Origin of the sequence: Acidithiobacillus sp. HP-11, assembly GCF_015100075.1 — a bacterium.
In the GTDB taxonomy this organism is placed as follows: Bacteria; Pseudomonadota; Gammaproteobacteria; order Acidithiobacillales; family Acidithiobacillaceae; genus Acidithiobacillus; species Acidithiobacillus thiooxidans.
The window spans coordinates 57,672-107,446 of sequence record NZ_JACKYY010000004.1; the positions used below are offsets into that span (position 1 = coordinate 57,672).

Consider the following 49,775-nt stretch of genomic DNA (forward strand, 5'->3'; position numbering starts at 1 on the left):
CAGCAGACCCTTTGATTTCGTTGTTTCCGACTGGAACATGCCCAATATGCAGGGAATTGATCTGCTGCGTGCCATCCGTTCAGATCCACAACTCAAACATATTCCGGTACTCATGGTCACAGCTGAAGCCAAACGCGAAAACATCCTGGAAGCAGCCCAAGCCGGAGTCAACGGGTACATCGTCAAGCCTTTTACGGCCGACACCCTGAAAGAAAAGCTGGATAGCGTGTTCAAGCGTCTTCAGGCGGCTCAGGGAGGCCAGTGATGACCACACAAAATCCGCTGGATCCTAATCGTCTGCTCAGTGAGGCCGAGTTACTGCTGCGTGAAGGCCTGAAGCGAATCGCCAATACTGCCGAAGAAAATTTGTCCGGCGCACAAAACCCTCTGGAAGAAGCACTGCGCTTAACCGAAGAGCAGACTATGGCCACTCTTGCCGCTGTCGAAAGAGCGCAAGATGCGGTAACCATCATTCGCAACACGCACAATAGCTATATTGATAAGCCCCTGAAAGACATTGAAAGCGCCCTGCTCGTTATTCTGGCCAGCCAACAGGGGCAGGATCTTGCCGGTCAACGGCTGAAAAAAGCCATCACCCTGCTTCAGGCCGTTGAAGAGCGCATACGCCTTACCCTGACAGAAGCCGGTATGGAATCAGCCAGCAGTATCGCAGAGGAAAACGCCGCAACCGCCGAGGCTAATCCCAGCATCAATCAGGAAGAAGTGGATAGCTTGCTGGCAGAACTGGGGATCTAAAAAGCATGGATATGGAAATTCTGCAGGATTACTTGCCGGAAGCTCGGGAACTCCTCGAAAAAGCTCAGGACGACACCCTGCGTCTGGAATCCGATCCGAACAATGATGAGGTGCTCGCCTCCGTCTTCCGGGCTTTTCATACCCTCAAAGGGGGTGCCGGATTTCTCGAAGCCGAGCACCTCGTCAGTTGGACCCATCATCTGGAAGATCTGTTGGACAAGCTGCGTTCCCATACCCTGGTCGTTAATGGAGCGATGATTGATGCCATCCTACGCGGCCTTGACGTGATTGATGATATGCTGCAACAGCTTGCCTGTGGAGAATATCCCGGGCCAGGACCAGAAGAACTCGGCCAGCTTATTCAGGAACTGGCAGCAGGAAAACGCGCAGAGCAAGTTTCTGTAAATGGACCGATCGAAAGTGACGCTACACCTTCCAACCCCTTTCCTCCGGAAGCCACGCTATTGGTCAGCCAGCGACCCACAGCTGCTGGTGAATCTGGACTGTTCCTGGAACGCACGGAATCCGCATCTTCCAGCGAGACTGCAGCGGATGAAATTACCGACGCAGAATTTGAGGCCACTCTGGACGCTCTTTATGGAAACAAGGCCCCAGGGGTTACCAGTGCGTCCGATTCCGGCCAATTGAACAGTGACGAAATTTCGCCGGAAGAGTTTGAGCAGGTGCTGGATCAACTGTACGGCCAGCAAGCTCCAGGATATGAACACCCCGCCCTTACCGCAACCGTTTCTGCAAGTTCGATAGAGTCAGAAAAAGCCACTGCCGAGATTGCTCCGCCAACACAATCAGTCAGCACAACGACCAATCCATCCTCGGAAGCAAACAATGCAAGCAAAGCAGCCCCCCCCGCACGCAGCGCCGCCGCTGCGCAAGAAGCAGCCGATACTACATTGCGCGTCGATGCCGCCCGTCTGGACGCCGTAATGAATCAGGTGGGTGAACTGGTTTTGCTCCGTAACCGACTGAGTTCTGCCATCGGCAGCCTGGGCGAAGAAAATGAAGACATGCTGCGCATCGCCCGCGAAGTGGACATCACCGTCAACGACATTCAAAGCACCGTCATGCGTCTGCGTATGCAACCCTGCAAGCGTCTGTTTCAGCAGTTGCCCAGAGTAGTCCGGGACGCTTCCCGGCAACTCGGCAAAGAAGTTGCGCTCGAAATTGTGGGCGAAGACGTTGAAATCGACAAAGCTGTGGTCGATGCACTATCTGGTCCTATGACCCATTTGCTCCGTAACAGTCTCGACCATGGCGTTGAGTTACCTGCAGATCGCCAGGCCGCAGGGAAGGCGCGCAGTGCCAAAATCAGAGTTGCTGCTATTCATTTGGGCGATAAGGTGCGTATTGAAGTTTCCGATGACGGGCGCGGTATTGACAGTCAGTTTGTTACCCGGAAAGCCGTGGATAAAGGAGTCATCACTGCAGAGCAGGCGGCGCGCCTCTCGGAACAGGAAGCGGTTGAACTGATTTTCCGCCCCGGATTTTCTACCAATGATCAGGTTACCGACATTTCCGGACGGGGTGTCGGCATGGATGTGGTCAAGGAAACTGTTCGCAAGCTGCGTGGGCGCCTGGATATTCAGACCAAACCGGGTTTAGGCACAAGTATTTCCATGGAGTTTCCTTTGACCATGGCGGTACTACCCGTGCTTTATCTGCGTTTGCGGCGGGAAATCTACGCTCTCCCGGTATCCAGTATCGAAAGTCTGCTGGACATCCAGGAAAGCCGGATTCATCGCATGAGTGGTCGCAGTGTCTATCGGGTAGACGGTACTGAAGTCATCCCCATGGTCGATCTCGGCAGACTTCTTCATGATCGCCCCCTCCGTTTAGGATCAGAACCGATAGAGGGGATATTGACAGAGCGGGGTTTGATTATGGTTTCTGAAGTGCTTGGAAACGAGGACTCTGTGGTCAAACCCATTGATTTCCTGGCTGAACAAAACTGGTACCAGGGCGCTACCATTTCCGGAAAAGGTAATGTCGTGCTGATTCTCGATGCCGGCGCCCTGGCTAACCATGTTATTGATCATGGTGGAGATTCGACCATTATCAATGTTTCCTGTAAGGGAGCTGCCTGATGGATATTCAGCACATCATGAGGGTCGTAGACGCGTCCTTTGCAGCACGGCAAAGTATCGAAAAGGCATTGCGTGAAATTGACCGGCGCGCACTTAATGCCATGGTGCTGGTCAAGCGTCATGGTAACGCCTTGGCCGGTTATGGCGTGGTAGCCCAGGCATTCCGGGAAAGAGCAGCCATTTTAAAGACATCAGCCTCCCATCTTCAGGAAAGTATCGCGCCACTCATTGAAGCCTATATGCGCATTTTGCAGCATCAGCGCTTTGCTCAATCATTCCAGGAAATGCTGAGTGACAGCCCGCTCCATGGCAAGGCTTGTCCCAACCTGATCAGCACCCAGAACACCTGGCAAAAAATTATTCAGCAGGAAGAAGTCGAAGCTGTCAAAGTTTTGGACCATCTTCTGGAAACCGTTCAACAACTTCAAGAAGGTATTGAAGAACAAGAATACGTAGTCACCAACGGCCGGATCGAAGCGGCACTTGCAGAAAAAACCGGAGCCCCGCTGATGCGGGTTTCCAGAGACATGGGCGAAGCCGTCCGCACCGTCGCGCAGGCGATTCGCAGCTATCGCCATCAATTGGAGAGTCTGGAACATGAAAGCAGCACCCGTCTTTGAAGCAGGCAGCCATCGCTGGTGGATCATTTACGATCAGGACGAACATCGGGTCATTGATTCCAATGTTTACGTCATCGAATCGAACGGACAAAGCATCATTCTGGATCCAGGCGGATTTGAGATTTTTCCCCAGGTCTTTGCAGCCATGGTGGAAGTCATTCCGCCTTCCAGCCTGAAAGCAGCCTTTGTTTCACATCAGGACCCCGATATTGCTTCCAGCTTGCCGCTATGGCATGCCTGTAACGATAAAATGGAATGGCACGTTCCCAAGCTATGGGAAGGTTTTATACGTCATTATGGTGCGCTCAATGCCCCACTGCAAAACATTCCTGATGAGGGCGGAGATGTGATGATTGGAGGGCGGCGCCTGGAGTTTATACCGGCTCACTACCTGCATTCTTCAGCTAATTTTCATGTTTATGATCCAGAGGCAAAAATTTTGTTTTCCGGTGATGTGGGTGCCGCATTATTACCCCCCGGTCATGACGCATGGGTAGACCGACGCGATAAAACCGGGCGCGCTTTTGAAGAACATATCAAAAAAGCCAAATATTTTCATGAACGCTGGATGCCTTCCAATGCCGCCAAGAAAAACTGGATAGAGCGGGTGAGTCAATTAGATATACAACATCTCTGCCCACAGCATGGGGCTATTTATAGTGGCGATAATGTTAAGCGCTTTCTGGACTGGTTCGACAAAATCAATGTCGGTACCGGGATCAATTAACCATTAAAGGGAATAGAGTACTATGGATGAATTTTCGGAAAGTAGCTCCAGAAATGCGACCCAAAATGCGCGTATACTCACCCATACATCCGCTGAAGCTGCTTCGGCTATGGAAACAGTCAACAAAAATCTGACGTTACTTACAAAAGCTATTGATGATAACCATCAAGCCTCGCAGTCCCTCATGAATCAGGTAGTTGCAATCAGCCGCATCGCCCAGACTATCCGCGAAATTGCTTATCAAACCAACCTGCTTGCATTAAATGCCGCCATTGAGGCCGCTCGTGCCGGAGAACATGGTCGAGGTTTTGCCGTAGTAGCTGATGAAGTCCGGAATTTATCCAAACGTGTCCAGGATGCCACAGACGAAGTGCAAAACAATATAACAGCCGTCAATTTAACGGCAAAAAATATTGATAGTGCCGCACAGAACAATCAGCAACAGGCGCAGCAATCCATGGATGTGACGCGCAATCTGCAAAAAGAAATAAAAAATTTACGCACGCTAGCGGTATCCATGACCCTGGATGCCGCCCGTCAAAGTCATGAAGCATTGGTTCACCGCCTGCAAAATGCCGTGAGTGATAATGGGTCACCAATGAGTCCGGATGATCTGCAGGACCAACATCAGTGTGCTCTGGGCTCATGGTATGAAGGAACAGGGAGGCAGCTTCTGGGCAATGAAGCTGAATTTGTCGCCCTGGCCGAGCCGCATCGGCAATTCCATCAACGCGCGCGGGAACTACTGGCTGCACATCAAGCCGGTGATCAGGAAAGTACTGGCAAATTACTGCGGCAGGTCCTGGATAGTCGGGATAATATTTTCCAGCATATGGACGCGCTAAGCGCGATCATTCAAAAAACCTATTGAGGATTGGATCATGAATCAGTTACTGCGGGAAGTTGATGAACGCGCCCAGCTTGCGGGCACCAACAAGTTTGAGCTGCTGGTATTCCGTCTCGGCACGGATCCCAAAATCAATAGCCGCGAACTTTTTGGGATCAATGTGTTCAAGGTCCGTGAAGCACTGGTCATGCCCAAAATCACGCCCATGCCCGGTGCGCCTGAGCATGTGATGGGCGTCGCCAACATACGTGGACAAATCATTCCCGTGATTAATTTACCAGAGGTGGTCGGCTGCAAAACAGACGGATTAAATATTCTGCTGGTTACAGAATATGAGCGTTCTGTGCAAGGATTTGCCGTTGAAGATGTCGAAGAAATTGTCCGACTGGAGTGGAGTCGCGTACTTTCTGCGGAGGGTGCCTCAGTAGGCGGCCTGGTCACCAGTCTGGCACGGCTTGATGAGGACGAAGAAACCGCACGCCTGGCTCTGGTGCTGGATGTGGAACACATTCTTCGTCAGGTATTACCTTCGCGTTTCAAAGCCGGAGATGAACTCGTACAACAACATGCCATAGAAATTCCCAAAGGTGCCGTCATTCTTTATGCCGATGATTCTGGTGTCGCGCGCAATCAGATCGAAAAAACCCTGAAAAGTTTGGGCTTGGCTTTTATAGGAACCAAAACCGGCAAGGAAGCACTTGAACGTTTAAAACAGCTCGCGCAAGATGCCAAAGCGTCAGGCACCCCACTTCGTGACAAGGTCGCACTGGTTTTGACCGATCTTGAAATGCCCGAAATGGATGGATTTACATTGACCCGTCATATTAAAGAAAATGAAGCCCTCCGCGATGTACCGGTCGTCATTCACTCATCGCTATCTGGTACCGCCAATGAAGCCCATGCGCGCAGTGTCAACGCGGATGGCTACGTAGCAAAATTTTTACCGGATGATCTGGCTCGCGCTATTACGAGCGTTATTCATTCTCACTAAAATCTCACCATGACGAGGCTACGCCATGTCCACTGAAAACCATACTCTGCTTTCCCTGTTTTCTGCCTGCCTGGATGGTGACGCAGAAACGGCACAGTTAATTCGAGATGATCCTGAACTCGGAAAAACCATTACGCCGATTTGTGATTGGCAAAAAGCACGTCTTTGGCAAAGCTGTAAAGTTCTGGATCATCAAGTTACAGCCCTGGAGCAAACTGCTGAAAGTCACTTGCTGGGTATGGACTTAGAGCAGGATTTACGTACTGCACAGCTGGATAGCCAATCCCTGTATGATCAGGCCGATGCGGTCATAAAAGCGGTGCGCAGCACGGCTGACAGTATTGGCTCCAACCAGTCGCTGGCCGAAGCGACCTTACATGATGTGCAGATGGGAAACGAACGGCTTTCCGTGTTAATTGGCGAAATGGATCTCGTCGAGCAAACCGTCACATCCATGGGGGAAACTGTACAGGCTTTTCTGCAGCAAACCCGTACTATTACCACATTGGCAGGCAAAGTGCAGGAAATTGCCAAGCAAACCAACCTGCTGGCTCTCAATGCGGCTATTGAGGCTGCACGCGCCGGGGAACATGGGCGCGGTTTTGCGGTAGTTGCCGATGAAGTCAAAAAACTGGCGCAAAGTTCTGCTCGTGCTGCTGCTGATATACGTAGTTCTGCAACCACCATAAACAAAGGAGCCATACAAGTTGAAACGGGCGTCAGCGCCAGTGTGGAACATTTGCGTCGTGGCGGAGATGCTCTCGAAACCGTTGCTGAGGTCCTGGGTATGGCCAACCAGTCTGCACAAAAAACCCGTGGAAACATTGAAAACATTGTCAGTGGGAGTGCCCGGGAAGTTGTCGCCGCAGAAAGCATGGGTACACACATGAATGCATTGCAGCAGTCCATGGGACAATTTGCTCAGCAATTCCAGGCTATCCGCCAGTGTCTCGACCATGTTCGTGATGAACTGGCGCACGCCAGTGAAGCGGCCATGCAGGGTGATCCGGCACTGGCCACTCGACTGACCGTGGTTAAGGCAGACCATGTTTTATGGGTCAGCCGAATTCTGGAAGCGATTACTGATAAAGCCAGCCAAATTGATATCAACAACATTAAGGACCACCACCAGTGCCGTTTAGGGCAATGGATGGACAGCATGCTGGAAACTCCCATCGCTCAATCCGAAGCCTTTATTGCTGTACAGCAGGTTCATCCGCAAGTACATAAGTTGGGAATCGCCATTATTAATGCCTTAAAAAAAGGAGATAATGCCGCCGTTCATACTGGTGCCGATCAGCTGAAAAGTCTCAGCACCATGGTGCAACAACAACTGGATAAACTGCGCGACCATGTCATGGGTCACTAAAAAATAACTACGAGATATCATGGCAAAGGACAAGAAAGAACCAATAGTTGATCAGAAATTCAAGCCCAAGCGCCGCAGTAGCCCTACTGCCAGCGTAAAAAGTTGGGCGATCACCTGGTTATTGGCCATTATTGCTGCTGAATGGGGATTGCTACCCCAGCCCTTGGGATTCGGTGGGGAGTTCCCTTTCTGGATACCTATAATAATGGATGTATTACGTTTTTTTGTTATATGGTTCGCAGCACATATCATCACTCGGATAATTTTTGCTGCTTGGGAAATTATCGGTGAATATTATCAAGCTTCAACGAAATAGTTTGACAAAAAAACCTATGACCTCTGAAAGAATAATAAACAAAACTGTTGTCATCCATGAAATATTCGCATCATCCTTCTCCGGATCAAGACACTGTGCCCGCGTAACTTCTTGAATCTTGTTTTCCGGTACCAATAAATAAGTCCGCACCTCGTTAACGGGGCTTCTGGATTGGGTCGTGAGTTCCATATGAACACTCTCTCAGCATGCTTACACGAGCAAAGTAACACAAATATTACATATGAATCAATTATAATACATTCGTTCAAAATTTGTACCTCGATGAACGAGATGCCCCTGGATGCCGCTCCGATGATGATCTGTTTGAGTTGTGCGATTTAGAATCTGCCACTCCATGCTCGGTCATCGGCCTTGCCGGATTCACCCATTTGACGCTAGCCAGCAGATTATCTCGTTCTTCATCGGGTAATTCATCAAAATAACCATTTTTGAGTAAACGCGGCATTTCCACCACGCCATAGCGCACTCGAATCAAACGGCTGACTGCCAGACCCAAGGCTTCAAACAGACGGCGCACTTCCCGGTTGCGACCTTCAGCAAGAGTGACGTGATACCAGTGATTGGCTCCCTCACCACCAGCCTCTTCAATTTTGAGAAATCGCGCTTCCCCATCTTCCAGCGTCACACCTTTCAAAAGCTGGATTTGCTGTTCGTTACTCAAAACACCCAATATGCGGACCGCGTATTCTCTTTCAATGCCCGCACGGGGATGCATCAAGGCATTGGCCAGATCCCCATCATTGGTGAGAAGGAGGAGTCCTTCCGTGTTATAGTCTAAACGGCCAACGGCCACCCAACGACTGCCACGCAACTTGGGCAAGCGATCAAAAACAGTTGGACGACCATCGGGATCATTCCGGGTAGTCAGCTCCCCTGCTGGCTTGTGGTAACGCAGCACCCGCAGTCGCGGGCGAACCCAGGAAGGAATCCGCAAGGCTTCTCCATCTACCGATATTTTGTCCTGCGGTGTAACCCGATCCCCCAGTTTGGCGACCTGACCATTCACCTGAATACGACCGGCAGTAATCCATTGTTCCATAAGTCTTCTGGATCCCAGACCAAAGCGTGCCAAAACTTTTTGTAATTTTTCATCCATTGTTCAAAAATCTCCGGGCATGCCTCATGGTAGTTTTCAGGATAAAAAACCCCGCGCGAGGCGGGGTCTGATGTTTTGCTGCGGGTGATGCTCAGGAAGCTTTACGATGTGGCGGTACTTCTTCCTTGAGGCGGGTGATGCCCATCATCTTGAACAGCACTTTTTCATAGAAAGGTTCGGAAACACCCATTTTCATCTTGCGAATGAAATATTTTTCAAAGGCCACCTTGGCCAGATGCACCCAGCGACCATAGGCAAATACGTCAACCTTGCGGGGACGCAACTGCGGCAGAGCTACGAAAGCTGCGCCGCGATCACCCATGTCAGCAAAACAGACGGCATTCCAGGTACCCATGGTCTGCTCACCTTTACGACCTTCCAGGTCCGCTTTGATATTGTGCACCGCAGCAGAAACCATGGATTCGATCATGTAGCCGGTTTTCGGGGCCCCAGTAGGCACCGGTGTGGCTTCCACCGGAGGAATCGCAATGGCAATGCCAGCAGCGAAAATGTTGGCGTACTTTTTGCTGCGCTGGTGTTCGTCTACCAGCACAAAGCCGCCCGGATTACACAAGCCTTCAACACCCGCTACGGCAGGAACCCCCTTGAAAGCAGGAATCATCATGCCGAACTTGACTGGCAAGGTGAATTCCTTGGCTACTTCACCCTTGTCATTGACCTGGGTGACAAACATTTTGCCACCTTCTACTTTGGTGACCTTACAATTGGTGTAGGCTTCAATACCTTCTTCCTTGAGCCCCTTGCTCAGGATTCCGGTAGAATCACCAACGCCCTGAATACCCAGGTGACCCAAATAGGGCTCACTGGTCACAAAAGTAAAGGAAGGGATTTTGTCACGCATGCCGCGCTTTTTAAGGTCAGAAGCTAAAACCATAGCATATTCGTAAGCTGGCCCGAAACAACTGGCACCGCCCATGGCACCGATCACAATGGGACCGGGTTCGGCCAGAAGCGCCTGATAGTCCTGATAGGCTTTTTCCGCATGATCCACCGTACAAATAGACTGAATGGGGCCTTCGTGCGGATCGGAGCCCGGTACATTTTCAAAAGCCAGTTTGGGTCCGGTGGTAATCAGCAGATAGTCATAACGCACCTTACTTCCGTCAGCCAGGGTAATTTCCTGGCCTTCAGCATCAATTTTTTCCGCTGCCTTGGGAATAAAATGAATGCCCTTGCGTTCTACATAAGGTTTGATGGGGAAAGCAATGTCATCCCGTTTGGTCCAGCCCACGCCCACCCAGGGATTTGATGGTACAAACTGGAAATAATCATTGGCGCTGATGAGCGTCACTTCATGCCCGGAACCCAAGGCTTCCTTCATTTCATAAGCTGCGGGCATGCCACCTGTACCTGCCCCTAAAATCACTACATGTGCCATTGGTCTGCTCCTCGTCACATTATTGACCACATCTAACCCAATGCGGATGCCGGCCTCTTTTTATTAACCGCCATCAACAAATTCCACAAAAATATGCGACCATATTATCAAGCCGTCAAATAAGTTTTTTCTAATATTAAAATAATCTTTCTATTTATCGGTCCTTACTACGGGCAAATCTCCCAAGGAAGCCAAAGCAAAATGCTGCATAAATTCAGAAGTAGTTGCCCAAAGCGCCGGACGACCAGGGCTTTCGCGGTGACCTACCACAGCAATCCAGCCAAGCTCCTGTAACTGCTGCATGATACTCGCACCTACCGATACTCCCCGCCAGTGTTCAATTTCCGGACGGGTAACAGGCTGTTGATAGGCAATAACCGCCAATGTTTCCAGCACCGCTTTGCTCAATGGGCGGGGAGCCTCTACATGCAAGCGCGCTAACAGCCCATGGTGGCGATGATGAATCTGCAGACGATATCCACCTGCAACGGCGATCAGCTGCATGGGGCCTTCACCAGCGGCCAGTAAAATCTCCAGTGCCGCTTCCCAACCCGCATATTCCGGGTCGTCGGCGAAAATGCCAGCGAGCTGTTCCCGCGACAGTGGTTCTGCACTGGACAAAAACAAAGCCAGCAAGGCCTCACGCATGCTGCGGAACCTCCATACCCGCGATACTTACCTGCCAGCCACCGGCGCCATCATCATGCAGTTGCAAGGCTTCCTGGCGCAATAACTCCAGAATGGCCAACAAGGATATAGCCAAGGCCTGCCGACTTAACTCAGGCAACAACTCAAGCAGTTGCCAGGGACGCTGATCCCGACGACAGCAAAGCAGCACTTCCACCATGCGCTGCCGCAAACCCATGGCCGGGTTGGAAAGATGATGGACAGTTTGATCACGTCGCTCGGGGCGCCGCTGTATACGCAACCAGGCCGCAGCAATATCACCCAGTTCGATCAGAGGCAGAGACGGAGGCAAGTCATCATAGGAGACCGGGTTGGCCATCCAGAAATCGCGCCCTGACTGCGGCAAGGATTGGAGGATTTCTGACTGGCTTTGCACCAGCGCCAAGGCCTCAAGACGACGCACCAGCTCCAGTCGAGGGTCCATTTCTTCGTCTTCACAGGCGGGTGGTACCGGAAGCAGCATTCTTGCCTTGATTTCCGCCAACCAGGCGGCCATCAGCAGATATTCTGCTGCCAGCTCCAGATTCCGCCGCCGGGCTTCCTGGAGGTACTGCAAATACTGACGGGTGACTTCCGCCACCGGAATATCGCGAATATCCATACGGTTACGACGAATCAGCCAAAGCAGTAATTCAAGAGGTCCGGAAAAGCTGTCCAGAAGCAACTCCAGGGCATCGGGAGGAATAAACAAGCCCTCTGGTAAGCTGTCCAAGGGCTGACCATTGACCTGTACGGCCTGCCCCATGCCAGCATTCACCACCGTCACGTGAATATCACTCAACCAATACCCAGTTCGTGAGCCAAGCCCATGGCGGAGCGCACTTTTTCCATAGTCTGCCCGGCCCTGTTACGGGCACGTTGCGCACCAGCATGGGCAATTTCCCGCAATTGTTCCGGACGCGCTGCCCAGTATTCGGCGCGTTCGCGAATCGGTGCCAGCTCCACGAGCACTGCTTCAATCACAGGCTGTTTGCAATCGAGACAACCAATACCGGCGCTGGTACAGCCTTGTCGCACCCAGTTTCGCGTCTCCTCACTGGAATATACCTGATGAAATCCCCATACCGGACATTTTTCCGGAGTACCCGGATCAGTACGCATGACGCGCGCCGGATCAGTAGGCATGGTACGAATTTTCTTGCGAATATGTTCCGGGTCTTCCTGTAAGGGAATGGTGTTCCCATAGGATTTACTCATTTTTTGGCCATCGAGGCCGGGCAATTTGGAAGCGGCAGTCAGTAACGCCTGAGGTTCGCGAAGAATTTCACGGCCCTTCCCTTCCAGATGCGCCAATAACTGCGCCTGCATCAGCGGACTCAATCCTGCCTGCTGCCGGAGAAATTCAGCCGCTTCGGTGACGGCCAACAAATCCCCATTTTGCTGAAAACGCTGTTGCAACTGAGCAAAAGTTTTGGCAGCACGCTTGCCCATGGCCTGCAACCCTCTTTCAATCTGCTGCCGGGTTTCCGCATCACGGCCATAAAAGCTGTTGAAACGTCGAGCCAGCTCCCGGCTGATTTCCAGATGTGCCACCTGATCGGCCCCTACGGGCACCTGTTGGGCCTCATACAGCAGAATATCCGCCGTCATCAGCAGCGGATAACCGAGGAAACCGAAGGTCGCCAGATCCCGTTCCCGCAGTTTTTCCTGCTGGTCCTTGAAAGTCGGCACGCGCTCCAGCCACGACAAAGGCGTCAGCATCCCCAGCAGCAGGGCCAATTCGGCATGTTGGGGAACATGCGACTGAATAAATAGAACTGCTTTATCCGGATCAATTCCCACCGCCAGCCACTCAACCAGCATATCCCAAACGGCGGTACTGATGCCCTCAACGCTTTCATAATGGGTGGTCAGCGCATGCCAGTCTGCCACAAAAAAATAGCACTCGCCCTGATCCTGCAAGCGTACCCAGTTTTTCAGTACGCCATGATAATGACCAATATGCAAACGCCCCGTTGGACGCATTCCAGAGACAATAATTTCTTTCATTATCCAGCACCTACTGCCAGGAAAAAATGATAAACCCATAAAAACAATGGGCCCAGTACGTTCCACAAAATGCCGGTAAAAAGCAGCACAATGAGAATAATAAACCCATAAGGTTCAACTCGGCTGAGGGCGATGCTGGCAGAAGCCGGCAACAAGCCTACGGCAACCCGGCCGCCGTCCAGTGGCGGAATCGGTATCAGGTTGAAAATGATCAGGATGACATTGATGATAATGCCCGCCTCGCCCATCAACTGCATGGGTGTAGCGACATAAGCCAGGGTGCCGGGAAGGTGTCCACCCAACCACAATATGGCTGTCCAGAAAATGGCCATCAGCAGATTGGCTGCGGGTCCGGCGATAGCTACCCAGACCATGTCCGTTTTCGGCTTTTTCAGGCCACTAAAATTCACCGGCACTGGTTTGGCATATCCAAATAAAAAGGGGGAATGAAACAGCAACAAGATACCCGGCAGGATAATCGTTCCAAAAGGATCAATATGTTTCACCGGATTCAGGGTCAGACGACCCATGAGCATCGCCGTGGGGTCGCCTCGCTTCCAGGCCACCCAGCCGTGGGCGACCTCATGCACGGTGATGGCAAACAGCACCGGAATCGCCCAGATCGCAAGGGTACGAACAAAATGTGTGATATCAAACATGGTCACTAGTATATCAGCAGGAACTACCGGCACCTAATGCAGCCCATTTGCGGAACCGTTGACCCGGTAACAGCCGTTGGCCAGAATTATTCCAACCCCAGAGCAGCCGGGTCTCCGGCCCCCTTGCGCAGCAATTGCGGGGGCCACTGCAACAAATCAATAACGGTCGAGCATTGGGCCCGCCCCTGTTCGGCGAGGATCACCTTATCCACCTGGTTACCGAGCAGCGTGCAAATTTCTTCTGGATCAATCAGCGGAATATCAGCTTCAGGCAATTGCAGTGTCGAACTCATCAAGGGTTCACCCAACTCTGCCAGGAGCATTTCACAAATGGGATGAGCTGGAATACGCACCCCGATGCTCCGCTTTTTCGGGTCCGCCAAACGCCGAGGAACGTCTTTGGTGGCTGGCAAAATAAAAGTATAAGGTCCAGGCAAGGCTTTACGCAGCAAAGCAAAAGCGCGGTCATCCAACTTGGCATATTCTGCGAGTTGGGCAATTCCCGGAAACAGGAGGGAAAGATCATGCTGCAAATCCAGTTGACGGATACGCCGCAATCGTTCCTGGGCGGCGCGGGCGCCAACCATGCAACCCAAGGCATAACAGGTGTCTGTCGGGAAAACAATTAACCCGCCAGCCCGTAACACATCCAGTACCGGCTCCAGCAGGCGCCATTGAGGATTGACCGGATGCACACTGACGCATGAACTCATGTTATCTTCAATCTCCATGAATACTCATACCGAAACCGCAGCGATCATACGCCAGCCCGACCCAATGTCGCCAGACCCGATGTCTCTGGAAGTGGCCCGGCCCAAAACCGCAAATTGCCTGCTGCTGATGAGCGGCGGCATAGAAAGCAGCACGCTGTTATTTCAGCTTGCCCAAACTGAGTGCCCCCAACCGGTTTTTCTGGACTATGCGCAACGCGCTGCCCAACAGGAGTGGGAAGCCGTGCAAAGGCTGAGTGAAAATCAGCAAGTCCAAGCACAACGCTATGATCTGTCCGCTTTTGGAAATGCCGTTGGAGCATTGCGCGCTGAACGGTACCATGTCCCCCTGCCCCATCGTAATTTTTTCGCTATTGCTGCCATTGCGACGATTGCCAGCAATTTGAATATTCAACGCATTGTGATAGGTCTCAGCGCTGATGATGCGCAGGTAGATACCTGCTCACGTCCCGCTTTTCAGAATGCCATCACAAACACCCTTGGCACTTTGAATTTGCAACTGGAAACGCCTCTGATTCAACTCAGTAAGGCTAGCATCATACTTGAGGGGAATCGTTTGCACGTTCCCTGGAAAAAAACCTATAGTTGCCTTCTGGGGCGCGAAAAACACTGTGGTTTTTGTCCCCAGTGCAAGAAAAGACGGGAAGCTTTTGCACAGGCTGGCGCCAATGACCAGGATCTGGGCTATAATCCTTGACCCGATTTCATCCACCCCAAAGGAGACGGCTCAATCCATGCCCGTTGCCATCCCCACTATGAGAAAGCATCCAACTTGGACTCTGGCAGATATACCCTATGCAAGCATAGAAAAAACCAGAATAGTTGATCAGACAGACTGGTTTTATCTGCTGGCAGGAGCCTCCTTTGTGGAAACGCTTTCTGACCTCTATGCCCGCAATCTGGTGGAATACTTTCAGGAGAATGCTGCGGCTACTGCATGGCTCAGCAGAGAATGGGAGCAGGAAGAAGTTCAGCATGGATTGGCCCTGAAGGCCTATGTCCTGCAGATCTGGCCAGACTTCGACTGGGAGCGCGCCTATAAAGGCTTTGTGCAAGCTTACATGCCCTACTGCCAGACAGATTTGCTGGGTCCTAGCCAGGCGCTGGAAATGGCGTCTCGCTGCGTCGTAGAGACAGGTACCGCCAGTTTTTACACCATGATTCAGTCCGCCAGCCCGGAACCGGTTCTCCGTTTACTGGCTGGGCGCATTCGTGCTGATGAAGTCCACCACTACAAATACTTTTATAAATTCTTTCAGGCTTATCAGCAGCAGGAAAAAAATTCACGCTGGCGAATTGGCCGGGAACTCTGGAAAAGAGTGTCGGAAGTCGATCAGGAAGATAGCTATTTAGCCATCAAAAATGCTTTTGAAGTAAAAAATCCTGGGCAAACTTTTTCAGGTAAGGACTTTGCGGCATTCCGGGAACGGATGGGAGACTGGGTCAGCCGCCACTACCCCTTTGAAATGGCAATTAAAATGTTGCTAAAACCGGTATCCCTACCACCCACCTTACAAAAAATGGCACTGCCCCTGTTGAAGCGCAGTGCCCGAAAGGCCTTGGCCAGTTAGAGTGACCAGGTGCGAACTTTTAACTTGTCCGGATGCAACTGCAGCCAGCCAGCGGATTCAAGATGCGCGGCAGTTTTACCCATAACGCGTACTGCCTGATATTCACCGTGAACAATAGGGTGAGGCAAAGACCCTTGCGCCAGTTGGTTATGTAAAGGGGTGACGGCATGCACAAAGCTCCCCAAGGCCATAAAAGGCGTGGCAAGCAGCAGAACAAAAACCATATTGCTGAGTGACTTTTTCATGAGAGGTCCTTTTTCGATTCAGGGAGAATGGTATGCTTAAGCAAACTGCATGCCAGTTATTAAAAACTCTCATTCCTTTAGCCGGATCAGAAGTAAAATCTTTTCTCTACCGGTAGTTACGTCATCTTCATGAATAGGATCAAATTCTGACAAAATGATTATCTTAGCCATGCACGCCCTACATACTCGCCCAGCCTGTCTCCATACCCCGACAAGCAGACGCCCCTTTTCGTTCACAGACCGGTTTTTAATGATCTGACCATACTGCGGTCATTTGGCTACAGCCTAGGGATTAGGTCTTTAATGCCAGATTATGTTATATTTATTCATCCTGATGTTTTTTGAATATTATCTTACTGCCATAAATAGGAGTTATTGTGACAGAACGAAAATCTTCTTTTTCGATACGGCACGGCTCACACTTTAAAAATAATTCCATGTACACTGTTATCATTAATATTCTTATATTTATAACATTGGTTTTTTCTTTTTCTGCTGATGCATCTACCAGCACAAAAATTGATCAGGACAGCAAAATTCTGCAGGAAATACATACACAATTAGAACAACCAGTTGATATGCAGCAGCTTCTTAATTGGCATAAAAGCACCAGCATCATCAAAGACCATGCACAGAAGTGCATCAGCGACAAGAATAATCAGCTTAAACAGACTGATAGTGGCTTGGGAATTCTCGGGCCTGCGGTCACCGGTGAACCAGAAAATCTGACGGCATTAAGAACAAAACTACTTACTCGACAAAAAGATCTGCAGGGAGAAATTGCTACCTGCAAAATTATTGCGGTAGCCAGCACTGACTTGGAACAAGAAATTGAGAAAAAGCGTGACAATCTGCATGCGCAAATACTATTACGTAAGGATCAAAATATATGGGCACAGATTAATACTTTTTGGGCTGTAAGCTCAAGTACCTGGACGCAGGAGAGAAACTACTGGTTTCATCGCAATCATCGCTTCATTTTTGCCCAGAAAAACCTTCAGGTATCCATAGCCATTGGTCTATTTGTTTTTTTATTACTGCTGATTGTACGTAAATCACTTCCCGAGAGCACAAAGCTTGGAACGCAACTATCGGCAGCGCAAAAAAGTCTCTATCACTACTTACCCATTGTTGCCGGCGTTTCCGCAACGGCACTAGCAGCGCACTTTACAGGGGTCCTTTCTCCATTTGTAGATATTGTGCTGATAACCTGGGGAGGCTATGCCTTGCTGGCGATTCTGGTCACTTGGGCATTACGTCCCAGTGGAGTCGTTTTTCATCATTTCGCCTGGGGTCCGGAAACCTTACGTTCCACATTGCGTACCCTGCGTTTTATTGCTTTTTTGGCCGCCTTTGCGGTGAGCTGGATTATTATCGCTCCACAGGATTTCCTGAACAGGCAACAACAGGCTTTATTATGGTCGATTTATCATCTTTTGGTGATCAGCGCGGTAATCCGACTGGTCATGGAAGCCGGAGGTAAAAGGCCCTTTAAAGCTTACCCTTTTTTGCGGATTATTATACTGATTGCGCTGCTGGCAACAGCTGTATTTACATTACTGGGTTATCGCAATCTAACCAACTATCTGTTTTTTGGCCTGCTGATGTCCTTGTTAGCACTGGGTATTGGCCTGTTTATTTCCTGGGGGCTCAGTGATTTCTGGAATTACACTGCGCGTAAAGATGGTCGCTGGCAACATGTGCTGAAGCTACGTCTGGGACTCAAGGATGATCAAGCACTACCTTGGCTTGGCTGGTTCAGTGCGCTGAGTCATATTGCCGTCTGGTTGGGAATTGGCGCCTTCATTCTTTACGCCTGGGGGCTCACCCATACCGGCTTCTCATTAATATGGAAGTATTTCATTACCGGGTTTACCGTTGGAACCTTTCATCTTCAACCTTTCCGCTGGATTATTGCCATTGGACTATTGATCCTGCTGATTAATATCAATACATTTGTGCAACGCTATCTTTCTGATAATTCCCGTATTATTGGTCATATGGAAAGCGGTGCACGTCATTCAATTCTGTCTATTGTACGTTATACAGGTTTTATTATTGCCATACTTATTGCCCTTTCAACAGCCGGTGTAGCCCTCCATAATCTCGCCATTATTGCGGGCGCACTGTCAGTGGGCATTGGTTTTGGATTGCAAAATATTGTCAATAATTTTGTCTCTGGGTTGATTCTGTTACTCGAACGACCGATTCGGGTGGGTGACTGGATTCAGGTCGGCAGCACTCAGGGTTATGTAGAAAAAATGAGTATTCGTTACACACTGATCCTGACTTTTGATCGTACCGAAGTCTTTGTACCCAACTCCGAGCTCATTTCTGGTCAGGTGACCAACTGGATGTATACCAACAGTGTGCTGCGCCTGATGATTCCATTTAATGTTGCCCATAGCGCGGATATTAAACTGGTCAAAGAATTATTGGTCAAGGAAGGACAAAATCATCCGGATGTTCTGCAGGATGACCCGCGTGGAATTCCTCCGACTGCCTTGTTGCTGGATGTCAGTGAAAATGCCTTGCAGTTTTACTTGCGTGTTTATCTTGATGACTGCAATAAAAGTTTTAACGTCCAAACCGATTTGCGGGCATCGGTCGTGGAGAGTTTGTTACGTCACAATATTCGTCTGGCCCACCAGCAACAGGATGTGCACTTTATCCCCAGTCAAATTCTTCCTGTAGATAAGGCTACCGGGACCATTCATGATCCACTAGAACCAGGCAATCAGTGAATTAATAAATTATCGCGATGAATCATGACCCCTTCTGCCACATCGGGGTCATCTGCAATTTCCGGACTTTTTTTACCCAGACAGCGTTGCACCACGTTAGCGTCCCAATTGACCAGGCCTCGGGCAAACACATTACCATCGGGATCCTTGCAGAGCACCAGATCACCGCGATGAAAATTACCTTCCAGAGCCGTTACCCCAACCGGTAACAAACTCCCGCCATCCTGCTTTAACGCGTGGACCGCGCCAGCATCCAGGTGCAGCGTTCCTCTTGCCCGCAAATGTCCGGCCAGCCAGCGTTTACGCGCATCCAGCTTGGGAAGTCGGGCATGAATGAAAGTACCCAGAGCTTCGCCATCGCGAATGCGCAGTAAGACATTGTCGCAGCGACCATTGGCAATAATGGTGGATGTGCCGGAACGGGCAGCACGAGTTGCTGCACGCACCTTGGCGAGCATACCACCGGTGCCGACACCCGAACCGCCACTACCGGCAATCCGTTCCAGCATGGCGGCACCAGCATTAACTTCTGTAAGTAGCTGCGCGTCCGGATTGCTGCGCGGATCGGCATTAAACACCCCATCCTGATCCGTCAGAATGACCAGCAAATCCGCATCCAGCAAATTGCTGACCACAGCGGCAAGCGTATCATTATCACCAAGATTGATGGCATTGTAAGAAACTGTGTCATTTTCGTTGATGATTGGCAAAACATTCATTTCGAGTAAGGTCAACAAGGCAGAACGGGCATTCAGATAGCGGCGTCGGCTGCGCAGATCATCGTGTGTCAATAAAACCTGACCACAATGAATGGGCATTTCATTGGGTTCATCGCACTCTCGAAGAAGTTTTTCATAGGTGTGAATCAAAGCGGATTGACCAACACTAGCGGCCGCCTGACGTTCCTTAAGATTCGCTGGTCGTTGCGACCAACCTAAACGTTGCACTCCGGCACTGACTGACCCTGATGAAACCAGAATGACTTCAATGCCGGAACGGCGAAGTGCAATAATTTGTCGGACCCAGCCGCCTATGGACTTTCGATCGAGGCCTCTTCCCTCATCTGTGAGAAGGCTGCTGCCTATTTTTACAACCCAACGTTGTGCTTTCGTTTGCAATAAATTCCGCGATTTATCCGGTGATTTATTTCTCATGTCCGCCTAAATTTCATCAAATATATTTTAATTATAACATATTATTATAAAAAAATAAACATAATATGGCAATTGCAAACTATCCACATAATTAATCCATTATTTAATCGACTATACTAATAATCCAGTCCAATATGGATGAACTATTTTTTTACCAGGAATTGATAATACCCACTCCAGCAGCTTGAAATGACGCAGTATCGCGCGATGCCATAATAAAGCCCCGCGATAAGGCAATTGTCACGATATATCCGTCTATACCAGATAACTCCAAAAAAGCCTGCATGAATGCAGGCTGGGAAATATTTTCAGATCACTCCCACTCAATGGTGGCCGGTGGCTTGGAAGAAATATCGTAAACCACCCGATTGATACCCGATACTTCATTGATGATTCGGGTGGAAATGCGGCCGAGAACTGCGTAGGGCAAATGCGCCCAGTCCGCCGTCATCCCGTCGGACGACTCTACCGCACGCAGGGCAATGGTTTCATCATAAGTGCGGGCATCGCCCATGACCCCCACACTCCTCACGGGCAGCAAGACGGCAAAGGCCTGCCAAAGCTGATCATATAATCCAGCCTCGCGAACTTCTTCCATGACAATACGATCTGCACGCCGCAATATTTCCAGGCGTGCTGCATCAATGGCGCCCAGACAACGAATCGCCAGACCAGGGCCAGGAAAGGGTTGTCGACGAATGACTTCTTCGGGCATGCCCAATTCCCGACCCAGCTCCCGGACTTCATCCTTGAATAATTCCCGGAGAGGTTCCACCAGCTTCAGATGCATGCGTTCCGGCAACCCGCCAACATTATGATGGGATTTGATGGTGGCACTGGGACCCTTGAATGAAACTGACTCAATGACATCGGGATATAAGGTGCCCTGCGCCAGAAAATCGGCACCTTCCACCTTTTTGGCTTCTTCCTCAAAAATCTCGATGAACAAATTGCCAATAGCCTTGCGCTTTTTTTCAGGGTCCGTAACCTGATCCAACACCTCCAGAAAACGTTGCCGGGCATCTATGACCTGTAATGGAATCTGAAAATAATTGCGAAAAACCGTCTGGACCTTTTCGGACTCACCGAAACGCAATAAACCATTATCCACAAAAATACAGGTCAACTGATCGCCTATGGCGCGATGAATCAAAACCGCCGCCACCGCCGAATCAACGCCTCCAGACAGAGCTGCAATGACTTTACCCTTGCCGACCTGAGCGCGGATGGTAGCTACGGCGCTGTCCACATAGGAATGCATGGTCCATTGACCGTGACAACCGCAAACACCACGCACAAAGGCCGTGAGCATTTCTGCCCCGCGCGGCGTATGGACTACTTCCAGATGAAATTGCACGCCATAAAAATGTCGCACCGGATCGCCAATAGCCGCCAAAGGGGAATTGGCGCTACTGGCCAGAATCCGAAATCCGTCTGGCATTTTTTCAATGCGATCACCATGACTCATCCAGACTTCTTCGGTGGCATCCGCGCTTTTAAAAGGCAACAAAGGCCCCGAAGCTTCCTGAATCTGCAGCTGGGCGCGCCCATATTCCCGATGTTCGGCTTTGGCGACTGCGCCACCCAGCACATGCGCCATTAATTGCAGACCATAACAAATACCAAGAATCGGCAGACCCAGCGCAAATATACCCGGATCCACCATGGGTGCATCCTGATCGTGAACAGAAGCAGGCCCTCCCGACAGAATAATGCCCTGGGGTTCCCAATTCTGTATATCCGTCAGCGACATATGATGCGGATGTATTTCGCAATAAACATGCGTTTCACGCACCCGCCGGGCGATCAACTGGGTGAACTGGGAACCGAAATCGAGAATCAGGATGCGTTCTTGCATGAGTCACTCCACCCGGTAGTTAGGGGCTTCTTTGGTAATATTGACGTCGTGAACATGACTTTCACGAACGCCAGCCTGGGTGATCTTGATGAAACGGGCGCGATTGCGTAAGGCGGTCAAGTCTTCGGCTCCTAGGTAGCCCATGCTGGAACGTAATCCACCCAGCAATTGATGAATCACCTGTCCAGCCGGCCCCTTGTAGGGAACCCGACCCTCCACACCCTCCGGAACTAGCTTGGGTGCTTCCGGGCTGGCGTCCTGAAAATACCGATCGGCCGATCCCTGTTGCATAGCGCCCAAAGAACCCATCCCGCGATAAGCTTTATAAGAGCGGCCCTGATAAAGTTCAATTTCTCCAGGCGCTTCATCCGTACCCGCCAGCAAACCACCAACCATCACCGAGTGGGCTCCGGCGGCCAGCGCCTTGGCAAAATCACCCGAAAAACGAATGCCACCATCGGCAATCAGAGGTACACCAGTATTGGCCAGGGCATCTGCCACATTACTGATGGCCGTCACCTGCGGCACGCCGACACCGGCCACAATCCGGGTGGTACAAATAGAGCCCGGCCCAATACCGACCTTCACCCCGTCCGCGCCCGCTTCCACCAGGGCCAGAGCCGCTTCACCGGTGGCGATATTGCCGCCAATGACATCCACGTCCGGGTAACGTTCCTTGATCCAGCGTACCCGATCCAGAACGCCCTGGCTGTGGCCATGAGCCGTATCCACAATGATGACATCAACCCCGGCCTCAGCCAGTGCCTGCACCCGGGCATCGGTGCCCTCCCCCACACCCACGGCCGCGCCAACCAACAAACGGCCTTGGGCGTCACGACAAGCCAGTGGATGCTCCGTGGCCTTGCGAATGTCTTTGACCGTAATCAGACCGCGTAACTCAAAGTCTTCATTAACGACCAGAATTTTTTCAATTCGATGCTGATGCAATAGGGCTTTGGTTGCATCCAGACTGGTACCTTCCGGAACAGTAACCAACCTTTCCCTGGGCGTCATCACACTACTTACGGGCGCATCCATGCGCGTTTCAAAACGCAGATCACGGTGGGTCACAATCCCTTCCAGATGTTCTCCATCCACCACCGGCACACCAGAAATACCATGCAGAGCCATAATCTGTAGCACCTCACGGATGCTGACGTTGGCACGCGTAGTGATGGGATCCTTGATGACTCCGGCCTCAAATTTTTTGACCCGTCGCACCAAAGCGGCCTGCTGATCCGGTGACATGTTTTTATGGACGATACCAATACCACCTTCCTGCGCCAGCCCGATGGCCATGGCGGCCTCCGTCACCGTATCCATGGCAGCCGACAACAAGGGAATATTGAGGCGGATGCGTCGACTCAACTGTGTTGAAATCTGAACGTTGCGGGGGAGCACTGCAGAGTGGGCAGGTACGAGCAGGACATCATCAAAGGTCAGAGCTTCGCCGATCAGTTGCATAATGGATCACCTATAACAAGAAAGGGGCCGGGTGTACGCATCCCAGCCCCGTGATAAAAGGCATCCCGAACTATAGCCAATGAGCAGCCATTTTTCCAGTATGGAGGATTGATTCGGAATTGACCGAAGCGGTCTGAGCCTGCTAACTTTCGCAATTAACGCCGCAGGCTACCTATATCATAACGAAAACATGCAATGACCGTTTCCATCATCGTTCCCTGCCATAATGAATCGGGCAACCTGAAAATCCTTCATGAGCGGGTGAGGGGCATCATGGATGCCTGTGGTGAACCTTGGGAAATGGTCTGTGTGAACGATGGCAGCACCGATGACACCCTCCTGCAGCTGATCGCCCTGCACCAGCACGACCCTCGGATTCAGGTCATAGATTTGTCCCGCAACTTTGGGAAAGAAGCCGCTTTAACGGCTGGTCTGGACGCTGCCCAGGGCGATGCCGCCATTCCCCTGGATGCAGACCTGCAGGACCCTCCAGAGCTCATCCCTGAACTGATTGCCCAATGGCACGATGGTTATGATGTGGTCAACGCCGTACGTCTCTCCCGGGAGGGAGAGTCCTGGCTCAAACGCGCTTCAGCCCACTTTTTCTACCGGGCGATCAACCGGATGAGCGTCGTAGATATTCCCGCTGATACGGGTGACTTCCGGCTTTTGTCGCGTCCGGTACTGGATGCCTTGCAAAGCCTTCCAGAACGCCGACGCTTCATGAAAGGACTGTTTGCCTGGGTGGGTTTCCGCAGCACCAATGTTTACTACCATCGTGCGCCCCGACATAGCGGCAAAACCACCTGGAATTACTGGAAACTATGGAATTTTGCCGTCGAAGGCATTACTTCATTCAGCCAGGTGCCACTACAATTAGCGGCTTATCTGGGTTTTATCGTCTCCGGCCTGGCTTTCCTTTATGCCTTGTGGCTGATTATCAGCACCCTGGTTTATGGAAACCCTGTCAAGGGATATCCTTCCATGATGGTCACCCTGCTGTTTTTAGGCGGAGTGCAATTGATGGCGCTTGGTGTCATTGGTGAATATCTTGGAAGGATTTACGAAGAAAGCAAGCATCGCCCAGTTTATTTAATCAGGAAGGCTTGGAGCAGAAATATGGACAAAAATAAAAATGATTAAACGTTGGGTAATCTGGGGACTGTTTGCGTTACTTTCGGTTGCTGTACTCATCAGTAGCCTGGGGACGGCGTTTCAGACGCTTCCGTTGAATCCCGACATGGCGGAGATGGCCTTGATCTATCAAGGCGTTATTCATCATGGATGGCGTTTTCCATTTACCTGGAGATTCACCCAGGACAATCAAATACTGAGCTTGCTACCGTTCACACTTATTTATTATGCCTTAGCAAGTGTATCAGGAGCCTCAATCATCATCCAGGGATGGCTTATTTTCGTTGTGAATGCCCTATTAGCTGGTTTACTCGTTAAAACGGTAACCCATTCCTGGAGGTGGGCTGCGTTGTCATGGTTACTAAGCTTATTGGCTAGTCCTATGGCCATAGGTCAGCCTGGCATCCTGGCGTATCCAGTAACACATAATAGTGTATGGGCGTTTGGTTTACTTGGCATAATAGGACTCATTCGTTATTTGAGTGATCGCCCTAACTGGGCGCTTCCATTGATCTTAATGTGTGTGGCGGTGGGCACGATTTCAGATCCTTGGTTTGAAGCCGCTTTCACGGTACCTGTCTTACTGATTGCGTGGAAAGCACCACGGTGGTTTCAGACGGACAAGACAACGCGCAGAACATTAGTAAAATCGTTAATTATAACGTACATAGCAGGACGCATTACTTACTTCGGTCTTGAGCTTTTGCACATGGTTCCAGGCCAAGGCTTGGGTATTGCCTCATTCCCAGAAATGTTTCAACACATAAAGTTACTAGCTCAGGGTGTTGGCGTACTCGTACAGTTGTATCCACTACCAAAAAACAATTATATATGGTCAATCTGGGTGATATATTTTATAAGCCTGTGTAGCATAATTATCTTTTCATGGTTATCAATAAAAAATGTCAACACAAGAACTAAAATTCTAGTTAGTTTCTCTGGTATTTCAATCGGTATTATTGTGTCAGCATTTATAATAACAAATTTCGCAGGTGGGTTATGGGCTTCTCGCTTCTTGATCAACTTATTTTACTTAATAATTGTAATTATTACATCCATAACAGCTAGTTTTTGGTTAAAAAAAGACAATAAAATAAAAATTTTATATTGGCTGACTTTACTGGGATACACCTTGCTTGCCATGCATGCAATTAACCATGCTAACTGGCGCTATAAATCCAATTGGAACGGAACGGACTCTTTATCAAGATGGCTAATTAAGCACGATTTTTATAATGGATACGGGCAATACTTCGATGTAAACTCGCCACTCCTTAATATTGTTTCAAGTGGCAAAATTACAGCACGACCACTAAGTTGCAATATGGGATACCTTATACCAAGACTTTCAAGTAGTGACGATCAGTTTTGGTTTGGTCAAAAACCACTAGCACAATATAATAAATTAGAATTTATTGCTTTCAATAAAACAAGTCAGAGATGGAATAAATGCGCAATCAAAACATTCGGCAAACCCTATCAAGTTTTATTTTATAGATCTTTAAAAATATTTATATACAATCGAAATTTATCGTCACAACTAAATAAAGGTTATCGCTCATTCCAATCGCATTGGAAACTAATTAATATCGCAAACAATAGAACAGCGATAAATAAAGTCGGAAAAACGCTGGGAGTGAATTCAGAATGGGCCCAATATACATATACATGGTTATTAAAAAATGGTATTGCCAAGTGATTTTTTTGAAGAGCGATCATATATGCTTTTTCATTTAAACATCTTCATTGATCGTTGCAGAACTTATAAAACTAAATTAATACTATAATTTATTAAAATCTTGCTCCTTCATTGTTAGCAATTTCCTTTGTAGGCGAATACAGAGTAATTTATATCTATTGGAACTTGGCCTTCGTCCTTGGACATTTCCACGCTGCTTTTCCCCGATTTTTCAGGTACACTGTCGCCCAGAATGACAGACCACCCTCGCTAGGGATCAGCCTTGGTATCTTTAAAGTCTTTTATAACCAGTCAGTTAAATATTGCAGAGACCAGTACGGACAGCTCTGCCGATGCGCCGACCCCGCTCTCCGTGCAGATTCCCGGCGCGCAGGTAACGCCGCGAGCAGAGCATAATATCTCCCGAAGGGATATTAGCGACGGCGCCTTGCAGGTGCTAAACGGCTTGCATCGGGCGGGTTTTCAGGCCTACATGGTCGGTGGGGGGGTGCGTGATCTGCTTTTGGGTCGCGAACCCAAGGATTTTGATGTGGCCACGGATGCGCTTCCGGAGCAGGTTCGTAAATTGTTTCGGCGTAATGCCCGCCTGATCGGGCGGCGCTTTATTCTGGTGCATGTGCAGTTTGGCAGCGAAATCATTGAGGTGGCGACATTCCGGGGCGGCGCCGATGGCAAAAAGAAGGAAGCCAGTGAGCGCAGTGAAAGTGGACGGATTCTGGCCGACAATGTTTACGGGTCGCTGGAAGAAGATGCCCGGCGCCGGGATTTCACGGCCAATGCCTTGTATTACAACATTGCTGATCGCGGCATTCTGGATTTCTCCACAGGCATGGAAGATTTGCGGGCTGGCCTTTTACGTATTATTGGGGATCCCGAACAACGCTATCGCGAAGATCCGGTACGCATGTTGCGGGCAGTGCGCTTTGCCGCAAAACTGGGGTTCACACTCGACGAAGCCGCTCGTGCGCCCATCAGCACCTGTCGGGACTGCTTGCAGGAAGTGCCCTCTGCGCGACTTTTTGAGGAAACCCTCAAGCTGTTTTTGAATGGCAACGCCCGTTCCAGCTTTGAATTACTCCGCCAACATGGCCTGTTCGCTGCTTTATTTCCACAAGTTGACGCCCTCCTCGATACGGACAGCGCCGAACCTGCCCGGATTTTATTACAGGGCGCCCTGGAAGGGACCGATCAGCGGGTTCACGATGGCAAATCCGTCACGCCGGCCTTCTTGTTTGCAGCCCTGTTCTGGCCGGTATTGCAACAACAAAGCCAGGTACTGGAGCAGCAAGGAAAACCTGCAGCCATTGCCTTGCAGCAGGCGGCCAGCGATATTCTCCAGGATTGCATGGGCCGGGTAGCTGTACCACGGCGCTTTTCCCTGCCCATGCGCGAAATCTGGGATCTCCAGGCGCGTTTTTTGCGCAGAGGCGGAAGACGTCCCCATGCGCTACTCGCCCATCCCCGCTTCCGTGCGGCCTTTGACTTCTTATTACTACGGATCCAAGCCGGAGAGATCGCTGCCGAATTAGGAAACTGGTGGGAACAATTTCAGACTGCCGATCATGAAGGTCGCCGCATCCTGATCGAAGCCGCCCGCTTAGAGGAAAACGGACAGGAAACGGCTCTCGGTCCGCTGCCCGCGACCCGCAGTCGCCGTCCCAAACGACGGCGTCGCCGTCATCCCCGTTCTGATTCTGTGGCTGCAAAAAATACAGCAGACACTGAAGAAGTGACAGACAACGACTGACGAGGTCGTACGTCTATCCGCCCCATGGAAGCAGACTCCGCAAATCTCCTCCCCTTGCTGGAAAAGCAGTGGGGAACTGCAAGGCTGGACCATCTGCGGCAAATTGGCCGTATTGCCCAACAACTGGGCACCCCTGCCTATCTGGTTGGTGGTGCGGTCCGTGACCTGTTTTTAAAGCGCTATGCGCCCGATCTGGATGTGGCCGTAGAAGGAGATACGCGCATGCTGGCGGAAGCCTGCAAAGCGCAGATTCATGGCGCGCACTATCAGTTTCATGCCCAGTTCGGCACGGCTATTCTGGAAGACAGCCAGGGAGTTGCTCTGGATCTTGCCCAGTGCCGACTGGAGCATTACCCCGCCCCGGCTGCCCTGCCGGAAGTTCACCCCGGAAATATTCATGCCGACCTGGCGCGCCGGGACTTCACCGTCAATGCCATGGCTATCCGGCTGGATCCCCAACATTTCGGAATCCTGCTTGATCCTTATGATGGACAGGCTGATTTACAGGCCGGTTTACTCAGAACCCTGCATTCCCGCTCGTTTCTGGATGATCCTACCCGCATATTGCGGGGATTACGCTTTGCAACACGTTTTCAGATGGATTTGGCCCCGGAATGTCATCAGCAACTCAAACAAGCCCTGCAAGCAGACATTTTTACCCAACTGAGTGGCGCAAGATTGTGGCGGGAACTCCGCTACCTGTTGGAATTGGAAGCACTACCCGTTGCATTATCCCTGCTGACTGCCTGGAAACTCTGGTTTTTGCTGCGCCCAACGCCACCCGCAAGCAACACCATGCCAACTTTGCTGCAGCGTGGTCAGGAACAGATTCAGTGGCTGAGTGCACAGTTTCCTGAGGAGCCGCTGGCCATTTTTATCCCCATGCTGACTCTCATCTGGCAGGATGTAACCCTACGCGATATTCAACACTATCTCGACCGGTGGCCGGTTCCAGACCGGAGTCAGCTGCTGGCGGATCTCCGGGTCTTGCCCGGCTTGCCGGACACCCTGCTTAAGGCGAAGCGTCCCAGTCAAAAGGCAAACATCTGGCAAGGCGTCTCGGTCGCGGGCATACTGGCGGCTATGGCGATATATGCCGATAACCCAACACTGGTGGACAGCGCCCGTCTTTACTTGCAGGTACAGAGACGTCTCCCGTCGCCATTCAACGGACAGGAACTGCAAACGCTGGGGCTAAAGGCCGGACCGTCTCTGGGAAAAACATTGAAATTATTGCGAGAAGCCCAACTGGATGGCGAAATCTCGAACAAGGAAAACGCGCAACAATGGTTGATCAAACAGGGCATTCTGCCTCCGAACCCGCTGTAATTGCCTGGATCAGTATTGGCAGCAATCTTGCGCAGCCCGTGCAACAGGTGCAGAAGGCCATCCAGGCTTTGGGAGAATTGCCGGATTCAAAGCTGCTCTGGCGTTCGCATCTCTATCGCACGGAGCCGGTTGGCGGGGTCGAACAACCGGCGTTCATCAATGCGGTTGCCCGTTTGCAAACCCATTTGCCGGCCCAGGACCTGATGCAAGCCCTGCAAAATCTGGAAGCCCTGGCGGGCCGACAACGCAGTGCCGAAATATTCTGGGGTCCGCGCATTCTCGATCTGGATTTATTGAGTTATGGCTATCTGATTTCCCGTGATCCTAGCCTGCGCATACCGCATCCACGCATGAGCGAGAGAGCCTTTGTCCTGATTCCACTCGCGGAATTTGATCCTGCGCTGAACCTACCAGGATGTGGATGTATTGCCGATTATCTGCCCGCCGTTGCTGACCAGTCTGTCACGCGCCTGCCTGAATCGGCCATACCCAAGGAAACTTTACGCCAGCACAGAGCCAGCGCGTGAATCATCCGCGCATCATCAGCATTGAGGGACCCATAGGGGCCGGTAAAACGAGCTTGGCCCGTCTTCTCGCAGATCATTTTCAAGGTGAAATGATTCTTGAAAAGCCTGAAGAAAACCCCTTCCTGCCCGGATTTTATCGGCAACCCGGTGGCGAACTGGCCACTGAACTGCAGTTTTTACTTCAGCGTCAGGCGCAGTGGCAAACAGCGGCGCTGACCAATGCCTACATCATCAGTGACTACAGCGCCCGCAAAGACGAAATATTTACGCCCCTGACACTCAATGCGGCTGAATTCCAATTATTTCAGCAAATCAAAATGCAACTGCATTATCAAGCCACGCCCGCCGCTTTGCTGATTTTTCTGGATGCCCCCCTCGCCACACTCAAAGAGCGTATCCTGTCCCGGGCCAGAGCCTATGAACAAAATCTGAATGCGGATTATCTGGCCAAAGTCCAACAGGCTTATCGGCACTGGCGCAGCAACTACACCGCGCCGTGCCTGGAAATCAATACCGCAGAACTGGATTTTGTCCATGAAGAGCGGCACAATGAGAACTTGATCAAAATGGTCAAGTATCACCTGCAAGACATTTGAGGAGCACAATGCACAAGAAAATTTCCCGCTGGGTTAAAGACAAACAACAGGGCGTCAAACGGGCGCTGGTAACCGCCTACGATTACCCCACGGCGCGCTTTGCAGCGGCAGCGGGTATGCACGGTGTTCTGGTCGGAGACTCTCTGGGGATGGTCGTCTGTGGGGATCATGACACGCTCAACGTCACGCTGGAGCAGATGTGCTACCACACCCGCATGGTGCGCCGTGGCGCTGGCGGATGCCTGGTATTTGCTGATCTTCCCTTTGGTACTTATGAGAAAAGCCCGGAACAGGCCTGGGAGTCGGCGGGTGAATTACTGCGTGCCGGGGCCGATGTCATCAAACTGGAAGGCGGTGCGGAAATGGCAGCGACGGTAGCTTTCTGCACAGAACGCGGCATCAATATTTGTGCGCATATTGGCCTGACACCACAGCGCGTTCGCCAGTGGGGCAGTTTCCAGCGCCAGGGAAACACCGATGCCGAGGCTCAGCGTCTGCATCATGAAGCCGCAGCACTCAGCACAGCCGGGGCGCGCTTTGTGGTTATGGAAGCCGTCCCTGATCAAGTCGCTGCCAGAATCAGCAGAGCCATTGATGCCGTCACCATTGGCATTGGTGCGGGGCCTGACACCGACGCTCAGGTGCTGGTAGCCCATGATGTATTGGGTTTGGAGGCAGAAAGCCCACCCTTCGCACGCCGCTATCTGGAAGCCGGAAACCTGCAGCAGAAAGCCTTTGTCCAATATGTTCAGGACGTGGTCAGCGGCAATTTTCCGCCCCGACGCCCACACTGACATGCCGGTATTCAAGGATATTGCCAGCCTGCGTCAGTGGCGCCAAAGCCTGCGCGGCACCCTCGCGTTTGTCCCCACCATGGGAAACCTGCACGAAGGGCATATGGCTCTGGTCCGTCTGGCTGCCGCCCGCGCCGAACAGGTGCTGGTCAGTATTTACGTCAACCCGCTGCAGTTCGGGCCAAATGAAGATTTCGCACAGTATCCCCGCAGTCTCGACAAGGATTTACAGCAACTCCACGCAGCGGGATGCTCCACAGTTTTCACCCCGGACGATGCATTGATGTATCCGCATGGCAGAAAGGATCTTTCCATCATCATCCCGCCCCACAGCCTGACCAAAGTCCTTTGTGGGGCCAGTCGTCCGGGACATTTTGCCGGGGTCTGCACTGTAGTCAACAAACTCCTGCAAATGGTTCAGCCCGAAATTCTGATTCTTGGCGAAAAAGACTATCAGCAGCTGCGGATTGTTCAGCAAATGGTGGCCGACATGAACATGACCACACAGATTCTTCCCGGCCCTGTTCAAAGAGAAGCGGACGGGTTGGCCTACAGCTCACGCAATGCACGGCTCAGCCCTGGCGAGCGGCAAATGGCCCCTCTGTTGGCTGCTACACTGTTCGATCTGGTTCAGCGCAGCACCCCTCAGGCATCTATCGCAGAGTTGGCCCAAGCCGGTCGAGACAGTCTCGAACAGGTCGGATTTGTCGTGGATTATCTCGAATTACGGGATAGCGACACGCTACAGGCCGTGAATGTCGCCCGGCCCGGTGCGCGTTGGTTTACGGCCGCGCATCTGGGGCAGACTCGGCTCATTGACAATGTTATGATTCCCTTATGAACTCACGTCTCCGCGAAATCCCCTACAATTACACCTCTTTTTCCGATGGCGAAATTGTCTCGCGCCTGATTGGCCAGGAAGCCTGGCGTATTCTCGAAGACCTGCGCGAACAACGCGTCACCGGGCGTTCAGCGCGCATGCTTTTTGAGGTATTGGGTGATCTCTGGGTGGTGGAGCGGAATCCTTATATTCAGGATGACCTCGCCCGTGATAAGCACAGGCGCGAAGCCCTGTGGAATGCGCTGGACCATCGGCTCAACGACATCAGCGCGCGAGCCGAGGGCAATGCGCTGGTATTACGACTATTGGATAACACCCGGGAAGCCGTACGAACCTTCACCCGGCAGTTTGATGAAGATCTGCAACTGCGCAAAAAATCGGAAAAACGTCTCCTGAAAATTACGGCACGGGACAATGTCGATTTCAGCGCCTATGCGCGTATAGCCCATATCACCGATGCTTCCGACTGGCGGGTGGAAATTCCTTTTGTAGTGCTCTATCCCGCCGATGAATCCGAAGTGCAACGCATGGTAGCCGCCTGCCGCGAACTGGGTCTCGCCATCATTCCGCGCGGCGGCGGCACCGGCTATACCGGCGGCGCCATCCCGCTCCGGCGACACACTGCCGTCATCAACACCGAAAAACTGGAGCAGACCTCGGCTATTGAAATGATTACGCCGACGGGACTGAACTCCGCAGTACCCAGCATGGTCGCGGGTGCCGGCGTTGTCACCAAAGTGGTCGCCGATGCTGCCGATGCCGCTGGTCTGGTGTTCGCGGTAGATCCCACCTCCATGGATGCTTCCACCATCGGCGGCAATATCGCCATGAATGCCGGCGGCAAAAAAGCGGTACTCTGGGGTACAGCCCTGGATAATTTAATCTCCTGGCGCATGGTCACCCCCGACGGTAACTGGCTGGAAGTGGAACGTCTGAACCATAACCTCGGCAAAATTCATGATCAGCCGCAGGTGGATTTCCTGCTCAAACGCTTTGCTGCCGATGGCAAATCGCCATTGGGTGAGCCAGAAAAACTCACCCTGCCGGGCGCCAGCTTCCGCAAGCCGGGACTGGGCAAGGATGTGACCGACAAATTCCTCGGCGGACTACCGGGCATCCAGAAAGAAGGCTGCGATGGCATCATCACCTCCGGACGTTTTCTACTGCATCGCATGCCCGCCCATATCCGCACGGTTTGCCTGGAATTTTACGGGAGCGATCTGAATGCCGCAGTGCCTGCTATCGTCGAAGTGAAATCCTTCGTGGAAAGCCAGAACAATGTTCTGCTGACCGGACTGGAGCATCTCGACGACCGCTATCTGAAAGCCATCAAATACAGTAACAAGGCTCCCCGCCACGAGCGCCCGAAAATGCTCCTGCTGGCCGATATTGCCAGCGATGATCCTGATGCGGCCGGAGCCACGGCGGCCGCAGTCGTGCGCATTGCCAATGCCCGGGGCGGCGAAGGATTCGTAGCCACCACGCCCGAATCGCGACGGCGCTTCTGGGCCGACCGCAGCCGCACCGCCGCCATATCCGCCCATACCAACGCCTTCAAAATTAACGAAGATGTGGTGATTCCCCTGGAACAACTGGGTGCTTATACGCGCGCTGTGGAACGCATCAATATTGAACAGTCCATCAGCAGCAAATTGCGCAGCCTCGCGGCGTTGGAAGCCTATTTCAACGGCGATCTGGCCGAAATCCGCAAAGCCAAGGATTACGAAGATTCCAGCGAAGATCAGGCTATTGTTGCCGCCAAAAGAGCAGCGGCACTCGCCCTGATTGAGGATACCCGGCAACGTTGGGAATCTCTGCTCAGGCTGCTCGATGAGCACGGGACGCTGCATCCCGAACTGCTGGACGCTCCGGCGGCTGCGGCATTGCAGCCGGAAGAAACCCTCATTGACCTGCTCCTGCGCGGGGCTTTGCGGGTCAGCTATCGGGAGCGGGTAGGAAGGCCACTGGAGGCGCTATTTGCGGGAGATGCCTTTAATGCCCTGCGCGAACGGATCCGGGAAATTCACGCAGAGCACAAACGCGCCCGCTTGTTCGTCGCGCTGCACATGCATGCGGGTGATGGCAATATCCACACCAACATTCCGGTTTTATCCAGTAATCATCGCATGCTCCATGAGGCCGACGGCGTAGTGGACCGGATCATGGCCATCGCCCTGGAACTGGGCGGTGTCATTTCCGGCGAACACGGCATTGGCATTACTAAAATGCGCTGGCTGGAACCGGAAAAAATAGCCGCCTTTGCCCGCTACAAGGCCGAAGTGGACCCCGGTAATGTCTTCAATCCGGGCAAGTTGCTGGCAGGCTCAGGTCTGGACAACGCCTACACCCCCTCCCTGCAACTGGTGGAGCAGGAAGCCCTGCTCCTCGAAGCCAGCGAACTGGGCGAACTCAACCGCGAAATCAAGGATTGCCTGCGTTGCGGCAAGTGCAAACCGGTTTGCATGACCCACATTCCCCGGGCCAATCTGCTCTATTCGCCGCGCAACAAAATTCTGGCTACCGGCTTGCTCATTGAGGCCTTTTTGTACGAGGAACAAACCCGGCGCGGTGTTTCGCGGCAGCATTTTGAAGCGATGAATGATGTCGCCGATCACTGTACTACCTGTCACAAATGCTTGACGCCCTGTCCGGTGGATATTGATTTCGGCAAGGTTTCCATTCATATGCGCAACATTCTCCGGGCGCGTGGTGAAAAATCCTTCAACATGGGGACCCGCCTGGCCATGAGCTACCTGAATGCCACTGAACCCGGCAAGGTACACTTCATGCGTCAGGGGGTTCTGCAGACCATGTTCAAGGCCCAGGCACTGGCCCATGATATCGTCAAGCCCTTGCTACCCATGGGCCCGCCGCCGGCGACTACCGGCAAGGCCAGCATGCGTACGGAAGTCATTCATTTTTTACGCAAGCCCCTGCCCACCAAAATGGGTGCCCAGACCATGCGTCAGTTACTGGCCATTGTCGATGACAAAACCGTGCCCATTATTCGTGATAGCGCCAAAGTCACGGACGACAGTGACGCCGTGTTTTATTTTCCGGGATGCGGCAGCGAACGGCTGTTCAGCGACATTGGTCTGGCGACACTCGCCATGCTCCATCATGTCGGTGCGCAAACTGTCCTGCCACCCGGTTATCTCTGCTGCGGTTATCCCCAGACAGCTGGCGGACAGGAAGACAAAGGGCAGGAAATTTCCGTGCGCAATCAGGTGCTTTTTCACCGGGTCGCCAACACCCTCAACTATCTGGATATAAAAACGGTCATCCTCTCCTGTGGCACTTGCATGGATCAGTTGCTGCAATATCAATTCCAGCAAATATTCCCCGGTTGCCGTCTGCTGGATATTCATGAATATCTGATGGAAAAAGGGATTGCTCTGGAAGGCGTCGCGGGCGTGCAATATTTGTATCACGACCCCTGCCATAGCCCCATGAAAACCCACAAACCCCAGGCAGTTGCCAGTCGCCTGCTGGGTCAGGAAGTGCTGGAATCGGCCCGCTGCTGTGGCGAAGCCGGAACGCTGGCCAGCAGTCGTCCCGACATTGCCACTCAGTTACGCTTCCGCAAGGAAGAAGTGCTCAAAGAAGGCGTTTTCCAGCTCACCGGCAGTGACAAAGCCGTAGACAACAATGTCCGTCTTCTGACCAGTTGCCCGGCTTGTCAGCAGGGTCTGGAACGCTACCGGGAAGATACCGGTCTGGATACAGACTACATTGTCGTGGAGCTGGCCCGTAAAATTCTCGGCAGCCAGTGGCAACAGGGCTTTATTGACGCCACCCGACAGGGAGGCATTGAGAGGGTTCTGCTTTGACGCAAGGGCCGGATCCGGTTTTCAAAAGCGCAATAGATGGCGTTCTTGATCTCCATGCCTTCCGTCCCAAGGAAGTACCTGATCTGGTTCGGGAATATTTACGCAGTTGCCGCGCTGCCGGCATTACTGAAATCCGCATCATCCACGGCAAAGGTAAAGGCGTGCTCCGTGAAACCGTACATGCCTTGCTGCGCCGGGAACCCATGGTCAAAAACTTTCGTCTGGCCAATGACCGCAGTAGCTGGGGAGCCACTCTGGTAGATATATATCCGCCGGATGTAGCCCTGCCCGAGCGCCCGACCCGTTCCGGCAAAACAGTGACCAGAGCCCAAGCAACCCCATCCGGTCCAGTCACCCTCCCCGGCTGGTACCGACTCCTCCAGAAAATATTTGTCCGGCGCTAAAACTCATGAACACTGCCAACACACCCGAAGAAGGCGTCACCAAATTCCTGTTGCACTGGACACCGGCCGCAGCTCCTGATCAGCGCGAAATTACTACCTTACAGGACTGGCGTGATGTTTTTTTTGCCCGCCAGTTGATTGGTGCGGATCCACAGCGCTATGGCGGTATTGGTTTTGGTAATGTGAGCTGCCGCAGTACGCAGGGATTTCTGGTCAGCGCCACCCAAACCGGAGGGCTCCCGACCTTGAGCGCGCATAATTTCTGCACCGTGACAGGCTGGGATATCCTGCGCAATGAAATCCTCGCCAGAGGACCGCAGCCGCCCTCTTCCGAAGCCCTGAGCCATGCGGCCTGTTACGCCGCCCGCTCTGACATTCATTGGGTATTTCATGTGCACAGCCCGGTACTCTGGCAGGCTGCAGCCCAACTGGGCATGGCGGCCACCCCTCTGGATGCGGAGTATGGGACCCCCGCCATGGCCGAGGCCATCAGCAGTATTATCCGCAATGCGCATCTGCCGGTGTTACTGCAAATGGCGGGGCATGAAGACGGCATCATCGCCGCTGGCAATAGTGCCGCCCAGTGCGGAGCACTACTACTGGAGGCAGTACTGCGTGCTCAACTTTCCAGTGCCTTGCGTAAATAAAAGTCCATATCGGTCAGATTATTCAGTGCCCATTTACGGTAGTCATCGGGCAGATCAATAATTTTGACGCCCTTATGCTTACCAAAAGGCATGGTCTCTGGAATACGGGCACGCTCACTAAATTCCCACAGGTCTTCCCAGGAAGAAGGACGCACCGCCAGAATCACCTTGTTGAGCAAAATCCGGCAGAATTTCACATCGGCCAGGGCGGAGTGGGCATTTTTAAGATTATCCCGCGTTTTTTTGCGGTCCTTGCTGAAATGAAACATAAGTGCCGACTGGGAGTGACTATCCACTTCCGGCCACAATTTGCGGGTCATGGCATAAGTGCAAATGCGTTTGACATCGGGTTTACCGATCACACCCCAGTCATAATCAATACTATGCCCTACCAGATAACCCGTATCTTCCGGCAAAGTAAAAGTCCGCGCCGAAGGACAATCCAGCAGTTCTTCTTCAAGAATATGGTGCACCGCCATGGCCCCCATCTCAATGGGCTTATCCGGGCGATAACGCTGCACAAACTGTTCTTCTACTTCCAGGGTCTTGAGATCACTGACTGCCAGCCAGGCCGCTTCGATCAGATCGGGCTCCACCCGCCCCGTGGTTTCCGTGTCAAAAATCAGTGCGCGCATGCTGGCTCCATCATCAATCCGAGAAAAGAATTGCAGGGTAATGATGTGTTCAGCAATGGGCAAGTCACAAATCGCCGATAACTACCGGAACTTTTCGCCGCTGCCAGACTCTTAGCCCCGATCTGCTTTGTTGAAAGTTCAGCAGGACCATTGATTTATCGAACAGAAACCCCCATTCTTGAGATATACCCAAGCACGTTGCTTGTTTGAAGGAGTCCGTAAATGAATCAGGATCAGAACCCCTATCAGTTTCCCGACAGCATGAACCCCCAGGGAAGCCGTACTGGCACGTCCATTGGCGCATTGCTGGGGAAGACCTACGCGCTGCTGGCTGCGACTCTGGTCGTTTCGGCCATTGCTGCGGTTTATGGAATGAGCTCTCCGTTTGCCTATGAACATCCCTTCATCCTGATGATTGGCTCTTTTGCCCTGCTGTTTGCCGTGCAGTATACCGGCGCTCACCGCAGTCCTTTTGCCATACCCCTGGTTTTCCTCTTTGCCGCCGGCATGGGCATGATGATGGGACCCGCGATTGAAATGTATTTGCGGATGCCCAACGGAGCCACCGTCATTGCCGAAGCGCTGGGCACCACGGCAGCCATGTTTATCGGCCTGTCTGCTTACGCCATGACCACCCGCCGGGATTTCAGTAACATCGGTGGATTCCTCATCACCGGACTGATTCTGGCCATTGTCGTGACTTTGCTGAATATGTTCCTGCTGCATCTGCCAGCCCTGCAACTGGCTATTGCCGGGGTTCTGGTACTGGTGTTCAGCGGTCTGATTCTGTTTGACACCCAGCGCATGGTGCGCGGCGGCATTCAGGAGCCCGTTCTGCTGGTAGTCGGCCTGTACCTGGACATCATCAACCTGTTCATGGCCCTGCTGGAAATTTTTGGCGGCGGCAACCGAAGCTGAATTCATTCGTACCACTTTCCGTCCGTCACCTGCAAGGGGTGACGGACGTAGCCGCAACTACTTGTCCTGCGCTATCCTCCGCGCAATATGAATATTGATTCGCACAGGCAACCCTCTCACCATGCGCTCCACTGAACCAAGCGCGAAGCACACCCCCATGATGCAACAATATTTCGGATTGAAAGCAGAATGTCCGGATGCGCTGCTGTTTTACCGCATGGGTGATTTTTACGAACTGTTTTACGAAGATGCGCAAAAAGCATCGACCTTGCTGGGTATTACCCTCACCAGCCGGGGGCACAGCGCAGGAAAACCCATCCCCATGGCCGGGGTTCCGGTGCATAGCATAGATGGTTATTTAGGAAAACTGGTCGCACTCGGTGAAAAAATCGCCATCGGCGAACAAATTGGTGACCCCGCCACCAGCAAAGGACCTGTCGAAAGAGCCATTGTCCGGGTCTTGACCCCCGGTACCATTGTCGATGGGGCCTTGCTGGATAGTCACCAGGAGCCCCTGCTGCTGGCCATCTGCCCGGAAGGCCCAAGCTGTGGCCTCGCCTGGCTGGATGCAGCCGGAGGGCGACTGATGCTCAGGGAAATCCCCCAGACCGGCTTGACCGACCTGCTGGCCCGGCGTCCTGTAGCTGAAATCATTCTTCCCGAAGATGCGCCCCTTAAAACCAGCCTGAACAACAAGCATGCCCAGGGGCTGGATAAAACCCTGTTCCAGACCCGTCGCAGTCAGGCCGTGCTGGAGCGCTATTTTGGCGAGCGCCTGGACAGTTTTGGCTGCAATGACTGGCCACTGGCCCTGCGCGCCGCTGGAGCGCTTCTCCATTATGCCGAATCCCAACTACGGGGCAGTCTGGCTCAGATCCAGCACCTGCAGCCTGAGCGTGCTGAAGATGAGCTGTATCTGGATGCCACCGCTTATCGTGCGCTGGAAGTTGTTGAAAGTCTGCATGAACAGGGTCCTACCCTGCTGTCTCTGCTGCAAAAGACCCGCACCCCCATGGGTGCCCGGCTTTTGAGGCGCTGGTTATTGCGACCCTTGCGTCAGGGACCCGATTTGCTGCAGCGCCAGCAACATGTCAGCGCACTGGTTGCCGGCCAGGGTCCGGAGCCGCTGCAAAAGGCCCTGCAGGGCATCGCCGATGCCGAGCGCATTCTCACCCGTATTGCCTTGCGCAGCGCCAATCCTCGTGATCTGGCGCAATTGCGCAGCACCCTCCAGGCCCTGCCCGCCCTGCACGAAAGCCTGCAGCGCTTCGCACAAAGTCCGCTTCATGATTATCGGGAACGCATCGGGTTATTCGCAGAAACCCGCCTGCTGCTGGAAAACGCCATTGTCGATCAGCCCCCCATGACCCAAAGGGACGGGGGTTATATCCAAACCGGCTATGACACTGAACTGGATCGTTTGCAGGCCCTGAGTCACAACCTTCAGGATGTCCTGCGCAATCTGGAGCAGGAAGAACGCCAGCGCACCGGCATCAGCCAGCTCAAAATTCAGTACAATCGGGTTCACGGCTTTTATATTGAAATCAGCCGCAGTTATCAGGGACCTATTCCCGACGATTACCGCCGCCGCCAGACCACCAAAAATGCCGAACGCTACATCAATGACGCCCTCAAGCGTATCGAAGATCAGGCGCTTTCTGCCGAAAGTCTGGCTCTCAGCCGGGAACGTCTGCTCTTCACAACGCTTCTGGACGCCCTGTTACCGGAAGTTGCAGCCCTGCAGAACACCATGACCGCAGTGGCAGAACTGGATGTCCTGAGCACCCTGGCTGAACGCGCCATCTCGCTGAATTGGTCCGCACCGCAACTGGTGGCGGAAAACAACCTGCACATACTTGATGGCAGACACCCGGTCGTCGAAGCGCAAATGGGTAGTCAGTTTGTACCCAACGACCTTCATTTTGATGGACAACAGCGGATGCATCTGATTACCGGCCCCAACATGGGCGGCAAATCCACCTACATGCGCCAGAGCGCACTGATCGTACTGCTCGCTCATATCGGCAGCTGGGTGCCTGCTCGCGAAGCCATTATCGGGCCTATCGACCAGATATTCACCCGCATTGGTGCTGCCGACGATCTGGCGGGCGGACGCTCGACCTTCATGGTGGAAATGAGCGAAACCGCACGCATACTGCATCTGGCCACCGCCCGGAGTCTGGTCATTCTCGATGAAATCGGGCGCGGCACCGCCACCTATGACGGCCTCGCCATTGCCTGGGCCACCGCCGAAGCCCTGCTCGAACGCGGGGCATTTACCCTTTTTGCCACCCACTATTTTGAACTGACCGAACTGGAAAACCCGAAGCTCAGCAACCTGCATCTGGATGCCTTCGCCCAGAACGATCAGGTTATTTTTCTGCATCGTGTCGAAGAAGGGCCAGCCGCCCAGAGTTACGGCCTGGCCGTGGCCAGCCTGGCCGGCATTCCAGAAAAAGTAGTCAGCACCGCCAGGGTACGACTGCAGTTACTTGAAAATTCGAGCTCTGCACGACCAAGCATCTTACCCAATCCGGCACCCGCACAAAATCCACCGGCGCAAATTCCCCTATTTGCAGCAACACCCCACCCCGCGCTGGAACTCCTGGAGCAAATGGACCCCAACAATATCAGCCCCAGGGAAGCATTGGCCGTTTTATACCAATTGAAAGAGTTGCTGTAGGCTTCTTGTAACGGGACGTATCCGGACAACCCGCCAGCAAAGCATCGAAAGCCAAGAAATCGCCTCGCTCTTGGTGTTCACGTTATGCGCTGTTTTTATCGTGACCCTACCACCTACGCGGATTTTTTTGCCTGCTGTGAAATACCTGTATTATTTCCACGGCATCATACCGCACGCAATAAGGGAGAATGTACGGGTGATCCGTTATCACTAATTCCCTGGTTACAAAAACCCGCCCAGGTCTGCCCATGGCCGGATAGGCGCATAACAAGCCGGTGCCCTGGTGTAGGGTTGTTTGTCACATCCAGATTCGGGAGATCACTTGATTTCCCTTTTTTATCTGAATCCCACGTTGCAAGAACTGTTGTATGAACCGTTGCATTCTTTTACGCTGCAACATTTATAATATTTATTATATATCAATATATTGGCTTAATTTTCTGTTGCAAAAAGATAAATTTCTTAAACCCATAATCCCCAATAAAACAAGAGATTAACTTCTGGCACGTTGTTTGCTGATAAAGCTTACTGAATTAGCCGATGGCGTGGCGGGTTCTGGAAACCAACATTATCAAGGGTTTTTTATAACGAACATGGAGGCAAATGTGATGAAATCATTGAAAAAAACACCAATGGGCCGGAAACTGCGGTCTTTGGCTTTGATGGCGGGTGTCGGTATGGCAGGCTTCATGATTGCAGCCCCGGCGTATGCCTGGGGTCCTTGGGGTGGCGACATGCCCTGGAGCGGTGGTGGTGGAGGGATGCCCTGGAGTGGTGGTGGCATGCCCTGGTCCGGTTATAGCGGCCCCATGAATGGCAACAGCGGGCCTTTTAGCGGCTATGGTGGCCCCATGCAGGGATCAGAAGGCCCTTGGGATATGGGTGGCATGAATTTCAATGGGCCGCATGGTGGACCCATGAACATGAACAGCGGTAACTACGGCGGTTATGGGCAGCCTTATCAGGGCGAATATCAGGGCGGTGGTAGTAATGGTTATCCGCAATCCTACGGACAACAATCCTACAACGGACCCAGTCAAGGTTATGCCCGTTATCCGGCACAACAAAACTACGCTTATCCTAATCAGGGGCAATATCCACAACAATACGCACAACAATATCGCCAACCCTATCCGCAGCAGATGCGTCCCAGCATGCCGCCTCCGCCCATGGGTCCTTATCAGTCTCCTTATGGTTATTCGCCCTACGGATATGGCCGCTAACCCGAGGATCCCATGCGTTTGGTAGTGGCCTCCATGAAGGGTGGGTCTGGTAAAAGCACGGTGAGTTTCAATCTCGCCGTGTGGTTGGCGTATCGGGCTCCCGTGCAACTTTACGACCTCGATCCCCAAGGGACCTTACGCGATGTCTGCAGCGATCGCACAGAACAGCACATTCTGCCCGCTCTTTCTGTAGCTACAGAGATGGATGATGCCCTGCCCCAGGCTGAATACGTAGTGATTGACTGTAGTTATTCCGAATTGACCGCCTTTCGAGGAGCCTTGAGCGTCGCCGATGCGATCCTGATGCCCGTCGGCCCCAGTCAGGCCGATATCTGGTCTGCACAACGTTTTCTGGAGGATTGCGGCCAATGGGCAGCCCCTCCGGTCTGGGCATTTATCAATCGCGCCGATACCCACCACGCAGTCCGTGAAAGCGATGAAGCCGAGGCCATGCTGGCCGAACTTCCACAGGTCAAATCCTTGGGATTACGACTCGGACAACGCACGGCCTTTCGCCGCTCACTGAGTGAAGCCCGTGCCGTTTTTGAATTGGATACCAGCAGCAAAGCCAGCCAGGAACTGGAAAAACTGGCCAGCACTTTGTATCCGGAATTATCTATGTTCTAGCACCCAACCCATTTAATATTGAGGCGAATAACTTATGCGTGTTTTCTCCCTACCCCTAGTGCCAAGACACCCCCTTTTCAAGGTCGGGATGCTTTTCACCTCACTTTTAGTGGGTGCCAGCCTGCAATTCGTCTCAGGCGACCTGAATCCTGAATTTTCGCCTTTCAGCTGTATTGCCAGTGCCGCAGCCGCAGAATCTGCCTTACCTGCAAAAACTGTCCCCGCAGCCAAACATCCCGTCGCGCCCAAAAAAACTGGACAAAGTGGCGCTGCCAAAGCGCATTCTGCCCACAAAAATATCAAGGCTCCGCCCACCTTATCCATGCCTATGCCGGCTTCGACAAAAAGCCTGAGCAAAGCCGAAGTCAAACTGCTCTTGCAGGCTCGGGCGGCCTACTGGCAGCGCAATGCGCCGAAAGCCATTGCCGACTACCAAAAACTGCTTCACGAAGCGCCTGATCATCCGGGTATTTATGGTGAATTGGGCAATGTGTATTACATGACCGGCAAATATCCGGAAGCCGCCATTGCCTATGGAAGTGCAGCCCGAACCATGATTCGGATGCAGCGCTTTGCAGAAGCCTACAGCCTTTTGCCGTTGATAGGCTCCCTGAATCCTCAGGAAGCTACCGCCATTGACCATAGCCTGCAGGTTCACAGTGCTGCGGCCGCCAAAAAAGCCAGAGCAGCCGCCCAGCAAAAATCTGAGCAGTCCGCAGTGCCCGATTGAAAAACATTGCGCCAGCAACATATCATCCAGTCTGATCTCAATAAGCTGAGGATGTTGCTGTGCAAGAACTCAACCTGATTTGTCCCGACGACTGGCATCTGCATCTGCGTGACGGGGCCAATATGGCCTCAGTGCTTCCTGACAGTGCCCGACGTTTTGGTCGAGCCATCGTCATGCCCAACCTGAAACCGCCCGTGACCACGGTGGACCTTGCCGCTGCTTATCGTGACCGGATTGTTGCTGCACTGGAACCGAGCTCAGCATTTCAACCCCTCATGACTCTTTATCTCACCGATAACACCACTGTGAGTGAAATCGAAAAAGCCAAAAGCAGCGGTTTTGTACAGGCAGTGAAATACTATCCGGCGGGAGCAACCACCCACTCGGAAAACGGTGTCACCGACCTCAAACGCGTATACAACGTGCTGGAAGCCATGGAAAAAATGGATCTGCCCCTGCTCCTGCATGGAGAAGTAACCGATCCGGATATTGATATTTTTGATCGGGAAGCAGTATTCATAGAACGTCATCTGCTACCCCTGACTCGCAATTTTCCGGGTCTGCGCATGGTTCTCGAACATATCACCACCCGCACCGCCACCCAATTTGTGGCCGATGCCGGAAAGCAGATAGCGGCCACTATCACCGCTCATCACCTGCTCCTCAATCGCAATGCCCTGTTTGTCGGTGGGGTTCGTCCCCACCATTACTGCCTGCCGATTCTCAAACGGGAAACCCACCGCCAGGCACTGATTCAAGCCGCTACCAGTGGTAATCCCAAATATTTTCTCGGTACGGACAGCGCCCCCCATCCCCGTCAGGACAAGGAGTCGGCCTGCGGCTGTGCCGGAATTTACACCGCCCATGCAGCCATTGAACTTTATGCAGAAGTTTTTGAAGCAGCAGGCGCTCTGGACAAGCTGGAAGCTTTTGCCAGTTTTCATGGACCGGATTTCTACCAGCTCCCTCGTAATCAGGGGCACATTACTCTGGAAAAACGGAGTTGGACAGTTCCCGAAAGCTATCCCTGTGGAGTGGACACATTAATTCCTCTCCGGACCGGAGAGAAATTATCATGGAAATTGAGAGAATAACTAAAGGAATAATAGGTATTCATCCCGTCCTGTATTATTTACTAAAACTAGATTTTTTATACGCCGGATAGTCAGTATATCCTTTTGGCCCAGGAGAATAAAAAGTGGATTGGTCAGGAGCATTCAAGGAATAGCCTGCACGAATCCGATCTGGCAAATCTGGATTTGCCAGGAAAGCCGTTCCAAAAGCAATGGCATCAACAACACCAGAGGCTAAAGCTTCTTTGGCTTCTTCAGGCGAGTAGCCCATGTTGGCAATCAGAGATCCACGGTAATGTTTCCGCGCTGGAGACAAAATATCGCCTGATTGATGGCCGTAAAAGTCTCCGCGCATTAAATGTAAATAAGCCAAGCCAAAATCATTCAAGCGATCAGCAAGCCAGGTCAACAAGGCCACGGGATTACTATCACGCATATCGTTGAAGCTATTGAGGGGAGATAAACGCACCCCGACCAGATCGTCACCAATGGCATTTGAAACAGCCGTCAATGTTTCGAATAGCAGTCGCGCACGGTTTTCCATGCTACCACCATATATTCCAGACCGAACATTGCTTCCGTCCCGCAGAAATTCATCCAGTAAATATCCGTTTGCCGCATGGACTTCTACCATATCAAATCCGGCAGAACGGGCATTCAGGGCAGCCTGGGCAAACCCTTGGACAATAGCGGGTATTTCATCATCCTTTAAGGCTCTCGGTTCAGTATATTTTTGCTTTCCATTTGGGGTATGTACCTCTTCACCCTTAATGGCAAGGGCACTGGGAGCCACAGGAACGACCCCATCATTCAAATCAGGATGGCACGCTCTACCACCATGCCAGAGTTGCAGGGCAATTTTACCTCCAGCCGAATGCACGGCGTCGGTCACTAAGCGCCAACCATCAATCTGTGCAGCGGAATAAATACCCGGTTCATGCCAAAAGGCAGAATTACCCGGCAAAATCATGGTTGCCTCAGCGATGATCAGCCCCGCACTGGCTCTTTGAGCGTAATATTCTGCCATAAGCGGCGTTGGTACATGTTCGTCCTCTGCGCGGCAGCGCGTCAAAGGGGCCATAAAAATGCGATTAGCTGTTTGGATGCTGCCCAGTTGCAATGGTGAGAACAAGTCGGCCATGGTTTCTCCTAGTCAGGGTTTGTTCAAGGTCATAGATACGATAATGGTACCGACCAGTCAGTCTGTTTACAAGTATCCATATTCTTGTCCGATATACCATGCGCGCAAATCTTCAAAGCAATCGCTGGTTAAATAAGTCGTTGACCAATTGGCTACCAACTTACTGTTCAAAAATGATGATTCGGGGAAAGATGTCGACAAAAATAACAACTGCGAGGCCCAAAATTGCTGCAAAGCCTTCCCGCAATCTGCGCCTTTTATTCGAATAACTTGATCATCTGGTTTGTGACGGTTGATCTTGTTATGATGCAGGCACTGTTGATCAGACTCTCGCCACGATAACAGCGTACGATGAAAAGATCAGCCTGTACCTTGCCCAGGTGGCGAAATCGGTAGACGCAAGGGACTTAAAATCCCTCGGTTTATACCGTGCCGGTTCGAGTCCGGCCCTGGGCACCACCTTGATTATAAAAAGTTTTTAAAAGTGCAAGCACTCTTTTTTGGCGTCTCAGAAACTCCCTATTTGCCTTTTCTGGACAATATCTGGACAATGGCAGGGGATTCAGGCGCTTTTCCTGCGGTGCTTTGCCGCCGCAAAAAAGTCCTCTGAACCCTTTCGATTGCAGCAATGGAGGAGGCAAACAAATGGCAGGCTTTTACGAACAGTTAGATCGGGATGGCATCCGCATCGGCTGGCAAGTAAAGATCCGAAAGAAGGGATTTCCCCCGCAATCCAAGGTATTTCGCAACAAGGCAGACGCACAGGCTTGGGCCTCCATGGTTGAGGGAGAAATGGTGCGCGGGTTGTGGCGTGATCGATCCCAATCGGAAAACACCACCTTGAAAGAATGTCTCGAACGCTATTTAACGGAAGTGACGCCTCACAAGAAAACGCCCCATCCTGAGCAAATGCGCTTGCGCCAGTGGATGAAACGCCCCATTGCCTGCAGCTTCATGTCCGCCGTGCGCGGCATGGATGTTGCCGAAGCCGTCAAAGCGATGGAACGGGAGGGCAAAAGCGCCAACACCATTCGCCTGCATCTGGCCGTTCTCAGCCATCTTTTCAAGGTGGCCAAAACCGAATGGGGTATGGAAGCCCTCACCAATCCCGTGCAAGCCATACGCAAGCCGAAGCTGCCGCAAGGTCGAGAGCGACGCCTGGAAGGCAACGAGGAAGACCGCCTGCTGGAAGCCTGTCGCAATGATGACAATCCCCATCTCTATTCTCTGGTTCAATTTGCCATAGAAACCGCTATGCGACGCGGAGAGCTTTGTAGATTGACTTGGGAAAACATTAATCTGTCTCGAAGGGTTGCACTATTACCCGACACCAAAAACGGCACCAAGCGCCATGTGCCCCTCTCTACAGCCGCTTTGGACGTGCTCAACGCCCTGCCCCACCGTCTGGAGGGACCGGTCTGGGAGACCAAACCCGATACGATTACCCAATCCTTCGCCCGATGCTGCAAGCGTGCCCACATTGAGGACCTGTGCTTCCATGACTTGCGCCATGAAGCCACCAGTCGGCTATTTGAAAAAGGACTGCATCCGATGCAGGTGTCGGCCATCACCGGGCACAAGACCTTGCAAATGTTGAAGAGATATACGCATTTGAAGGCGGAGGATTTGGCGATCCTGTTGGGGTAACTGCCGCAACGGAACAGGCCTGACACCTTACTGAGGGCTGATTGACTCACGTATTTTACCCGTGCACCATTCGGCATAAGCCAAATGCCTTCGATCCATCCAAACGCCAAAAGACTCGCGAAGAGTGCGGGTTAGATTTTGAGGACGCACCGCTGGTGTTTACAGGAAAGCACTTTACCCGCGAGGACGATCGCAAGGACTATGGAGAAACCCGTCTCGTCACTGTGGGGATGTTGCGGGAACGGATGGTGGTCATGGTGTGGACGCCGCGTAACATCGACGATCGGCACATCATCAGCATGAGGAAAGCCAATGAGCGAGAACAAGCCCAATATACCCAGCACCTGGATTGATCTGGACGACGCCCCGGAGTTGGATGCGCAGTTTTTTCAGGAAGCGGACTTATACCAGGGGGACCAAGTGATCCGACGTGGTAGGGGACGCCCAAAGCTGTCCAGTCGCAAGGTGCTTCTCTCGGTGCGTTACAGCCCAGAGGTAGTCACCTACTTCCGACAGATTGGAGAAGGATGGCAATTCCGTATGGACGCCGTACTGCGCGAATATATCCAGCGCAAGGCGTGATACAGCGGTACACAATTCAATACTGGGATCCCTTCAGGAGACAAAATCATGAGCGAAGAACGATTTGCGAGTGTATGGGATGCGATTGAGGATACGCGGGAGGAAGCTGAGAATATGAAGCTGCGTTCTCAGTTGATGATGTCACTCAAGGGCCATATCGCCCTTACTGGAATGAGCCAGGCTCAAGCAGCGCAACTTTTTGGCGTGACACAGCCACGCGTTTCCGATCTGGTGCGCGGTAAGATTGACCTATTTAGTCTGGACATGTTAGTGAACATGGCGACGGCGGCAGGGCTACACATAGAACTGCGGATACTGAATGCAGCTTGAGGCTCGATTGGTGACAACCACTGAAAATCCCATTATGGAATACCTGCACACGATTCTGGAACGCACCGATCAGTTGCTGGAAGATGTCAGCGATCTGCGGCATCGTATGGCCAAACTGGAGCAGGCCGTACTGCAGAAAAAAAACAGAGTCACCGCCCCCCTTCAACCTCCCATCCAGCGCAATGTGGTCTCTAGCAGCTTGTCGGACTTTCATTTTGCCTAAAATTATCGTATAATTACTTACGATTCAATGTGATGAGTGATTTTATGGCCCACTTCCTCGATACTGACCGCAAGACTGATTATCTTCTGCCCCCTTCCATGGACGACTGGCTCCCAGAAGGGCACCTGGCCCGCTTTATTGTGGAAGTTATTGATCAGCTCGATCTCTCGCTACTGGTCCAACAATATGCGGGTCGTGGCCATAAGGCCTATCATCCAGCCACTCTGCTGGCGATTCTGGTCTACGGCTATGCCAACGGGGTCTTTTCCAGCCGTAAACTGGAACAAGCCACCTATGATTCTGTCGCGTTCCGTTACCTCGCGGCAGGCAGCCATCCGGATCATGATACCCTGGCCACCTTCCGTCGCCGTTTTCTGGGCGAACTGCAAGGATTGTTCGTGCAGGTGCTGGAACTGGCGCAAGAGATGAAACTGCTGAAGATTGGTCGGGTGTGTCTGGATGGCACCAAGATTCACGCCAACGCTTCCAAACATCAAGCCCTGTCCCATGGGCATATTGAGCAAATGGAGCGTCATCTCCAAGCCGAAGTGCAGGAGCTCTTTGCGCTGGCAGAACAAGCGGATCAGTCTGTAATTCCCGAGGGCGTGAATCTGCCCGAAGAGATCCAGCGCCGCACAGACCGGCTGGCCGTGATGGCAGTGGCCAAGGCGAAGATTGCCGAGCGGGCGCAGGTCCGTTATGCCAAAGAGAAAGAACATTACGACATGAAAATGGCGCGCCGTGCCGAACGGGAAGCCCTGGGACAAAAGCCCCGAGGCAAAGCCCCCCAGGCACCGGACCCGGCGCCTAAAGCGCAGGACCAGATCAATCTCACCGATGAAGAATCCCGCATCATGCCGGTCTCAGGCGGTGGCTTTGAACAAACCTATAATGCCCAGGCCGCCGTGGATGACCAGACGATGCTGGTGGTAGCCACCGGAGTCAGTCAGGCCCCCAATGACAAGGAACAGGTCATCCCCATGCTGGAAACCCTCCAGGCACAAACAGCGCAACTGGGACCAATAGCAGCGCTGGTGGCCTGTCTCTTATACACATCTCCGAGCCCACG

At 52.2% G+C, this 49,775-nt stretch carries 48 protein-coding genes, 1 tRNA gene and 2 pseudogenes (1 of these 51 only partly in view); 37 read left to right on the plus strand and 14 right to left on the minus strand.

Annotation, left to right across the window (positions count from 1 at the left end):
* The 10 genes and pseudogenes from cheY to H7F08_RS02350 form a co-directional block, all read left to right on the plus strand.
* Positions 1–265: the 3' portion of a chemotaxis response regulator CheY gene (cheY, locus tag H7F08_RS02310; RefSeq protein WP_010640349.1), read on the plus strand. 152 nt of this gene lie to the left of the window's left edge; only the last 265 of its 417 coding nucleotides appear in the window; its start codon lies off the left edge, out of view; it ends in the stop codon at positions 263–265.
* Positions 265–756, plus strand: a complete 492-nt coding sequence (locus H7F08_RS02315) for a protein phosphatase CheZ (RefSeq protein ID WP_075322609.1) — start codon at positions 265–267, stop codon at positions 754–756. Before cheY ends, H7F08_RS02315 begins: the two co-directional genes overlap by 1 nt.
* Positions 757–761: 5 nt before the next feature.
* Positions 762–2,858, plus strand: a complete 2,097-nt coding sequence (locus tag H7F08_RS02320; protein ID WP_193639752.1) for a chemotaxis protein CheA — start codon at positions 762–764, stop codon at positions 2,856–2,858.
* The gene (locus H7F08_RS02325; RefSeq protein ID WP_142088554.1) at positions 2,858–3,478 is read left to right on the plus strand and encodes a hypothetical protein; all 621 of its coding nucleotides are present in this window, start codon (positions 2,858–2,860) and stop codon (positions 3,476–3,478) included. The genes H7F08_RS02320 and H7F08_RS02325 overlap by 1 nt, the downstream gene beginning before the upstream one ends.
* Complete coding sequence (locus tag H7F08_RS02330) at positions 3,456–4,205, plus strand: MBL fold metallo-hydrolase (protein WP_075322607.1); 750 nt, start codon at positions 3,456–3,458, stop codon at positions 4,203–4,205. Before H7F08_RS02325 ends, H7F08_RS02330 begins: the two co-directional genes overlap by 23 nt.
* 109 nt (positions 4,206–4,314) lie before the next feature.
* Positions 4,315–4,650: pseudogene (locus tag H7F08_RS15805) on the plus strand (methyl-accepting chemotaxis protein); the annotation flags it as partial.
* Between the two features lie 72 nt (positions 4,651–4,722).
* Positions 4,723–5,076 carry a CZB domain-containing protein gene (locus H7F08_RS15810; RefSeq protein WP_226825910.1) on the plus strand — a complete coding sequence of 118 codons (354 nt, stop codon included), beginning with the start codon at positions 4,723–4,725 and terminating at the stop codon, positions 5,074–5,076.
* Positions 5,077–5,086: 10 nt separating this feature from the next.
* Positions 5,087–6,043, plus strand: a complete 957-nt coding sequence (locus H7F08_RS02340; RefSeq protein ID WP_010640337.1) for a chemotaxis protein — start codon at positions 5,087–5,089, stop codon at positions 6,041–6,043.
* Positions 6,044–6,068: 25 nt separating this feature from the next.
* Positions 6,069–7,412, plus strand: a complete 1,344-nt coding sequence (locus H7F08_RS15710; RefSeq protein ID WP_031569817.1) for a methyl-accepting chemotaxis protein — start codon at positions 6,069–6,071, stop codon at positions 7,410–7,412.
* Between the two features lie 19 nt (positions 7,413–7,431).
* Positions 7,432–7,728, plus strand: a complete 297-nt coding sequence (locus H7F08_RS02350) for a hypothetical protein (RefSeq protein WP_142088551.1) — start codon at positions 7,432–7,434, stop codon at positions 7,726–7,728.
* A gap of 265 nt (positions 7,729–7,993) precedes the next feature.
* Here H7F08_RS02350 and rluB read toward each other — a convergent pair whose 3' ends face one another.
* From rluB to H7F08_RS02385, 7 genes are all read right to left on the minus strand, one after another.
* Positions 7,994–8,845: a 23S rRNA pseudouridine(2605) synthase RluB gene (gene rluB / locus H7F08_RS02355; protein WP_031569821.1), complete on the minus strand. Its 852-nt coding sequence runs from the start codon at positions 8,843–8,845 to the stop codon at positions 7,994–7,996.
* Positions 8,846–8,936: 91 nt separating this feature from the next.
* On the minus strand, positions 8,937–10,244 hold the full coding sequence (locus H7F08_RS02360; RefSeq protein WP_031569823.1) for a sulfide:quinone oxidoreductase: 1,308 nt from the start codon (positions 10,242–10,244) through the stop codon (positions 8,937–8,939).
* A 150-nt stretch (positions 10,245–10,394) separates the two neighbouring features.
* Complete coding sequence (scpB, locus tag H7F08_RS02365) at positions 10,395–10,892, minus strand: SMC-Scp complex subunit ScpB (RefSeq protein ID WP_142088550.1); 498 nt, start codon at positions 10,890–10,892, stop codon at positions 10,395–10,397.
* Entirely contained in the window at positions 10,885–11,712 is an 828-nt protein-coding gene (locus tag H7F08_RS02370) for a segregation and condensation protein A (protein WP_139112107.1), read from the minus strand. Before H7F08_RS02370 ends, scpB begins: the two co-directional genes overlap by 8 nt.
* Positions 11,709–12,920 carry a tryptophan--tRNA ligase gene (locus H7F08_RS02375; protein WP_010640321.1) on the minus strand — a complete coding sequence of 404 codons (1,212 nt, stop codon included), beginning with the start codon at positions 12,918–12,920 and terminating at the stop codon, positions 11,709–11,711. Before H7F08_RS02375 ends, H7F08_RS02370 begins: the two co-directional genes overlap by 4 nt.
* Complete coding sequence (locus H7F08_RS02380) at positions 12,920–13,579, minus strand: site-2 protease family protein (protein ID WP_024892661.1); 660 nt, start codon at positions 13,577–13,579, stop codon at positions 12,920–12,922. Before H7F08_RS02380 ends, H7F08_RS02375 begins: the two co-directional genes overlap by 1 nt.
* Positions 13,580–13,665: 86 nt before the next feature.
* On the minus strand, positions 13,666–14,292 hold the full coding sequence (locus tag H7F08_RS02385) for an L-threonylcarbamoyladenylate synthase (protein WP_024892660.1): 627 nt from the start codon (positions 14,290–14,292) through the stop codon (positions 13,666–13,668).
* On the opposite strand from H7F08_RS02385, the gene H7F08_RS02390 reads away from it, so the two are divergent.
* Both H7F08_RS02390 and H7F08_RS02395 read left to right on the plus strand, forming a co-directional pair.
* A complete protein-coding gene (locus tag H7F08_RS02390; RefSeq protein WP_051488018.1) occupies positions 14,291–15,007 on the plus strand; it encodes a 7-cyano-7-deazaguanine synthase in 717 nt (238 codons plus the stop codon). The two genes, H7F08_RS02385 and H7F08_RS02390, sit on opposite strands and share 2 nt — an antisense overlap.
* 37 nt (positions 15,008–15,044) lie before the next feature.
* Entirely contained in the window at positions 15,045–15,881 is an 837-nt protein-coding gene (locus tag H7F08_RS02395; protein WP_024892658.1) for a ferritin-like domain-containing protein, read from the plus strand.
* Here H7F08_RS02395 and H7F08_RS02400 read toward each other — a convergent pair.
* The gene (locus H7F08_RS02400; protein ID WP_010640041.1) at positions 15,878–16,126 is read right to left on the minus strand and encodes a hypothetical protein; all 249 of its coding nucleotides are present in this window, start codon (positions 16,124–16,126) and stop codon (positions 15,878–15,880) included. The genes H7F08_RS02395 and H7F08_RS02400 overlap by 4 nt on opposite strands.
* 578 nt (positions 16,127–16,704) lie before the next feature.
* Between H7F08_RS02400 and H7F08_RS02405 the strand changes: the two genes are divergently transcribed.
* Positions 16,705–18,870 (plus strand): mechanosensitive ion channel family protein, encoded by a 2,166-nt coding sequence (locus tag H7F08_RS02405; RefSeq protein ID WP_226831511.1) that lies wholly within the window; start codon positions 16,705–16,707, stop codon positions 18,868–18,870.
* Here H7F08_RS02405 and proB read toward each other — a convergent pair.
* From proB to guaB, 3 genes are all read right to left on the minus strand, one after another.
* A complete protein-coding gene (gene proB / locus H7F08_RS02410) occupies positions 18,864–20,024 on the minus strand; it encodes a glutamate 5-kinase (protein WP_024892656.1) in 1,161 nt (386 codons plus the stop codon). The two genes, H7F08_RS02405 and proB, sit on opposite strands and share 7 nt — an antisense overlap.
* 313 nt (positions 20,025–20,337) lie before the next feature.
* Positions 20,338–21,882, minus strand: coding sequence for a glutamine-hydrolyzing GMP synthase (gene guaA / locus H7F08_RS02415; RefSeq protein ID WP_031569833.1), 1,545 nt, complete (start codon positions 21,880–21,882; stop codon positions 20,338–20,340).
* A gap of 3 nt (positions 21,883–21,885) precedes the next feature.
* Complete coding sequence (guaB, locus tag H7F08_RS02420) at positions 21,886–23,346, minus strand: IMP dehydrogenase (RefSeq protein WP_024892654.1); 1,461 nt, start codon at positions 23,344–23,346, stop codon at positions 21,886–21,888.
* 195 nt (positions 23,347–23,541) lie between these two features.
* On the opposite strand from guaB, the gene H7F08_RS02425 reads away from it, so the two are divergent.
* From H7F08_RS02425 to H7F08_RS02475, 11 genes are all read left to right on the plus strand, one after another.
* Positions 23,542–24,489, plus strand: a complete 948-nt coding sequence (locus tag H7F08_RS02425) for a glycosyltransferase family 2 protein (RefSeq protein WP_024892653.1) — start codon at positions 23,542–23,544, stop codon at positions 24,487–24,489.
* Positions 24,482–26,179 (plus strand): hypothetical protein, encoded by a 1,698-nt coding sequence (locus tag H7F08_RS02430; protein ID WP_024892652.1) that lies wholly within the window; start codon positions 24,482–24,484, stop codon positions 26,177–26,179. The genes H7F08_RS02425 and H7F08_RS02430 overlap by 8 nt, the downstream gene beginning before the upstream one ends.
* Positions 26,180–26,441: 262 nt before the next feature.
* The gene (gene pcnB / locus H7F08_RS02435) at positions 26,442–27,926 is read left to right on the plus strand and encodes a polynucleotide adenylyltransferase PcnB (protein WP_031575037.1); all 1,485 of its coding nucleotides are present in this window, start codon (positions 26,442–26,444) and stop codon (positions 27,924–27,926) included.
* A gap of 24 nt (positions 27,927–27,950) precedes the next feature.
* On the plus strand, positions 27,951–29,255 hold the full coding sequence (locus H7F08_RS02440) for a CCA tRNA nucleotidyltransferase (protein ID WP_065974667.1): 1,305 nt from the start codon (positions 27,951–27,953) through the stop codon (positions 29,253–29,255).
* Positions 29,213–29,782: a 2-amino-4-hydroxy-6-hydroxymethyldihydropteridine diphosphokinase gene (folK, locus tag H7F08_RS02445; protein WP_051690739.1), complete on the plus strand. Its 570-nt coding sequence runs from the start codon at positions 29,213–29,215 to the stop codon at positions 29,780–29,782. The genes H7F08_RS02440 and folK overlap by 43 nt, the downstream gene beginning before the upstream one ends.
* Positions 29,779–30,378 (plus strand): deoxynucleoside kinase, encoded by a 600-nt coding sequence (locus H7F08_RS02450; RefSeq protein ID WP_010640056.1) that lies wholly within the window; start codon positions 29,779–29,781, stop codon positions 30,376–30,378. The genes folK and H7F08_RS02450 overlap by 4 nt, the downstream gene beginning before the upstream one ends.
* Positions 30,379–30,386: 8 nt before the next feature.
* The gene (gene panB / locus H7F08_RS02455; protein WP_031575026.1) at positions 30,387–31,172 is read left to right on the plus strand and encodes a 3-methyl-2-oxobutanoate hydroxymethyltransferase; all 786 of its coding nucleotides are present in this window, start codon (positions 30,387–30,389) and stop codon (positions 31,170–31,172) included.
* Between the two features lies 1 nt (position 31,173).
* Positions 31,174–32,013, plus strand: a complete 840-nt coding sequence (panC, locus tag H7F08_RS02460; RefSeq protein ID WP_142088548.1) for a pantoate--beta-alanine ligase — start codon at positions 31,174–31,176, stop codon at positions 32,011–32,013.
* Positions 32,010–35,843 (plus strand): DUF3683 domain-containing protein, encoded by a 3,834-nt coding sequence (locus tag H7F08_RS02465; RefSeq protein ID WP_142088546.1) that lies wholly within the window; start codon positions 32,010–32,012, stop codon positions 35,841–35,843. The genes panC and H7F08_RS02465 overlap by 4 nt, the downstream gene beginning before the upstream one ends.
* Entirely contained in the window at positions 35,840–36,247 is a 408-nt protein-coding gene (locus H7F08_RS02470) for a Smr/MutS family protein (RefSeq protein WP_024892644.1), read from the plus strand. The genes H7F08_RS02465 and H7F08_RS02470 overlap by 4 nt, the downstream gene beginning before the upstream one ends.
* Before the next feature lie 5 nt (positions 36,248–36,252).
* Entirely contained in the window at positions 36,253–36,894 is a 642-nt protein-coding gene (locus H7F08_RS02475) for a class II aldolase/adducin family protein (RefSeq protein ID WP_142088544.1), read from the plus strand.
* Here H7F08_RS02475 and H7F08_RS02480 read toward each other — a convergent pair.
* Positions 36,867–37,529, minus strand: a complete 663-nt coding sequence (locus tag H7F08_RS02480; RefSeq protein WP_024892642.1) for a putative quorum-sensing-regulated virulence factor — start codon at positions 37,527–37,529, stop codon at positions 36,867–36,869. The two genes, H7F08_RS02475 and H7F08_RS02480, sit on opposite strands and share 28 nt — an antisense overlap.
* Before the next feature lie 222 nt (positions 37,530–37,751).
* On the opposite strand from H7F08_RS02480, the gene H7F08_RS02485 reads away from it, so the two are divergent.
* Both H7F08_RS02485 and mutS read left to right on the plus strand, forming a co-directional pair.
* Complete coding sequence (locus H7F08_RS02485) at positions 37,752–38,447, plus strand: Bax inhibitor-1 family protein (protein WP_142088542.1); 696 nt, start codon at positions 37,752–37,754, stop codon at positions 38,445–38,447.
* Positions 38,448–38,604: 157 nt separating this feature from the next.
* On the plus strand, positions 38,605–41,130 hold the full coding sequence (gene mutS / locus H7F08_RS02490; RefSeq protein WP_226842657.1) for a DNA mismatch repair protein MutS: 2,526 nt from the start codon (positions 38,605–38,607) through the stop codon (positions 41,128–41,130).
* A 106-nt stretch (positions 41,131–41,236) separates the two neighbouring features.
* Here the strand turns inward: mutS and H7F08_RS15815 are convergent.
* A pseudogene (locus H7F08_RS15815) lies at positions 41,237–41,410 on the minus strand (type II toxin-antitoxin system RelE/ParE family toxin); the annotation flags it as partial.
* Between the two features lie 328 nt (positions 41,411–41,738).
* Between H7F08_RS15815 and H7F08_RS02500 the strand changes: the two are divergent.
* The 4 genes from H7F08_RS02500 to pyrC are packed head-to-tail and all read left to right on the plus strand — an operon-like array spanning position 41,739 to position 44,804.
* Positions 41,739–42,353: a hypothetical protein gene (locus tag H7F08_RS02500; protein ID WP_051690738.1), complete on the plus strand. Its 615-nt coding sequence runs from the start codon at positions 41,739–41,741 to the stop codon at positions 42,351–42,353.
* A 12-nt stretch (positions 42,354–42,365) separates the two neighbouring features.
* Positions 42,366–42,980, plus strand: a complete 615-nt coding sequence (locus H7F08_RS02505; protein ID WP_031575006.1) for an AAA family ATPase — start codon at positions 42,366–42,368, stop codon at positions 42,978–42,980.
* 34 nt (positions 42,981–43,014) lie between these two features.
* Positions 43,015–43,710, plus strand: a complete 696-nt coding sequence (locus H7F08_RS02510; RefSeq protein ID WP_077218245.1) for a tetratricopeptide repeat protein — start codon at positions 43,015–43,017, stop codon at positions 43,708–43,710.
* Between the two features lie 59 nt (positions 43,711–43,769).
* Positions 43,770–44,804 carry a dihydroorotase gene (pyrC, locus tag H7F08_RS02515; protein WP_193639753.1) on the plus strand — a complete coding sequence of 345 codons (1,035 nt, stop codon included), beginning with the start codon at positions 43,770–43,772 and terminating at the stop codon, positions 44,802–44,804.
* A gap of 34 nt (positions 44,805–44,838) precedes the next feature.
* On the opposite strand, the gene H7F08_RS02520 is transcribed toward pyrC, so the two are convergent.
* A complete protein-coding gene (locus tag H7F08_RS02520; RefSeq protein ID WP_142088537.1) occupies positions 44,839–45,924 on the minus strand; it encodes an alkene reductase in 1,086 nt (361 codons plus the stop codon).
* A gap of 374 nt (positions 45,925–46,298) precedes the next feature.
* Here H7F08_RS02520 and H7F08_RS02525 point away from each other — a divergent pair.
* The 7 genes from H7F08_RS02525 to H7F08_RS02555 form a co-directional block, all read left to right on the plus strand.
* Positions 46,299–46,383, plus strand: a tRNA-Leu gene (locus tag H7F08_RS02525).
* Between the two features lie 186 nt (positions 46,384–46,569).
* Positions 46,570–47,571, plus strand: coding sequence for a site-specific integrase (locus tag H7F08_RS02530; protein ID WP_193639754.1), 1,002 nt, complete (start codon positions 46,570–46,572; stop codon positions 47,569–47,571).
* A gap of 41 nt (positions 47,572–47,612) precedes the next feature.
* Positions 47,613–47,924 carry a BrnT family toxin gene (locus tag H7F08_RS02535; RefSeq protein WP_227487791.1) on the plus strand — a complete coding sequence of 104 codons (312 nt, stop codon included), beginning with the start codon at positions 47,613–47,615 and terminating at the stop codon, positions 47,922–47,924.
* Positions 47,884–48,153 carry a BrnA antitoxin family protein gene (locus H7F08_RS02540; RefSeq protein ID WP_193639755.1) on the plus strand — a complete coding sequence of 90 codons (270 nt, stop codon included), beginning with the start codon at positions 47,884–47,886 and terminating at the stop codon, positions 48,151–48,153. The genes H7F08_RS02535 and H7F08_RS02540 overlap by 41 nt, the downstream gene beginning before the upstream one ends.
* 48 nt (positions 48,154–48,201) lie before the next feature.
* Positions 48,202–48,483, plus strand: a complete 282-nt coding sequence (locus tag H7F08_RS02545; protein WP_193639756.1) for a helix-turn-helix domain-containing protein — start codon at positions 48,202–48,204, stop codon at positions 48,481–48,483.
* Complete coding sequence (locus tag H7F08_RS02550; RefSeq protein ID WP_193639757.1) at positions 48,473–48,706, plus strand: hypothetical protein; 234 nt, start codon at positions 48,473–48,475, stop codon at positions 48,704–48,706. Before H7F08_RS02545 ends, H7F08_RS02550 begins: the two co-directional genes overlap by 11 nt.
* Before the next feature lie 44 nt (positions 48,707–48,750).
* On the plus strand, positions 48,751–49,775 hold a 1,025-nt coding region (locus tag H7F08_RS02555), incomplete at its 3' end, for a transposase (protein ID WP_193639758.1).

Coding starts and splice junctions, on each gene's coding strand:
- H7F08_RS02315 (WP_075322609.1), top strand. CDS start 265: ATGACCACACAAAATCCGCTGGATCCTAATCGTCTGCTCAGTGAGGCC.
- H7F08_RS02320 (WP_193639752.1), top strand. CDS start 762: ATGGATATGGAAATTCTGCAGGATTACTTGCCGGAAGCTCGGGAACTC.
- H7F08_RS02325 (WP_142088554.1), top strand. CDS start 2,858: ATGGATATTCAGCACATCATGAGGGTCGTAGACGCGTCCTTTGCAGCA.
- H7F08_RS02330 (WP_075322607.1), top strand. CDS start 3,456: ATGAAAGCAGCACCCGTCTTTGAAGCAGGCAGCCATCGCTGGTGGATC.
- H7F08_RS15810 (WP_226825910.1), top strand. CDS start 4,723: ATGACCCTGGATGCCGCCCGTCAAAGTCATGAAGCATTGGTTCACCGC.
- H7F08_RS02340 (WP_010640337.1), top strand. CDS start 5,087: ATGAATCAGTTACTGCGGGAAGTTGATGAACGCGCCCAGCTTGCGGGC.
- H7F08_RS15710 (WP_031569817.1), top strand. CDS start 6,069: ATGTCCACTGAAAACCATACTCTGCTTTCCCTGTTTTCTGCCTGCCTG.
- H7F08_RS02350 (WP_142088551.1), top strand. CDS start 7,432: ATGGCAAAGGACAAGAAAGAACCAATAGTTGATCAGAAATTCAAGCCC.
- rluB (WP_031569821.1), bottom strand. CDS start 8,845: ATGGATGAAAAATTACAAAAAGTTTTGGCACGCTTTGGTCTGGGATCC.
- H7F08_RS02360 (WP_031569823.1), bottom strand. CDS start 10,244: ATGGCACATGTAGTGATTTTAGGGGCAGGTACAGGTGGCATGCCCGCA.
- scpB (WP_142088550.1), bottom strand. CDS start 10,892: ATGCGTGAGGCCTTGCTGGCTTTGTTTTTGTCCAGTGCAGAACCACTG.
- H7F08_RS02375 (WP_010640321.1), bottom strand. CDS start 12,920: ATGAAAGAAATTATTGTCTCTGGAATGCGTCCAACGGGGCGTTTGCAT.
- H7F08_RS02380 (WP_024892661.1), bottom strand. CDS start 13,579: ATGTTTGATATCACACATTTTGTTCGTACCCTTGCGATCTGGGCGATT.
- H7F08_RS02390 (WP_051488018.1), top strand. CDS start 14,291: ATGTTATCTTCAATCTCCATGAATACTCATACCGAAACCGCAGCGATC.
- H7F08_RS02385 (WP_024892660.1), bottom strand. CDS start 14,292: ATGAGTTCATGCGTCAGTGTGCATCCGGTCAATCCTCAATGGCGCCTG.
- H7F08_RS02395 (WP_024892658.1), top strand. CDS start 15,045: ATGCCCGTTGCCATCCCCACTATGAGAAAGCATCCAACTTGGACTCTG.
- H7F08_RS02400 (WP_010640041.1), bottom strand. CDS start 16,126: ATGAAAAAGTCACTCAGCAATATGGTTTTTGTTCTGCTGCTTGCCACG.
- H7F08_RS02405 (WP_226831511.1), top strand. CDS start 16,705: ATGCAGCAGCTTCTTAATTGGCATAAAAGCACCAGCATCATCAAAGAC.
- proB (WP_024892656.1), bottom strand. CDS start 20,024: ATGAGAAATAAATCACCGGATAAATCGCGGAATTTATTGCAAACGAAA.
- guaA (WP_031569833.1), bottom strand. CDS start 21,882: ATGCAAGAACGCATCCTGATTCTCGATTTCGGTTCCCAGTTCACCCAG.
- guaB (WP_024892654.1), bottom strand. CDS start 23,346: ATGCAACTGATCGGCGAAGCTCTGACCTTTGATGATGTCCTGCTCGTA.
- H7F08_RS02425 (WP_024892653.1), top strand. CDS start 23,542: ATGACCGTTTCCATCATCGTTCCCTGCCATAATGAATCGGGCAACCTG.
- H7F08_RS02430 (WP_024892652.1), top strand. CDS start 24,482: ATGATTAAACGTTGGGTAATCTGGGGACTGTTTGCGTTACTTTCGGTT.
- H7F08_RS02440 (WP_065974667.1), top strand. CDS start 27,951: ATGGAAGCAGACTCCGCAAATCTCCTCCCCTTGCTGGAAAAGCAGTGG.
- folK (WP_051690739.1), top strand. CDS start 29,213: ATGGTTGATCAAACAGGGCATTCTGCCTCCGAACCCGCTGTAATTGCC.
- panB (WP_031575026.1), top strand. CDS start 30,387: ATGCACAAGAAAATTTCCCGCTGGGTTAAAGACAAACAACAGGGCGTC.
- panC (WP_142088548.1), top strand. CDS start 31,174: ATGCCGGTATTCAAGGATATTGCCAGCCTGCGTCAGTGGCGCCAAAGC.
- H7F08_RS02465 (WP_142088546.1), top strand. CDS start 32,010: ATGAACTCACGTCTCCGCGAAATCCCCTACAATTACACCTCTTTTTCC.
- H7F08_RS02475 (WP_142088544.1), top strand. CDS start 36,253: ATGAACACTGCCAACACACCCGAAGAAGGCGTCACCAAATTCCTGTTG.
- H7F08_RS02480 (WP_024892642.1), bottom strand. CDS start 37,529: ATGCGCGCACTGATTTTTGACACGGAAACCACGGGGCGGGTGGAGCCC.
- H7F08_RS02485 (WP_142088542.1), top strand. CDS start 37,752: ATGAATCAGGATCAGAACCCCTATCAGTTTCCCGACAGCATGAACCCC.
- mutS (WP_226842657.1), top strand. CDS start 38,605: ATGATGCAACAATATTTCGGATTGAAAGCAGAATGTCCGGATGCGCTG.
- H7F08_RS02500 (WP_051690738.1), top strand. CDS start 41,739: ATGAAATCATTGAAAAAAACACCAATGGGCCGGAAACTGCGGTCTTTG.
- H7F08_RS02505 (WP_031575006.1), top strand. CDS start 42,366: ATGCGTTTGGTAGTGGCCTCCATGAAGGGTGGGTCTGGTAAAAGCACG.
- H7F08_RS02510 (WP_077218245.1), top strand. CDS start 43,015: ATGCGTGTTTTCTCCCTACCCCTAGTGCCAAGACACCCCCTTTTCAAG.
- H7F08_RS02520 (WP_142088537.1), bottom strand. CDS start 45,924: ATGGCCGACTTGTTCTCACCATTGCAACTGGGCAGCATCCAAACAGCT.
- H7F08_RS02530 (WP_193639754.1), top strand. CDS start 46,570: ATGGCAGGCTTTTACGAACAGTTAGATCGGGATGGCATCCGCATCGGC.
- H7F08_RS02540 (WP_193639755.1), top strand. CDS start 47,884: ATGAGCGAGAACAAGCCCAATATACCCAGCACCTGGATTGATCTGGAC.
- H7F08_RS02545 (WP_193639756.1), top strand. CDS start 48,202: ATGAGCGAAGAACGATTTGCGAGTGTATGGGATGCGATTGAGGATACG.
- H7F08_RS02550 (WP_193639757.1), top strand. CDS start 48,473: ATGCAGCTTGAGGCTCGATTGGTGACAACCACTGAAAATCCCATTATG.